Source organism: Streptomyces sp. NBC_00442 (assembly GCF_036014195.1).
In the GTDB taxonomy this organism is placed as follows: Bacteria; Actinomycetota; Actinomycetes; order Streptomycetales; family Streptomycetaceae; genus Streptomyces.
The window spans coordinates 4,162,510-4,220,042 of record NZ_CP107918.1; the positions used below are offsets into that span (position 1 = coordinate 4,162,510).

The 57,533-nt window shown below is 70.4% G+C and carries 47 protein-coding genes, 1 tRNA gene and 2 pseudogenes (2 of these 50 only partly in view); 29 read left to right on the forward strand and 21 right to left on the reverse strand.

All coding sequences use genetic code 11. The features are described 5' to 3' along the window. Positions 1-1,974, forward strand: the 3' end of a protein-coding gene (locus tag OG432_RS18720) for an Eco57I restriction-modification methylase domain-containing protein (protein ID WP_328312093.1). 2,184 nt of this gene lie to the left of the window's left edge; the window shows 1,974 of its 4,158 coding nt (coding positions 2,185-4,158); its start codon lies beyond the left edge, outside the window; it ends in the stop codon at positions 1,972-1,974. A 413-nt stretch (positions 1,975-2,387) separates the two neighbouring features. Here OG432_RS18720 and OG432_RS18725 read toward each other — a convergent pair whose 3' ends face one another. Then, the gene (locus OG432_RS18725; RefSeq protein ID WP_328312094.1) at positions 2,388-3,131 is read right to left on the reverse strand and encodes a hypothetical protein; all 744 of its coding nucleotides are present in this window, start codon (positions 3,129-3,131) and stop codon (positions 2,388-2,390) included. Positions 3,132-3,355: 224 nt separating this feature from the next. Between OG432_RS18725 and OG432_RS18730 the strand changes: the two genes are divergently transcribed. After that, complete coding sequence (locus OG432_RS18730) at positions 3,356-5,788, forward strand: AAA family ATPase (protein WP_328312095.1); 2,433 nt, start codon at positions 3,356-3,358, stop codon at positions 5,786-5,788. Continuing rightward, positions 5,785-6,333: a hypothetical protein gene (locus tag OG432_RS18735; protein WP_328312096.1), complete on the forward strand. Its 549-nt coding sequence runs from the start codon at positions 5,785-5,787 to the stop codon at positions 6,331-6,333. Before OG432_RS18730 ends, OG432_RS18735 begins: the two co-directional genes overlap by 4 nt. 31 nt (positions 6,334-6,364) lie before the next feature. On the opposite strand, the gene OG432_RS18740 is transcribed toward OG432_RS18735, so the two are convergent. Beyond that, positions 6,365-6,961, reverse strand: coding sequence for a hypothetical protein (locus OG432_RS18740; protein WP_328312097.1), 597 nt, complete (start codon positions 6,959-6,961; stop codon positions 6,365-6,367). A gap of 146 nt (positions 6,962-7,107) precedes the next feature. Here OG432_RS18740 and OG432_RS18745 point away from each other — a divergent pair, with 146 nt between their 5' ends. Next, positions 7,108-8,976 (forward strand): DUF4357 domain-containing protein, encoded by a 1,869-nt coding sequence (locus tag OG432_RS18745; RefSeq protein WP_328312099.1) that lies wholly within the window; start codon positions 7,108-7,110, stop codon positions 8,974-8,976. Next, positions 8,973-10,184 (forward strand): McrC family protein, encoded by a 1,212-nt coding sequence (locus tag OG432_RS18750; RefSeq protein WP_328312100.1) that lies wholly within the window; start codon positions 8,973-8,975, stop codon positions 10,182-10,184. The genes OG432_RS18745 and OG432_RS18750 overlap by 4 nt, the downstream gene beginning before the upstream one ends. Positions 10,185-10,200: 16 nt before the next feature. Here OG432_RS18750 and OG432_RS18755 read toward each other — a convergent pair whose 3' ends face one another. From OG432_RS18755 to OG432_RS18765, 3 genes are all read right to left on the reverse strand, one after another. Continuing rightward, positions 10,201-11,859 (reverse strand): N-6 DNA methylase, encoded by a 1,659-nt coding sequence (locus OG432_RS18755; protein WP_328312102.1) that lies wholly within the window; start codon positions 11,857-11,859, stop codon positions 10,201-10,203. Positions 11,860-12,293: 434 nt separating this feature from the next. After that, positions 12,294-12,776, reverse strand: coding sequence for an NUDIX hydrolase (locus tag OG432_RS18760; RefSeq protein WP_328312104.1), 483 nt, complete (start codon positions 12,774-12,776; stop codon positions 12,294-12,296). A gap of 10 nt (positions 12,777-12,786) precedes the next feature. Next, positions 12,787-14,007 carry a helix-turn-helix domain-containing protein gene (locus tag OG432_RS18765; protein ID WP_328315153.1) on the reverse strand — a complete coding sequence of 407 codons (1,221 nt, stop codon included), beginning with the start codon at positions 14,005-14,007 and terminating at the stop codon, positions 12,787-12,789. 264 nt (positions 14,008-14,271) lie between these two features. Here OG432_RS18765 and OG432_RS18770 point away from each other — a divergent pair. Continuing rightward, a pseudogene (locus tag OG432_RS18770) lies at positions 14,272-15,201 on the forward strand (LacI family DNA-binding transcriptional regulator); the annotation flags it as partial. A gap of 152 nt (positions 15,202-15,353) precedes the next feature. Continuing rightward, positions 15,354-16,196 (forward strand): PE-PGRS family protein, encoded by an 843-nt coding sequence (locus tag OG432_RS18775; RefSeq protein WP_328312105.1) that lies wholly within the window; start codon positions 15,354-15,356, stop codon positions 16,194-16,196. Here OG432_RS18775 and OG432_RS18780 read toward each other — a convergent pair. The 3 genes from OG432_RS18780 to OG432_RS18790 all read right to left on the reverse strand — a co-directional run bounded on the left by OG432_RS18780 (position 16,126) and on the right by OG432_RS18790 (position 19,346). Then, entirely contained in the window at positions 16,126-17,631 is a 1,506-nt protein-coding gene (locus OG432_RS18780; RefSeq protein WP_328312106.1) for a PE-PGRS family protein, read from the reverse strand. The two genes, OG432_RS18775 and OG432_RS18780, sit on opposite strands and share 71 nt — an antisense overlap. 365 nt (positions 17,632-17,996) lie before the next feature. Continuing rightward, a tRNA-Pro gene (locus tag OG432_RS18785) sits at positions 17,997-18,070 on the reverse strand. Positions 18,071-18,416: 346 nt separating this feature from the next. After that, positions 18,417-19,346 (reverse strand): metallophosphoesterase, encoded by a 930-nt coding sequence (locus OG432_RS18790; RefSeq protein ID WP_328312107.1) that lies wholly within the window; start codon positions 19,344-19,346, stop codon positions 18,417-18,419. A 312-nt stretch (positions 19,347-19,658) separates the two neighbouring features. On the opposite strand from OG432_RS18790, the gene OG432_RS18795 reads away from it, so the two are divergent. Further along, positions 19,659-20,123 (forward strand): GatB/YqeY domain-containing protein, encoded by a 465-nt coding sequence (locus tag OG432_RS18795; RefSeq protein ID WP_328312108.1) that lies wholly within the window; start codon positions 19,659-19,661, stop codon positions 20,121-20,123. A gap of 173 nt (positions 20,124-20,296) precedes the next feature. Here OG432_RS18795 and OG432_RS18800 read toward each other — a convergent pair whose 3' ends face one another. After that, entirely contained in the window at positions 20,297-22,579 is a 2,283-nt protein-coding gene (locus OG432_RS18800) for a transglycosylase domain-containing protein (protein ID WP_328312109.1), read from the reverse strand. Between the two features lie 450 nt (positions 22,580-23,029). Here OG432_RS18800 and OG432_RS18805 point away from each other — a divergent pair, with 450 nt between their 5' ends. Beyond that, entirely contained in the window at positions 23,030-23,407 is a 378-nt protein-coding gene (locus OG432_RS18805) for a WhiB family transcriptional regulator (protein WP_328312111.1), read from the forward strand. Positions 23,408-23,497: 90 nt separating this feature from the next. On the opposite strand, the gene OG432_RS18810 is transcribed toward OG432_RS18805, so the two are convergent. Beyond that, on the reverse strand, positions 23,498-24,913 hold the full coding sequence (locus OG432_RS18810) for an ArsA family ATPase (protein WP_328312113.1): 1,416 nt from the start codon (positions 24,911-24,913) through the stop codon (positions 23,498-23,500). Beyond that, on the reverse strand, positions 24,910-25,872 hold the full coding sequence (locus tag OG432_RS18815) for an ArsA family ATPase (RefSeq protein ID WP_328312114.1): 963 nt from the start codon (positions 25,870-25,872) through the stop codon (positions 24,910-24,912). Before OG432_RS18815 ends, OG432_RS18810 begins: the two co-directional genes overlap by 4 nt. A 153-nt stretch (positions 25,873-26,025) precedes the next feature. On the opposite strand from OG432_RS18815, the gene OG432_RS18820 reads away from it, so the two are divergent. From OG432_RS18820 to OG432_RS18835, 4 genes are all read left to right on the forward strand, one after another. Continuing rightward, a complete protein-coding gene (locus OG432_RS18820) occupies positions 26,026-26,184 on the forward strand; it encodes a DUF4177 domain-containing protein (RefSeq protein ID WP_020129281.1) in 159 nt (52 codons plus the stop codon). After that, positions 26,181-26,651 (forward strand): RidA family protein, encoded by a 471-nt coding sequence (locus OG432_RS18825; protein WP_328312115.1) that lies wholly within the window; start codon positions 26,181-26,183, stop codon positions 26,649-26,651. Before OG432_RS18820 ends, OG432_RS18825 begins: the two co-directional genes overlap by 4 nt. A 185-nt stretch (positions 26,652-26,836) precedes the next feature. Beyond that, on the forward strand, positions 26,837-27,790 hold the full coding sequence (locus OG432_RS18830) for an NUDIX hydrolase (protein WP_328312116.1): 954 nt from the start codon (positions 26,837-26,839) through the stop codon (positions 27,788-27,790). A 262-nt stretch (positions 27,791-28,052) separates the two neighbouring features. Further along, complete coding sequence (locus OG432_RS18835) at positions 28,053-28,883, forward strand: MBL fold metallo-hydrolase (RefSeq protein WP_328312117.1); 831 nt, start codon at positions 28,053-28,055, stop codon at positions 28,881-28,883. Positions 28,884-29,101: 218 nt separating this feature from the next. Here the strand turns inward: OG432_RS18835 and OG432_RS18840 are convergent, their stop codons facing one another. Next, on the reverse strand, positions 29,102-29,776 hold the full coding sequence (locus OG432_RS18840; protein WP_108150862.1) for a Crp/Fnr family transcriptional regulator: 675 nt from the start codon (positions 29,774-29,776) through the stop codon (positions 29,102-29,104). A gap of 542 nt (positions 29,777-30,318) precedes the next feature. Between OG432_RS18840 and nth the strand changes: the two genes are divergently transcribed. From nth to OG432_RS18860, 4 genes are all read left to right on the forward strand, one after another. Next, complete coding sequence (gene nth, locus OG432_RS18845; protein WP_328312119.1) at positions 30,319-31,506, forward strand: endonuclease III; 1,188 nt, start codon at positions 30,319-30,321, stop codon at positions 31,504-31,506. Between the two features lie 85 nt (positions 31,507-31,591). Next, positions 31,592-32,332, forward strand: a complete 741-nt coding sequence (locus OG432_RS18850) for an NUDIX hydrolase (protein ID WP_328312120.1) — start codon at positions 31,592-31,594, stop codon at positions 32,330-32,332. Between the two features lie 13 nt (positions 32,333-32,345). Continuing rightward, positions 32,346-33,545: a MarP family serine protease gene (locus tag OG432_RS18855; RefSeq protein WP_328312121.1), complete on the forward strand. Its 1,200-nt coding sequence runs from the start codon at positions 32,346-32,348 to the stop codon at positions 33,543-33,545. A 123-nt stretch (positions 33,546-33,668) separates the two neighbouring features. Beyond that, positions 33,669-35,021 carry a 6-phospho-beta-glucosidase gene (locus OG432_RS18860; RefSeq protein WP_328312122.1) on the forward strand — a complete coding sequence of 451 codons (1,353 nt, stop codon included), beginning with the start codon at positions 33,669-33,671 and terminating at the stop codon, positions 35,019-35,021. A gap of 115 nt (positions 35,022-35,136) precedes the next feature. On the opposite strand, the gene OG432_RS18865 is transcribed toward OG432_RS18860, so the two are convergent. The 6 genes from OG432_RS18865 to OG432_RS18890 all read right to left on the reverse strand — a co-directional run bounded on the left by OG432_RS18865 (position 35,137) and on the right by OG432_RS18890 (position 43,056). Next, on the reverse strand, positions 35,137-35,334 hold the full coding sequence (locus tag OG432_RS18865; protein ID WP_328312123.1) for a hypothetical protein: 198 nt from the start codon (positions 35,332-35,334) through the stop codon (positions 35,137-35,139). Positions 35,335-35,448: 114 nt separating this feature from the next. After that, complete coding sequence (locus OG432_RS18870; RefSeq protein ID WP_328312124.1) at positions 35,449-36,396, reverse strand: alpha/beta fold hydrolase; 948 nt, start codon at positions 36,394-36,396, stop codon at positions 35,449-35,451. Continuing rightward, a complete protein-coding gene (locus tag OG432_RS18875) occupies positions 36,393-36,869 on the reverse strand; it encodes a phage holin family protein (protein ID WP_328312125.1) in 477 nt (158 codons plus the stop codon). The genes OG432_RS18870 and OG432_RS18875 overlap by 4 nt, the downstream gene beginning before the upstream one ends. Before the next feature lie 66 nt (positions 36,870-36,935). Next, positions 36,936-38,330: a Na+/H+ antiporter NhaA gene (nhaA, locus tag OG432_RS18880; RefSeq protein WP_328312126.1), complete on the reverse strand. Its 1,395-nt coding sequence runs from the start codon at positions 38,328-38,330 to the stop codon at positions 36,936-36,938. A gap of 254 nt (positions 38,331-38,584) precedes the next feature. Next, positions 38,585-40,600 (reverse strand): acetate--CoA ligase, encoded by a 2,016-nt coding sequence (gene acs, locus OG432_RS18885; RefSeq protein WP_328315154.1) that lies wholly within the window; start codon positions 40,598-40,600, stop codon positions 38,585-38,587. Between the two features lie 140 nt (positions 40,601-40,740). Further along, a complete protein-coding gene (locus tag OG432_RS18890; protein ID WP_328312127.1) occupies positions 40,741-43,056 on the reverse strand; it encodes a bifunctional SulP family inorganic anion transporter/carbonic anhydrase in 2,316 nt (771 codons plus the stop codon). Between the two features lie 282 nt (positions 43,057-43,338). Here OG432_RS18890 and OG432_RS18895 point away from each other — a divergent pair, with 282 nt between their 5' ends. Further along, positions 43,339-44,637, forward strand: a complete 1,299-nt coding sequence (locus tag OG432_RS18895) for a hypothetical protein (protein ID WP_328312128.1) — start codon at positions 43,339-43,341, stop codon at positions 44,635-44,637. On the opposite strand, the gene OG432_RS18900 is transcribed toward OG432_RS18895, so the two are convergent. Then, on the reverse strand, positions 44,615-45,613 hold the full coding sequence (locus OG432_RS18900) for an ATP-binding protein (RefSeq protein WP_328312129.1): 999 nt from the start codon (positions 45,611-45,613) through the stop codon (positions 44,615-44,617). The genes OG432_RS18895 and OG432_RS18900 overlap by 23 nt on opposite strands. Positions 45,614-45,715: 102 nt before the next feature. Here OG432_RS18900 and OG432_RS18905 point away from each other — a divergent pair, with 102 nt between their 5' ends. Further along, positions 45,716-46,534, forward strand: a complete 819-nt coding sequence (locus OG432_RS18905) for an oxidoreductase (RefSeq protein WP_328312130.1) — start codon at positions 45,716-45,718, stop codon at positions 46,532-46,534. A gap of 478 nt (positions 46,535-47,012) precedes the next feature. On the opposite strand, the gene OG432_RS18910 is transcribed toward OG432_RS18905, so the two are convergent. Beyond that, complete coding sequence (locus OG432_RS18910) at positions 47,013-47,849, reverse strand: HAD family hydrolase (protein WP_328312131.1); 837 nt, start codon at positions 47,847-47,849, stop codon at positions 47,013-47,015. Positions 47,850-48,317: 468 nt separating this feature from the next. Between OG432_RS18910 and ssd the strand changes: the two genes are divergently transcribed. The 7 genes and pseudogenes from ssd to OG432_RS18945 form a co-directional block, all read left to right on the forward strand. Beyond that, the gene (gene ssd, locus OG432_RS18915) at positions 48,318-49,430 is read left to right on the forward strand and encodes a septum site-determining protein Ssd (protein ID WP_443058411.1); all 1,113 of its coding nucleotides are present in this window, start codon (positions 48,318-48,320) and stop codon (positions 49,428-49,430) included. Next, positions 49,427-50,668: a TadA family conjugal transfer-associated ATPase gene (locus tag OG432_RS18920; protein WP_328312133.1), complete on the forward strand. Its 1,242-nt coding sequence runs from the start codon at positions 49,427-49,429 to the stop codon at positions 50,666-50,668. Before ssd ends, OG432_RS18920 begins: the two co-directional genes overlap by 4 nt. 11 nt (positions 50,669-50,679) lie before the next feature. Then, positions 50,680-51,636 (forward strand): type II secretion system F family protein, encoded by a 957-nt coding sequence (locus tag OG432_RS18925; protein ID WP_328312134.1) that lies wholly within the window; start codon positions 50,680-50,682, stop codon positions 51,634-51,636. Beyond that, positions 51,633-52,424, forward strand: coding sequence for a type II secretion system F family protein (locus tag OG432_RS18930; RefSeq protein WP_328312135.1), 792 nt, complete (start codon positions 51,633-51,635; stop codon positions 52,422-52,424). The genes OG432_RS18925 and OG432_RS18930 overlap by 4 nt, the downstream gene beginning before the upstream one ends. A gap of 120 nt (positions 52,425-52,544) precedes the next feature. After that, positions 52,545-52,784 carry a DUF4244 domain-containing protein gene (locus tag OG432_RS18935; protein WP_328312136.1) on the forward strand — a complete coding sequence of 80 codons (240 nt, stop codon included), beginning with the start codon at positions 52,545-52,547 and terminating at the stop codon, positions 52,782-52,784. Between the two features lie 34 nt (positions 52,785-52,818). Next, the gene (locus OG432_RS18940; protein WP_328312137.1) at positions 52,819-53,148 is read left to right on the forward strand and encodes a TadE family type IV pilus minor pilin; all 330 of its coding nucleotides are present in this window, start codon (positions 52,819-52,821) and stop codon (positions 53,146-53,148) included. A 188-nt stretch (positions 53,149-53,336) separates the two neighbouring features. Further along, positions 53,337-53,543 (forward strand): annotated as a pseudogene (locus OG432_RS18945) (Rv3654c family TadE-like protein); the annotation flags it as partial. Positions 53,544-53,583: 40 nt separating this feature from the next. Here OG432_RS18945 and OG432_RS18950 read toward each other — a convergent pair. Further along, positions 53,584-56,157, reverse strand: coding sequence for a DEAD/DEAH box helicase (locus tag OG432_RS18950; RefSeq protein ID WP_328312138.1), 2,574 nt, complete (start codon positions 56,155-56,157; stop codon positions 53,584-53,586). 79 nt (positions 56,158-56,236) lie between these two features. Here OG432_RS18950 and OG432_RS18955 point away from each other — a divergent pair, with 79 nt between their 5' ends. From OG432_RS18955 to OG432_RS18965, 3 genes are all read left to right on the forward strand, one after another. Further along, entirely contained in the window at positions 56,237-56,590 is a 354-nt protein-coding gene (locus OG432_RS18955) for an STAS domain-containing protein (RefSeq protein WP_053728100.1), read from the forward strand. Between the two features lie 104 nt (positions 56,591-56,694). Beyond that, the gene (locus tag OG432_RS18960; protein ID WP_328312139.1) at positions 56,695-57,141 is read left to right on the forward strand and encodes an ATP-binding protein; all 447 of its coding nucleotides are present in this window, start codon (positions 56,695-56,697) and stop codon (positions 57,139-57,141) included. A gap of 282 nt (positions 57,142-57,423) precedes the next feature. Then, positions 57,424-57,533, forward strand: the beginning of a protein-coding gene (locus OG432_RS18965) for a sodium-translocating pyrophosphatase (protein ID WP_328312140.1). 2,284 nt of this gene lie beyond the right edge of the window; the window shows 110 of its 2,394 coding nt (coding positions 1-110); it begins with the start codon at positions 57,424-57,426; its stop codon lies beyond the right edge, outside the window.

Consider the following 57,533-nt stretch of genomic DNA (forward strand, 5'->3'; position numbering starts at 1 on the left):
CACGAGGTGTTCCAGGCCCTGCGGGACCCCGAGGCCCGGTCGGCTTCGAAGGCGACCCACGACGAGATCGACGAGCTGCGCGACCTATACCGCTTCTTCCACTGGCATCTGGAGTTTCCGGAGGTCTTCACGGTTCCGGAGAGGGTTGACGGGGATGAGGTCGTGGACCCGGCTACGGGGTGGGCGGGCGGCTTCTCTTGTGTGGTGGGCAACCCGCCGTGGGACAAGGTCGACTTCGAGGACAAGAAGTACTTCAGCGTGGTCGAGCCGTCGATCGCGGCGATCGCGGGGACGGCGCGGCGTACGCGGATCGCCGAGTGGGAGGCCGAGAACGAGGAGGCCGGGAACCCGGAGGCGGGGAGGCGCTACCGGACAGCGCGGCGGGCGGTGAAGTCCACGTTCCTGTTCGCGGGGGGCTCGGGGGCGTTCCCGTTGTGCGCGAAGGGGCTGACGGTCAAGGGTGTCAACTCTCTCCAGACCGACCAGTTGTTCGCGGAGCGCTTCGCGACGATCGCCGCACCTAGGAGCCGCTTCGGCTGCATCCTTCCGACGGCCATCGCGACCGGAGCGGGAGCGCAGTACCTGTTCAGCGACTTCACGCGCCGGGGCGCGGTGGCGGCGCTGTACGACTTCGAGAACCGCAAGCCGCTTTTCGTGGGAGTGCACGCCAGCTACAAGTTCTGCCTGCTCTCCCTGGCTGGCAGGGACCTTCGGGAGCCCGCGGCCCGCTTCGCGTTCTTCCTGGAGGACCCGGCGGATTTGGATGATGCGGAGCGGGTGTTCGCGCTCAGCCCCGAGGAGATCGCCCTGATCAATCCCAATACGGGGACGCTGCCGATCTTCCGGACGCGGCGGGATGCGGATCTTACGGCGGATATCTATCGGCGTATTCCGGTGCTGTGGAACGAGACGGAGCGGGGTGGCAATCCGTGGGGGATCCTTTTTAAGAACCACTTCAACATGACAGACGACTTCGACGTTTTCCGGACGCGTAGTGAGCTGGAGAAGGACGGGTGGGATTTGCGTGATAACGTTTTTACGCGTGGTGATCGGCGAATGCTGCCACTATATGAGGGGAAGATGGCCCATCTTTTCGATCATCGGTGGAACAGCTACTTCGGCGTGGGTGACACCGAGTACCAGACTGTGAGTATTACAGGTAAGGAGTCTCCGAAGGCTGCAGCTAAGCCGCGTTATTGGGTAAAAGAGGCAGGTTCGATTTCTGTTGCTCGAAAAGGAAGGGAAGTGGAAATCCCGGGCGTGCGAGATCGTCTGATCGAGTCAAAATGGGATCGCGACTGGCTTGTGGGATCGCGTGACGTCTGTCGCACCACGGATGAGCGTACGGCTATTCCCGCCTTTCTTCCACTCACTGCCGTAAGCTATACCTTTCCTCTGATGCTACCCGTTGGTCAGTCGCCAGGTTTGGTGGCAACTCTTGTCTCTGTCCAGAGTTCCCTGGTGTATGACTTCGTGGCGCGTCAGAAAGTGGGAGGCATTCATATGAATCGAATGGTTGTAAAGCAGCTTCCGGTTCCCGGGCCGGATGCCCTTGAGCCTCACGTGCCTTTTGTTACCCCCCGTGTCTTGGAGCTAGTCAGCACGGCATGGGACATGGCTGCCCTTGCCCGTGACCTTGGCGATACCGGTGCTCCCTTCCGATGGGATGAGGCTCGCCGCCCCCAAATCCGTGCCGAGCTGGACGCGTACTTCTTTCACCTCTACGGGGTCAGCCGCGACGACGCGGAGTACATTCTGGAGTCCTTCCAGTCGCAGACGGGTGGCCTAAAGCACAACGAGATCGCCAAGTACGGCCACTACCGCACCAAGGATCTCGTCCTCGCCGAGTACGACCGCATGGCCGCAGTCGGCGTAAGCCTCACCGCGCCCCTCGTGGACGGCGAGAACTACACCTCCACGCTCACTCCGCCGCCCGGCCACGGCCCGCGTCACCCCGCTGAGCCTGCGATGTAGGCGTTTCCCGTTGGGCGCGGTTCTCGGCCACGGGGCGCGCTGGACATGCGAGCGCCCCGGCTCCGGAGGGGTGAAGCGGGGGCGCGGGACTCCTACCGCCATCCTTCGGGCGGCAAGGTCGTCTATGCGGTGATGCCTCTCGCGCGACCGACGGTGGCGATCGCGCGAGAGGTGGCCGGCGGATCCGCGAGCCGTGCGGCCGCTCTCGTCCACGAACTCACGGCGCGTGCCTACCGATTCACCGGCGCGGAACGGATGATCCATCGCCTGTCGCGAACTCCGTCGGCGCCGGACGCTGTCCCCGAGCGGGCGGCCTGACTCCGCACAGCTGATCCCGCCGGCGCCGCCCTCGACGTTCTGGTGCCCAGCAGCGCCTCCGGGCACCAGTCAGGCGAATGCGGCGGCCGACGGGATCAGTTGTCGTCCCGCTGCCGTTCGTCCGCACATGCGAGCCACAGCGCATAGCAGTGCCGCAGCTCAGTGATGGCTTCCTCGTTCAGTGCCGGGTCGGAGACCGAGACGTTGGCCAGGCGCATGACGATCTCCGTCATGTGTTCGGTGACGACGGCTGAGCGGCGGGCGTGCGCGGCGGCGCGCTGGGCGGCGATCCTCTCCCGGGCGGCCATCATGTCGGTCAACGTGCCGTAGCCGGGCTGTTCGGCGTCGTACAGGGAGGGCGCCCGAGGCAGCCCGGCCGCTGTGAGCGTGGGTACGGGATCGCGGTCGTCTGTCGGCGTCCGCGCGACCCCTGTCCCAGCGTCCTCCATGCCCAGGATGCGCAGAACGACCTGCCGTTCAGCCTCGGAAACGGCCACCCTGGCCGCCAGAGTGTCGAGTTCGTCGAGGAGGCCGGGCACGGCACCGGAGCCCCCCTCGGCGAGGTGGCCTTCGAGTTCCCGCGCGAGGGCGTGAGCACGCTCGGAGGCCGTGTCAAGCAGCGTGTTGCATGCGTCGATCTCGGCGAAGGCGCGCTGGGCTGTCTGTAAGGCCATGTCGAGGACGTCGCCGGGCTCGCCCGTCAGCATGCGGGTGTGGTGGAGGAGGGCGCGTACGTGTGTACGCGCCGTCTCCAGCGGATCGTGCTCCAGCTCTTCCTGCATCCCCTGCCATTCATCGGCCATGAGGTCTTCGGTCCCGTTCGGTCGGGTGGGCTGCACTTGTTGACCCCTTCTCGTACTTCGGTTCAGACGGGTTGCATTCGCGGGTTCCGGGCGAGTGGACCGCCTACGTGGCCACGCCGGGATCCATACCGTACACGTTTTCGAGTTTCTGGGCATAGTGGAGTCTGTTGACATCGCCAACGTGCATCGTGGAGGATCGGGGAGTGAACAGCGCGGCGGTCCCGTCGTGCTCTCCGTCTGATCGTGCAAGGAGCACCGCCATGACCGACGACACCCCTCTGCGTCAGCTGCTCGACGACCGCCTCACCGCGGGCGTCGCCGCGTCCGTACTGGCCCCGGAGGCGGCCGACCTGCTGCGCGGGATGCTTCCCGCGCCGACGCCGGAGAGGACCGGACGCGCCGGGCCCGTGTACCTGCGCTCCATCACGGCGGCGGGCTGGCGGGGCGTCGGCCCCGAGACCACGCTCGACCTTCCGCCCGGCCCCGGGCTGACCGTCGTCGCGGGTCGCAACGGCACCGGCAAGTCGAGCTTCGCCGAAGCCGCCGAGATGGCGCTGACGGGCTTCAACGCCCGCTGGGACGGGAGCAACGGCAAGGCTCGTACGGCGGTGTGGAAGGAAGGGTGGCGCAACCTGCACGACTCCACGGTCCCGACCGTCTCCGTACGGCTCACCCTGGACGACACCGGCGACCCGGTCACCGTGCGCCGCACGTGGTACGGGGCGAAGGTGGACGAGGCGCGCACCACGGTGGAGCGGGCGGACGGCACGGAGCAGAAGCTGGAGGAGAGCATCGACGCCTCGACGCTCTCCCTCTACCGCCCGTTCCTGCCGTACAGCGAGCTGGGCTCGATGGTCGACGGGACGCTCAGCGCCCTGCACAACACCCTGGCCCGGTTCATCGGGCTCGGCCAGCTCGGCGACATCGACGACCTGCTCGCGGCCCGCATCAAGGCGTGCAAGGACGTCGAGAAGCGGCCCGGCGCCCTCAAGACCGCGGCCGCCGACGCTCTGACCGGACTCGACGACCAGCGTGCCGTCGAAGCTGCTCGGGCACTTGGCGGACGTACCCCCGATGCGGACGCCGTCCGCGCCCTGCTCGACCGGGACGCGGTCACCGACTCGGGTGCGGACGTCCGTCTCCGGGCACTCGCCACCCTGACCGGCCCCGACCAGCAGGAGGTCGCCGGGGCGCTGGCCCGGCTGCGGGAGGCGGCTGCCGCAGCCGAGGACGTACGACACTCCGACGCCGAGGACGCGCGGCGGCTCGCCGGGCTGCTGGAGAACGCCCTCGAACACCGTCACCGCTCCCAGAGCGCCGACTGCCCTGTCTGCGGCACCGCGGACCGTCTGGACCGGGCCTGGGCGGAAGGCGCGCGGGCGGAGATCGAGCGTCTCCAGTCGGAGGCGGCCGGGGCCGAAACGGTCCGCCGGGCGCTCGGCGCCGCGCAGCGTGCCGTCCACGACCTGGTGCAGCCGGTCCCCGACCTGCTGCGGGCGGAGGAGTCGGAACTGGCGGGACTCTGGCGCGAATGGGCCCTGTGCCGGAGCCTGACCGACCCCGCCGAGCTGGCGAACCGCGTCGAACGCGTCGCCCCGACGCTGGGCGCGGCATGCCGGCAGACCAGCGAGGAGGCCGCCCGCAGGCTCACCGACCGCAACACCGCCTGGCGGCCCGCGGCCGTGCGGCTCGCCGAGTGGCTCGACGCGACGGAGAAGGCCGCGGAGGCGAAGGACCGGCGCAGGGAGGCCGAAGCGGCCCGCTCCTGGCTCAGGAAGCTGACGGACGAGCTGAGGGACGAGCGGATGGCGAAGTTCGTCAAGCAGTCGCAGGGCGTGTGGAAGAAGCTCTGCGAGAGCAGCAGCGTGTCGCTCGGGAACATCGAGCTGAAGGGCACGGCCCGGCAGGGGAGTGTGCAGCTCGGCGTCTCCGTGGACGCCCACGAGGCGCCCGCGTACAGCGTGATGAGCCAGGGTGAACTGCACTCGCTCGCCCTGTCGCTGTTCATCCCGCGCGCGACGCACGACGACAGCCCGTTCGGCTTCCTCGTCATCGACGACCCGGTGCAGTCGATGGACACACAGAAGGTGGAAGGGCTGGCCACCGTCCTGAGCGAGTGCGCCCGCCACCGGCAGGTGGTCGTCTTCACCCACGACACCCGGCTGGAGCAGGCCATCTCCCACCTCGGCATCGAGGCGACGATCCTCCACATCTCCCGCGAGAGCGATTCTGTCGTCACCGTCGAGAGGAGGAGCGATCCCGTCAAGCAGGCGTTCCAGGAGGCCCGTGACCTCTCCTACGATCAGAATCTTCCCCAGAGCGTCGCCGACCGGGTGATTCCGGCGATGTGCCGGCACGCACTGGAAGTCGCCTGCATGGAGACCGCGCGCCGTACCCTGCGGGACGACCACGGCCTTGGCCTCGTGGAGATCGAGGAGCGTATCTCCTCGCTGGTGCGCACCAAGGAGCATGTGGCCCTCGCCCTGCTCGGTGACTCTTCCGGGAGGCCGCAGACGGTGGTCGAGAGCCTGTACACCGGGGGATGGGCGCTGATCAACGAGCTCAACGAGGGCTCTCACCCGGGGCTGCCGACCCTGGACGACCGCAAGCAGCTCGTGACGCGTACGGAGAGGCTGGCCGGGGCGATCCGGCGTGGCCGGGGAACGGTCGTGTCGCAGGGCGGTGCCCGATGACGGACAACGCCCGCGAACTCGTCTCCGCCGCCGAGGCCCTCCTGCGGCCTCCGGCGGGCACGCCGGGACCGCTCAGCCCCGGCGTACGGGCCCGCGCCGCCGCCGTGCTGCTGCGCCTCGCCCTCGACCAGCGGCTGGACGACTTCTGGCACAGGGTGGCCCCTGCCATGACGCGTAATGCCAAGCACCGCATGCTGTGCCTGGAGGCGTACACGGACCGGGGGACCGCCCGGCGCTGGCGCCTCACCTGGTCCGCGCTCAGCGGTGTCTGCCACCACCGCGTGCCCGAACTGCCTCCCATGCCCGCCGAGATCCAGGCGCGTCTGCTGGAGGTGAACGCCCTGCTCGACGCACTCGACGGGGCGCCCACCGCCACACCTGCCGTGGTCATCCCGGCTCCGGTCCCCCCGATCGGCCGGACCACGACACTGGCCGCGACCCCCGCCGTGCCCCCGGCGGGGGACCTGCTGGCGGGCCACTCCGTACCGAAGCCCTGCCCGCCGCCGGGACGGCGGGTCGCACCTCCGGTCGTCGGCGGTCCGTGAACGTACCGGGAGCCGTCCGCGTCGTCTGCGGCTACGACCGGACGAGATCCGGCAGCCAGCCGATGTGGCGCAGTGTCGGCGCGACCCGACTGAGCAGGAAGAACACGACCGGCGTCTCGTCATCGTCCTGCGGGAAGAAGAGAGCGTGCTGAACGGAATCCGTGTCCTGCGGCTCGTCCAGGTCGATGAGCAGCGGGTCCGGCCGCTCGAAGGCCACGTCGAGAACCACCCCGGGGCGATCGGTCAGCTCACGCAGATCATCGAGACCGCACAGGTCGGCGAAGTCGGCAGTGGTGAACGTCTTCTTGAAGCTTGGGCGGTCGCCGGGGACGGCGACCCAGCCCATGATCCGCAGTTCCCCGTCGTATAGCTCGGACTCCTGGATACCGGCACGCCGACGGTTGTGCAGGTTGGACAGCGGAGCAGGCATCTCTGGCACGACGGCGGGCTGGTACAGGACGAGATCACGCTCCCCGTTCTCCCACCGCGTGTCGTGGATCGTCAGACCGGGCCGGCTGGCCACCTGCACCCGCCACACCCCCGCCACGCCCCTGGACCGCACACCGGAACACGTGGCCGCGTAGTCCTTCGGCGTCGTGCCGTCCCGTCGCAATGTGAGCTGATCCATGATGGTCACGGCGACTGTGTCCCTCCACCCGTGGGGTGACACACACCGTGCTCCCCTGGCGGGAGATTATGCGCTTAACTACGCCAAAAAATAGGGTTGTTGGGAAAGGTGGCAATGCTTGTGCCGCCCGGAACGGGGGAGCGAACATGACCGAGACCGAAGGCGGGACTCCCGACTCGGAGGAGCCGCCGCAGTTCCTGCTGCGACTGCCGGGGGCGAGCGGGGTCGATCGGGCGCGCGGGGTGCTGCTGGACGAGGTGGGGACCAACGGAAGCCGGAAGTTCCGCATCCTGGCGGGCTCGCCCGCCCGGGACCACGAGATGCCGTCCTTCTCCAAGCACTTCTCCGGCACGGCCGTCGCGCGGGAGACGATGAGGAACACGGGTGTGCTGCGCCCGTCCACTCGCTGGCCCGGGTGGCTGGAGCTGGCCCAGGACGTCGACTGCGGGTCCCCGTCCTTCGCCGCGGGCGTGCTGGTCGGGGCGCCGCGCAACGGCTGGGTGGACTGGAAGACGGAAGCGGGGGCGCCGCTCTCGGACTTCATGGAGGGGGTCTGGCCCGGTCCTGCCAGGGCCTGGCTCGTCCGGGGTTCCAACGTGGCGGGGGCCGATCTCGTCCAGAAGCTGTGGCTTCCCGAGGAGCGGGTTTCTCTCGCCGCCCCTCGCCTGCGCCAGGGGATCGGCCAGGGGACCAGCAAGGAGCGCCTGCGCACGGTTGTCGAGGAGGACTGGGGCACCACGGCCACGTACAACCAGAAGCTGGAACTCGTCGAGGAACTCCATGCGTTCCTGTCTCGGATGAAGCCCGGCGACACCGTGTGCACACTCTCCGGCGGACGGTTCTACGTCGGTGAGATCACCGGCCCCGCCGAGCAGACCGCCTCCGACAACGGAAGGTCCAATCTGCGGCGGCCCGTCGAGTGGCAGAGCACCGGCCACCCGTACGACGTGCTGCCCGAGGAGATCCAGCAGCGGCTGTCCGTCCAGCACGATGTCGTGGACCTCACCACGGTCCAGCCGCTCATCGAAGGGCTCGGCCTCTCCGACGAGGAACTGGCGGACGAGGCCGAGGCGATAGAGCGCGACCCCAGCGGCACGACACCCGCCCTCACCGCCCGGCGTGAGCTGGAACTCCCCGTGCCGGAACAGCACCTCGCCGACGAACTGCTGGTGCACGACGTGGCCTGGCTGCGGGACATTCGCGACCTGCTGTGGGACGAACGGCAGCTGATCCTCTATGGCCCGCCCGGAACCGGCAAGACGTACACGGCCCTCAAACTGGCCGAATACCTCGGCGGCGGGCCCGAGCAGGTGAAGCTCGTGCAGTTTCACCCCTCTTACGCCTACGAGGACTTCTTCGAGGGGTTCCGCCCTCGTGAGGACCCGGATACAAGGGAAGTCGCCTTCCGTCTCACCGCCGGCCCCCTGCGCGAGCTCGCAGACCTGGCGTCCCGCGAGGGCAACCGGCACATCCCGCACTTCCTGATCATCGACGAGATCAACCGGGCCAACCTGGCCAAGGTCTTCGGCGAGCTGTACTTCCTCCTGGAGTACCGCAACAAGTCGGTACGTCTCACCTACTCCGGCGACGACTTCGCGCTCCCGCCGAACCTCTTCGTCATCGGCACGATGAACACCGCCGACCGGTCGATCGCCCTGGTGGACGCGGCGATGCGCAGGCGCTTCGCCTTCGTCGAGCTGTCACCCCGCACCGAGCCCACCAGCGGCCTGCTACGGCGCTGGCTCGACCGGGAGGGGCTCGACACCCGGGCCGCGGACCTTCTGGACGCGCTCAACTCCCGTATCGAAGAAGCGGACTTCCGTATCGGTCCCTCCTACCTGATGAAGAAGGGGGCACACCGGCAGGGCGGTCTGGAGCGCACCTGGCGGACCAAGATCCTGCCGCTGCTGGAGGAGCATCACTACGGGGAGTCCTTCGACATCGAGAAGCGCTACGGACTCGATGCGCTGGCCCGGTCCATCGGCGACGGCGAATCGTACGAGCCTTCGCCGTGACGACTGTCGAGTTGGCCGAGTACGGGCCGCCCGTCACTGTGCCTCTCCCGGACGAAGTCGGGCGCTCGCTCGCTGCCTCCAGGATCGTCGAAGCCGCACCCGATCCCTACCGGTCGGGCTGCTGGCGGCTGCGCGCCGGCGGCAAGGTCGGCGCGGTGGCCCTGAGGTCACCCGGGCACAGCGCCGTCACCCTCCGCATCGCCCCCAAGGTGCCGGTGGCGCGGCTGTTCTTCCTCATCGGTTACGCATCGAACCCCCACTTCCACCGGGACGGGGAGGTGAGTGTTGCCGAGCAGGACGAGCTGCTTCCCGCGCTGGCGCAGGGATTCGAGAGATCCCTCGAACGTGCCCTCCGGCAGGGAGTGCTCCAGGGATACCGGCACACGGATGAGGCCGCACCGGTCGTCCGAGGACGTATCAGAGAAGCGGACCAGGTCAGGCGGCACCATGGGCGGGCGTTCCCGGTCGAGGTCGCCTACGACGACTACGGGACCGACATCGCGGAGAACCGGCTGCTGCGCGCTGCCACGGAGCGGCTGCTGACCCTGCCCAGGGTGCCCGACCGCGTACGCCGTCGGCTGCGCCACCACCGTGGCCGGCTGCTGGACGCACAGCCGCTGATCCCCGGCAGCCGTGATCTGCCGCAGTGGAGGGCGAGCCGGCTCAACCTCCGCTACCAGCCCGCGCTACGGCTGGCCGAGACGGTGCTGCGCGGCTTGTCCGTGGAGCATATGGACGGCCGGATCACCATCGACGGGTACCTCTTCGATACGCACAAGATCTTCGAGGACTTCGTCTGCATCGCACTGCGCGAGGCGCTGGCGCAATATGGGGGGCGCAGCGCACTTCAGGCGCAGGGCGTGCACCTCGATGAGGCTCAGGCTATTCGGATGCGTCCGGACCTGGTCTGGTACGGCAACCAGGGCATCCCACGAGCTGTCGCGGACGCCAAGTACAAGGCGGAGAAGCCCGAAGGATTTCCGGACGCCGACCTTTATCAGATGCTCGCCTACTGCACGGCGCTCGGACTCCGCGACGGTCATCTCGTCTATGCGAGGGGCTACGAGCCGAGCGCGACTCATCGGGTGCGGCACGCGGGAATCCGTATCCATCAGCACGCCCTGGCCCTGGAACAGTCGCCCGACGAGCTGCTGGCCGCGATCACGTCCATCGCCCGCTCGATGGTCGAAGGCGCGTTCGCGACGTGACCTACCCAGGAATCCGTCAGGCACCGTCCTCGGGAGGCAGAAGTGCCCCATTGGTGAGGCCGTCACGGGCAAGAGCGCTGACTTGTTCTGCCAGCCGGGTCACTTCGCCGATGTGCTCCTCGAACTCTTTGAGCGCACGGAAGGCGGCACCGTAACGGCGTTGCTCTTCCACGGCCATCTGCGGGATGCGCGCTCCCTTGACGTCGAGGCGATAGGAGCCGCTGCCACTCGTCGAACGACGATTGTTGGAAGCGCTGCGCAGGAACCCCCGTAGATACTCGGTGTCCAACTGCTCACTGGTAGAGGTTGGTTCAGCATCGGCGAGGTCGACGAGCCCAGCACGGGAGAGATCGGCCAGACTGATCGTCGCACTGTCCAGTGTTCCCGGTCCTTCGCCCGCTGTGAGGGCGGGCAGCAATGCGGCCAATCGGTTGAGCCGCTCCTCGATGCCCCGTTGCAAGGCGCGGTACTCGGCGGGGAAGTCCTGCCGGGAAGCGTCCACGTGCGCGCTCGGCGTGAGGTCGACAGAGTCGTTCAGGAGATCGATCAGTGGTACGTCGGCGACTTGCTCGGCTGTCGGCTCCATGGGGCCATCGGGCGCATTGGCGGTGAGATCCACCATCCGCACTGAAGTCGCGCTGTCAGAGGGGCCGCTCGGGCGCTGCAGCACCCACAGATGCACCGGTTGAGCGTGTGATGCCACCATGCCGGGCGGGAGTGCCACGATCTCAGTAAGGAGGCCGCGCCGGACGATTTCGGCCCGAATGCGCCTGCCGGCCTTGCGGTAGGCCACGGAAGCGGGCATGACGACCACGGCCCGACCGCCTGGAGCGGTATGGGCGTAGCAGTGCTGGAGCCAGGCCAGATCCCCCTCCGCCTTGGAAGGCGTGCCCAGTTCCCAGCGGGCATCGAGGAGCAGCTCCTCCCGGCCCCAGTCCGGGCCGGCGGCCGGGGGGTCGCACAGGACAAGGTCGGCGCGCAGATCGGGCCAGCGGTCCTCGCGGAGAGAGTCCCCGATCTCGATGACGGTGTCCTGTGGCCCTGTGAGCTCGGCTCGCGCCTGGGCCAGCTCCCCAGCCGCTGGATCGATCTCCTGACCCCGGCGTACAGACCCCTTGGTGAGACCAACGGAAAGGAGGAGCGTGCCGATACCGCAGGCCGGATCGAGAATGACAGAGTCGTCGGGCACTGGTCCCACGAAGTGCCTCACGGCCTTGACCAGCCGCAACGACGTGACCTGGTCGGAGCCAGCACGTCGTGAGGAGTCCAGGAAGCGTTCGACCAGCTGGTCGATGACTCGGGCTGCTGATTCCTTAGCCGCCACCCTCGCAGCCAGATCGACCAGGTTGTCGTCCAGCCTGGAATCATCCTCGTGTGCGAGGAAGCGGGCAGCGCCCGCGATGCCTGCGACCATGTCGTCACCGAAGGCACCCCGCAGTGCTTGCCACAGGCGGACGTCGTCTGAAAGATCGGTGCCCTTCTGCTGCTTGGCCAGCCAGGAACGGACCTCGGTCAGCGAAAAGAGGGGCGTGCTCGTTCCACCGTCAGCAGGTGCTGGGAAGTCGCTGTACCGCCGCCTCCAGTTGGAGACAGCAGCACGTGTCACTCCCGCCAGCCTGGCAATCTCTGCACCAGTGATCAGTGAGTCGGAAGCCGGGGGAGTCGATTCCTTCATAGCTCCACCGTACACGCAATCGGGATAGAATCCGATAGTTCATGCGTTGGCGATGTCAACAAATCCATGGGGTGACTGGATAGGCGAGCGCTCGGCTCCCTGGCGCGACTTGCGTCCCGCGTGACCCCTCTTCGGCAGTTCCACCGGGTCTCTTCGGCTATCCGCCGTTGGATGGACTGCCCTCCACTGGCCTGGCAATCGAGCGGTGTGAGCGGTCACGAATTACGTGATCGTTCACACGGGGGCTTCCTTCATGAGGTGGACTCTCCCTACGACATCCCCAGGCCCCGAAGGGGCTCGACAGAGAGAACTCCCGCTGGCCGGCGACCGTCAGGGCATGTTCGAGATCGAACTCGGCCATCCTGATCAGACCGACGAGCCGAGGTCGCTTCGAGGCGAGCACGTCGCGCGTGCTGAGGCCAAGCGGCCCCTGGTCAAGCCCCTGTTTCTGGCGACACTCCTTGTTCCAGGTAGGCAGTCAGGTCAGCTGCACGGGCCTGGATCCCGGCGGTGATCCGGCGTGCGAGGCGTGGAATGGTGAGTTCTGGCAGTTGCTGGGCGTCGTGGAAGTCGTAGCTGCGGAGCTCGTCGGCCTGCAAGGCGATCTGCTGGCGCTGTTCCGCACTGAGACGGCCACCGTCGAAGAGGTAGAGGACCTTGTCTCCCTCTCCCGGATTCGGTGCCCAGTCCACGACGAGTAGGCGGCCGATGTGGGGCTTGATACCCAGCTCTTCGTGGACTTCGCGCATGCAGGCTTGTCGCGGAGACTCTCCGTGCTCGACGTATCCGCCGGGGATGTCGCGGTAGTCCTTGTACGAGGGTTCGACGAGCAGGACCCGGTCGGCGTCGTCGAAGAAGAGCGCGCCGGCTGCCATGCGCGGGTGGGCCATCTTCGCTTCGTGCTCGTTCTCGCTCACGGGACGGACTCTAACCGCCGACGACGCCGAGCCTGCGTGCCAGGTCTGCCACCGGCTGGGACGGGCGGCCTCGGGTACCTCGGATCCAGCCGATGACCAGTTCCCGGCTCAGGTAGTGGTGGCGCACCTGTTCGGGGGCAGCCTGTTCGGCGTCCAGCAAGGTGGCCAGGGCTTCGTCGGTCCGGTTCCAGGCGCTGAGTGCTCGGGCGACTTCCAGGTTGTGCCTCACGCGGCGTTCCACCGGCAAACCGCTGGTGTCGATGCGTTGTCCGAGGTCCGCGGCTATCTGGATGTCTCCGAGCTCTCCGGCGGTGGCGACGCAGTGGATAGCCACGTTCGTCGGGCCGAAGGCCGTCCACAGGTGGTTGGCATCGGTGCCCAACCGCTGTGCGGCTTCGTCGGCTTCTCGAAGGAAGGTCTGCGTCGTCGCCCGGTCCTCCGCTCGGGCGGCCGCCATGGCGCCAGCGAGGAAGAGGGTGCCGTAGACCGAGAGGTACTCGTCGTTCGCGGTGCGCAGGCCAGGCTGCATCACGGCTGCCGCATCGTTCACCAGCTGGACCGCCGGGGTGAAGCGCCCGGTGGCCAGCAGGCAGTGTGTGACTGCCCGGAAGAGCGAGCCCGTCACCGCGCTCTGGCCGCTGTGCTGCGCGGCCGTCAGGCCGCGGTCGGCGGCGATCCATGCCAGCTCCGACTCCCCGACCTTGCCCAGCACCATGGCCGCGCCTTGGTAGGTCAGGGCGAGCAGGGTATGAGCCTCCTCCCTCTTACGCCCCGAGTATGCGCAGGATGCGGCGAGGGCATCGGCCAGTACGAGGGGAAGGCGTCGCGTGGCGAAGCCGTAACGAGACGCCTGATAAGCGTCGAGGATCTCCTTCACGTTGGCCCGAAGGTCCTTCAGAGCGGGCGGTTCGTCATCGGGCGGAGGTACGAGCAGCGGCGTGAGCTGCTTGTAGTCCATGAGCGCTTCGCGCAGAGCGGGCACCGTGCGGCGGCCGCTGTCGTTCGACCACTCCATGAGGGTCGGCTCGGCGAGCAGGTCTCCGAGGGAGACGTCGAGGGCCTCGGCGAGTGAGGTGATCACCGAGAGCCGGTCGAGCTCGATCCGATTGTTCTCCGCTTTGCTCAGCCAGTCCGTGGTCCGCCCGACAAGGCCGGCCAGGACTTCTTGGGAGAGGCCGCGTCGGCGCCGGTACCAGGCGACGCGCTCGCCGATGGTCAGGTTCTCTGTCATCCCTCGCATGTCCTGAGCATCACCTCGTGGCCGGAATCGACCCCGGAAGGATTTTCCGGGGTGCGGCGGGGTGCCGTACCTACTGTCGCAGTAGATCGAAAAAGCCGCCGGGCAATGTGGTCACTCCCTCCGCCTTGGCTGGCTTTGGTGATCGGTCCTGCTCCTCGCGCCGGAGCAGGGCACGGCTCGCTGATATGGACTGGAGGTGTGGGGGGTGCGCAACACGAAGACGGCGGAGCCGTGGATCGAGCAGGGTCTCCGCCCGTTCGGCCCGGCAGCACCGGCATGCGCTGGGGCGAAATCGTCGGCCTGGAGACGGAGTTCGCCCGCTCCGGGGCCGTCCGCGTCGAATGGCAGCTGTACGAACTCGACACCGGCGAGCTGGTTCGCTGCCCACCCAAGGACGACAGCTACCGCACCATCGACGTGATGGACTGGCTGTCGGCCCTGGTCGCCAACCACGTCGCCCGCACGAAGCCGAAACCCTGCTCGTGCCACGCCAAGACCTACGTCTTCCGGGGCCAGGGCACGGCCCGCACCGGCGGCCACCACGGCGCAAAGCTCGTCGACGTCGCACGCCGAGCCGAAGTCTCCACCGGCACGGTGTCCAACGTCCTCAACCACCCCGACCGCGTCACCGAAGCCAAGCGGGTCAGGGTGGAACAGGCCATCGCAGACCTGGGATTCGTGCGCGGCGGCGCGGTACCGCAGCACGCAGCCCACTGGCGCCGAAGCGGCTTTGCCACCTGGCTGTTCACCCCGGCGGTCTCCGGCTGGTACCCAAAGAAGGCGCCGCAGGAAGCCCGCCCCGTGCCTCTCCTCGGCGAGCCGTGGCCCGGCGTCCCAGCCCGAGGGCGTGGCGCCAGCGACCGTGCCGACGCCTGCTGGCTCCCGATCGCCAAGGGCCTCACACCCCACGGCCTCCGCCACACCCACCGGACCGTGATGGAGGACCTCGGCACCGAGAAGGTCCTCATGGACGACCGCATGGGCCACATCGACGGCTCGGTCTCCGCGCGCTACGCCCACGTCACACCCGGAATGCGAAAACGCCTCATGCTTGGACTGACCGAGCAGTGGGAGGCGGCACTCGACACCCGCCTGGCGATGAGCCCCACGTCACCCGTGCGCGTACTCGATGATCTCCTACGTGCGCGCAGGGAATCACGTAAGCCTGCGGAGTCCCAGCGGTGACTGCTGCTGCACCTCTGGTGGTCACCACCAGAGGCACAGCCGGCTCCGGCGACACCTTGCGGGGGCAGCGTCAACCTCGTGGAGGTCACCTCGCTCCGGAGGTTATGGCAAACGCCCGGTGAGAGGGCCAAGGGACCTGGCTCAATAGGCACATGGAGATTGGCGAGCACTGGGCGTACCGCGCGAGGCCGAAGGACCTGGGTAGCGAGGTCCGCCAGGTCGAGGTCGTACGCGTGGGCAGCTCCGGCAGGTCTGGCTGGATCCACGTGCGGTTTCTCGAAGGCGATGCCGCTGGCCTGCAGGAGTGGGTCAGTTCCGGCTCTCTCGTAGCGTCGTGGGCGGATGTTGATACGTTCCGCGCGGATGACGCGGCGGAGCTGGCGCTGGCGGAGTCCTCTCGCCACGTCCGGGGCAGCACGGATTTCGAGGCCGCCCGCATGATTCTCGGCTTCGTCCGTCCGAAGAACAGGCTCCGCCTGCGCCGAACAGTGGCCGACGCCGGGGTCCTGGAGCTGAGCCGCCTCGACGAGACGGCACCGCTCATCGGCATCGACGCAGCTGAACTCCGCGGTGACGCCATGGTGTACGAGAACCGCCACGGCATGTGTCTGGCTGGGTGGCCGGTCACCGAGCGCGTCGCCCGCCAAGTGGCCGGCCGTCTCGCCGACGAGATCCTTCCGGAGGTGGACCGCAAGCAGCAGGGCATCGAACAGGAGCGTGCCCAGCCCTCTTGGTACTCCTATAGCCGACGGGACGACCGGAAGCTGGACGCAGAGGCAGCTGTCTTGCGAACCGTCCGGGCCTGGTGCGGCGAAGACAAGGCCGACCGCTACGACGAGTTGGTCGCCCTTCGCGCCGAGGTCATCAGGCTCGGGGGACTCGTCGAGAAGGCGGTCAAGGCTCTACGCGACCGAGGTCACGGCGTCATCGCCTCCACCATTGAGCGCGACCTTGGCGTCCATATCGCCACCCTTGATCCTGATGTGCGTCGATGACGCCGCGCCACGAGTCCGGCTCCGGCTCCGGCTTGGGAAGCGTTGGCTGAGCCGGAGGCTCCTTCTCCGGCCGGTCCGGCCGCCAGCCGTCGAGGAACGGTCGCAGCTGCTTCTTCGTCGACTCCACGTTGAAGTCACGGGCGGCCAGACCCCTGCCATTCGTCGTGGGGTCGAGCTGATCGGCCTCTGTGTTCCCCCAAGCCGACCACTCGCGCAGCCTCTCAACTTCGAGGGCGTCCTCCGATGCGGCGGCGACGTCATCCAGCGCAGCACAGAAGGCCCGGATCTCACCGGCGGCCCGCCACTGCTCCAGGGCCGTGCCGAAGTGCTCGGCCCGTACCGCGTGAACCGCCTTGATCGAGGCCGCACTTACCGCGGCCTCCCACTCCCGCCGCTCGCGTTCCTCCCGCTCCGCTGCAAGTCGTCGGCGCTCGGCCTCCTGGTGCTCCCGTTCCTCTCGCAGACGCCGTTGCTCGGCCTCTCGTTCCAGCCGGGCCCGCTCCTGCTCCTCCGCGCGTGCTTTCAACGCCCGTAAGATTGAGGCGATCTGCTCCTCCAACGGCTTCTTGGCCGTGTCGGCCCATTCCTTCTTCCAGCCGTAGTTGTAGCTGTAACCCGAGTTCTCGCTGACCAGCAGCTCCAGTTCGCCGGACGGCTCGAACTTGTGAGCCGGCGTGACCCGCTGCCAGTCGTACGTGCGCCGACCTGGTTGCTTGGGGACGTAGCGGACCTGCTTCTGCCGCTCACGGAAGCCGACCTCGTACGTCCTGCCGTGGACAGTGAGCAGCGGCCTCGGCTGCCTGCGCTTCTTGGACACCGCGATCTCGCCGTACCGTGCGAGTGCCTCATCGGCGAGGAGCCGGATCAGTGTGAGCACCCTCGGCAGGACTTCCTCGGAAATCTCGAAGGCGCTGTGGTCCTTGGTGACGGCGGCGAGCACGTCCTCGACATCGGTGATCACTCGGCTTCGTGCCAGCCGGATTCGGTTCCACTCGGTGTCGTCCTCGCCGGACACCCTCAGCAGACCGAGGAAGAAGTCCCCCTTCGCCCGCCCGCTGTACTTCAGGTGGTACCCATCCGGAGCGCACTGCCGGGCTGCGTCGAACGCCCTGCGATACCGAGCCCGTTCCTCCGCGCTGGGGTCAGGGATCCGAAGAAATCGTCCGGCCTCCTGCACCTGCGCGATGAGCGCCGGACCGACAGCTGCTGGCGACGGGCGCGGAGGTTTCACAGCCCGTTTCGGGGCGGGCTTTGTCTCGGTCGGAGGATCGGCATCCTGCGACGGACCAGCGGCAACGGGCGCCCCGGCTTCAGACGCCGCCGCGCGAGGCTTGCGTGGAGCCAACTCCGGACGGTCGGGATGATGCCCGTGCTCCAGGTAGAAGCGTCCCGCGTCAGTGATCTCCGCCTGCCACCTCCCCTTCTTCCTGGGCATGGTCACAAGCCCCGGTCCCTGAGCGCGCGAGCCGTGACGGCGAGCTCGGGGCTGTTGGACGTGACGGGGTCGGTTCCGCCCCGGATGCGGGTGAGGAGTGCGAGCTGCCGGTCATTTAACGGAGACCAAGGGTGCATGGCGATCGTCGTACCGTCTCAGGTCTGCTCGGCACAAGCCGTGCAGTGACTCATTCGGGGCGCGATGCGTACGCCCGCGCCGAGAGGAGGCAGAAGGCCGCTCCTCGGGGAGCCGCCGGGAGCCGGATCTCGAAGATCACACCCAGTTGGCTCCCAAAACAAGGCCACAAAGCAAATCAGGCCCGGTGCTGATCTCTCAGCACCGGGCCTGACCTGCTGTTTTGGCTGTCGGGGTGGCGGGATTTGAACCCACGACCTCTTCGTCCCGAACGAAGCGCGCTGCCAAGCTGCGCTACACCCCGATTGTCTCCGCTTGTCGCGGCGACGTCGTTTACTTTAGCCCACTGGCGGCCGGAGACGAAATCCGGTTTTCGGGGGCCTTCGGGCGGGGGTGGGCCTGGTCGGTCGGGGGGAGCCGGGGGAGGGTGGGGGAGCCGGGTGGGCCCGGGGCGCGGCCCCCCGCGCCGGTCCCTCAGGGGCGCCGGCCCGCCGGGGTAGCAGCGTCACCTCAGGCCTGCTGGGCCCACCAGCACCGCCTCAGTCCCCGGGCCCACCAGCGTCACCTCAGGCGCGCCGGCCCACCAGCAGCGCTCAGCCCCGCACCATCAGCGTCAGCCGCGCCGCCCCACCCGCGCCAGCAGGGTCGCCTCAGTCCCGCTGCCCCACCAGCGTCAGCAGCGTCGCCTCCGGGGGGCAGGCGAAGCGGATGGGGGTGTAGCGGTTGGTGCCGCAGCCTGCCGAGACGTGGAGGTGGGCGCGGTTGCCCTCGGCCTCGTGGGTGGACAGGCCCTTCACACGGTCCGTGTCCAGGTCGCAGTTGGTGACCAGGGCGCCGTAGAACGGGATGCACAGCTGGCCGCCGTGTGTGTGGCCCGCCAGGATCAGCGGGTAGCCGTCCGCGGTGAAGGCGTCCAGGGAGCGCAGGTACGGGGCGTGGACCACCGCGATCGACAGATCGGCGTCCTTCTCCGGGCCGCCCGCCACCCTCGCGTACCGGTCGCGCTTGATGTGCGGGTCGTCCAGGCCGGTGAAGGCCAGCTCCATGCCGTCGAGCTTCAGGCGGCCCCGGGTGTTGGACAGGTTCACCCAGCCCGCCGTGTCGAACGCGTCCCGCAGGTCCTCCCACGGGTTGTGCACGACACCCACGGCCGGCGCGTTGCCGTTGAGACCGTGCCTGCCCTGCGCCTTCTCGAACAGGTACCGGGCCGGGTTGCGCAACTTCGGTCCGTAGTAGTCGTTCGAGCCGAAGACGTACACGCCGGGGAACTCCATCAGGGGGCCCAGCGCGTCGAGTGCCTCGGGGACGCCCTCCGGGTCGGAGAGGTTGTCCCCGGTGTTCACGACGAAGTCGGGGCGCAGGCCCGCGAGCGACTGCAGCCACGCCCGCTTCTTGCGCTGACCGCTCACCATGTGGATGTCCGACACCTGGAGCACGCGCAGGGGTCGCGCCCCCGGCGGCAGCACCGGCACCGTCACCCGGCGCAGCCGGAAGGACCTCACCTCGAATCCGGCCGCATAGGCGAGACCGGCGGCCCCGACCGCCGTGATACCCAAGGGAATTCCGTATCGCGCGCGCATACGCCCATCGTCGCAGACCCGGCGGTGAAGGCAGACCCGGCGGTGACGGCAGACCCGGCGGTGAAGGCAGGAACGGCACCGGTGGCAGGAACGGCACCGGTGGCAGGAACGGCACTGGTGGCAGGAACGGCACCGGCGGCAGGAACGGCGCCGGTGGTAGCAAACGGCACCGGTCGCAGGAACGGCGCCGGTGGTAGCAAACGGCACCGGTCGCAGGAAAGGCGCCGGTGGCAGGGAGGGTGCCGGTGGCCGGGAACGGCACCCGCGTTAATCGGCGGGCGGGCGGCGCGCCGTACCTGACACACTGGGGACATGACCACGCTCAAGGCCCGACTCAAGGACGACCTCACCACCGCCATGAAGGCGCGCGACGAACTGCGCTCGTCCACGCTGCGGCTGACGCTCACCGCCGTCACCAAGGAAGAGGTCGCCGGCACGGCCGCGCGCGAGCTCTCCGACGACGAGGTCCTCAAGGTGATCGCCAGGGAGGCGAAGAAGCGCCGCGAGGCCGCCGAGGCCTTCGACAAGGGCGGTCGCGCCGAGTCCGCCGCGCGCGAGCTGGCCGAGGGCGAGATCCTCGACGCGTACCTGCCCAAGCAGCTGTCCGACGACGAGCTCGCGGCCATCGTCGCCGCCGCCGTCGAGGAGGCCAGGGCCGCGGGCGCCGAGGGGCCGCGCGCCATGGGTGCCGTCATGAAGATCGTCAACCCGAAGGTGGCGGGTCTCGCCGACGGCGGCCGCGTCGCCGCCGCGGTGAAGCAGCGGCTCGCGGGCTGAGCACGTCCCGCGGGCTGAGCACGCCCCGCGGCTCGCGGACGCGCCTTCCGCGGTCGCGTCCCGCTCTCGTACGCACAGAAGGGCGCCCCGGGATCACTTGCCCGGGGCGCCCTTTGCTGCGCCTGTCGGCAAGCGCGGCCGGTGCCTACCGCGGCCTGCCTACCGCGGCCTGCCTACTGAGGCCAGGCTCCCGTGTCGCCGCCGATCATTCCCGGCGGGAGGGAGATGCCGCCGTTCGGCGGCTGGCCGCCGTGGCCGGCGGGAGGCTTGTTGTCGCCGCCCGGCTTCGGCTTGTGCTTGCCCTTGTTCTTGTTCTTGCCCGGGTTTCCGTTGCCGCCCGTGCCCCCGTTGTCGTTGCCGTTGTCGGCGGGGGCGCCGGCCGACGCGTCGTCCTGCTTGCCGCTGGCGGGGATGTTGACGGTGGTGAACGGAGCCGAACTCTGGCCCTGCAGCGCGCCGGTCATGGCGTCGCGCCAGATGGGTCCGGGGACCTGCCCGCCGTACACCTGCTCCTGGAACTGCCCGCCGATCGTGATGTTGTTCATCTCGACGCGCTGGGACGGGCTGCCGACCCAGACCGCGGCCGACAGGTTCGAGGTGTAGCCGACGAACCAGGCGTTCTTGCGGGCGTCGGTGGTACCGGTCTTGCCCGCGTTGTCCCGGTCCTTGAGTCCGGCTTCCTTACCGGTACCGGAGTCGATCACGCCGCGCAGCAGCGAGCTGATGGTGTTCGCGGTGTTCTCCGACATCGCCCTGCTGCAGGACGACTTGGGCACCGGCAGCGACTTGCCGTCCGCCCGCTTGATGGACTCCAGGGCGATCGGCGTGCAGTACGTGCCGTGGTTGGCGAAGGCCGCGTACGCCGTCGCCATGGTCAGGGGCGAGATGCCCTTGGCGCCGAGGGCGATGGCGGGCGATTCGGGAAGCTTCTCGCCGCTGCCCTGCACCACACCCAGCTTGTCGGCCATCTTCATCACCGGGCACAGGCCGATGTCCTGCACCATCTGGATGAAGTACGTGTTGACCGACTTGGCCATCGCCTCATTGAGCGCGTACGGACCGACCTCGTCCTCGCTCTCGTTCGGCACCCGCTCGTGGTTGAGGTTGACGTACGGCTTGCCGCACGTCTGCACCGACGGGTAGTCCATCTCGTTCGGCGAGGAGTAGACCTGCGTCGGCGGGCGGCCCTGCTCAATGGCGGCGGCCGCCACGAACGGCTTGAACGTCGAACCCGTCGGGAAGCCGTAGTTGGAGCCGGCCATCTGCCGGTTCACCGAGAAGTTGATCTGGGTCTCGTTGTCCCCGAAGCCGTACGGCTTCGACTGACCCATCGCCAGGATCTTGCCGCTGCCCGGCTGGACCATGGTCACCGCGGTGGCGACCGAGTCCTTCTGGTAGACGTGCTCCTTGATCGAGGCCTGCGCGGCCTTCTGGCTCTGCGGGTCGAGCGTCGTCTGGACGGTGAGCCCGCCCTGGTTCCAGAGCTTGGCCCGCTCCTCCTTCGTCTTGCCGAAGACGGGGTCGGAGAGGAACACCTCGCGCACGTAGTCGCAGAAGAACCCGGCGCCGTCGACGGCCGTGATGCAGCCGTTCTTCGGCTTGCTCACCTGCAGCGTGATCGGGGCTTCCTTGGCCTTGTCGGCCTCGCCCTGCGAGATGTCCTTCATGTCGGCCATCCGCTGGAGCACCGTGTTGCGGCGCTTCTTCGCTTCCTGCGCGTCGTTGACGGGGTCGTACCGCGTCGGCGACTGCACGATGCCGGCGAGCATCGCCGACTCGTCGAGCGTGAGGTCCTTGGCCGGCTTGGAGAAGTACCGCTTGGCCGCGGCCTCGATGCCGTATGCCTGCTGCCCGAAGAACGTGATGTTGAGGTAGTTCTCCAGGATCTTCTTCTTGCCGAGTTCCTCCTCGACCTGGATCGCGTACTTCAGCTCCTTGACCTTGCGGCCGATCGTCTGCTGGGTGGCCTCGGCGACCTTGTCGGGGTCGTCACCGGCCTCCTCGACGAAGACGTTCTTCACGTACTGCTGCGTGAGGGTGGACGCGCCCTGCGCGACACCGCCGCTCGTCGCGTTCTTGTTCATCGCGCGCAGGACGCCCTTGAGGTCGATCGCGCCGTGCTCGTAGAAGCGCGAGTCCTCGATGGCGACGATCGCCTTCTGCATGTACGGGGAGATGTCGGCGAGCGGCACCACGGTGCGGTCGCGCGAGTAGACCTGGGCGATCGTGCCGCCCTTGTTGTCCAGGATCGTGGTGCGCTGGCTCAGCGGCGGGGTCTTCAGATTGGCCGGGATCTCGTCGAACCCCTCGACCGTGCCCTTGGCCGCGAGCCCGAGCGCGCCGGCCGCGGGAAGGGCGATTCCCGCGAGCACCGCGCCCGCCAACACACTCACGCCGAGGAACTTGGCCGCCTGCTGGGACCCGGTCAGGCCTCCGCCCGATCGCTTCATTGCCATGGGGGGCAGCCTACGTTCTCAATCGCCGGACACGGGTGAAGGCTCTGGCCTAAGCTGCTCTCAACTGTCACAGCGGCCCGGTTGCGCCTCAGCGTCCCGGGCGTGCGCCGAAGTATGCCGAAGTGCGTGGAAGTGTTCCGCCGTCCCCCGAATCCGGCGGGAACCAGGTCAGTTGATGTCCGTCGTCGGTGCCCGATTGCGCCTCATGCGTCACTCGTCGTCCGTTGTGGCTCAGGTGATACATCCTGATATTTCGGATTCATCACGCATGTCTCCCGGTCACTCCGTTGGGTGATCTGCCGCGTACGCATAGTCCGTTCGGACCATTCAAGATTGGGCCCGACGGGGGTGTTGCGCTGCGCCTACCTTCCGTAACGTCCTCAACTGGCAGCGGTGAATATGCCGCTACCGCCGTGGGGGAGCCTCGATTCGGGAGAGGACGGCGCCGGCATGGGCTGGGTAACCGACTGGAGTGCGCAGGCAGCCTGCCGCACTACCGATCCGGACGAACTGTTTGTACAGGGTGCAGCGCAGAACAGGGCCAAGGCGGTGTGCACCGGTTGCCCGGTGCGGACCGAGTGCTTGGCCGATGCGCTCGACAATCGCGTCGAGTTCGGCGTGTGGGGCGGAATGACGGAACGGGAGCGGCGCGCCCTTCTGCGCAGGCGACCCACCGTCACCTCCTGGCACCGCCTGCTGGAGACCGCGCGCACCGAGTACGAGCGCAGCACGGGCATTCTGTCCGGGTGCGCGGAGGAGGAGTCGGCGGCGTACGACGACTACCGGCATTCCTTCGGAGAAGACGAGGCGTACGCGGCGGCGGGCTGAGGGGCTGGGTGGCGCCGCATCACCCCGCGATGCGCCGAGTGTGGCTCCGGGGGGTGCCGGGTCGCCCCGGGGAGCGCACGGAGGCCGGGGTCAGGCAACCCCGGCCGGAGATCCGCCGGCCGCGAGCCGGTCGCCGATGGCCCGCAGCCCCGCCAGGTCGTGCACGTCACCGGGCAGGGCGGCCACTTCGGTCACCGCCACTTCGGGATGGAGCGCGGTGAAGCGGTCGCGCGTCCGCCGTTCCCGCGCGATCACCTGCATCCGCTCGGCATGCAGCCTCAACAGGGCGGCGGTCAGCCGGTCGACGGAGCCGTCCACGGAACTCTGTACCGAGCCATCCGCGGGGTCAACGGCCATGGAACGTGCGGGAGTTGCGCCGTCTTCCGGGTCTTCGTCTTCCGGGTCTTCTCGGTGTCCGTGGGTGTCGTACGCCAAGCGGTCCTGGGAATGGTCCTGTGACGCGCCGGCGTCGGGAGAGGAATCGCCGGGGTCACGATTCCCAGCCTTCCCGGCCTCCTGATCCACAATGCGACGGTCGTCAAGATTTTCTACTCGGCCCTCTGTGGCGTCCTGTTCCGCGAGGTGCTCGGCCCCGGAGAGGGCGCGCTCGGCCGAGAGCCGGGCGGCCGCGCTGCCGTGGACGCGGTTGAGGACGAGCCCCGCCAGCGGCATGTCGTCGGCGGCCAGGCGCTCCACGAAGTACGCCGCCTCGCGCAGCGCGTCACGTTCGGGCGCGGCCACGACCAGGAAGGCGGTGCCCGGCGCCTGGAGGAGGCGGTAGGTGGCGTCCGCCCGCGTTCTGAACCCGCCGAACATCGTGTCCATGGCGGCCACGAAGGTCTGTACGTCGTGCAGGAAGGGCCCGCCGAGCAGCTTGCCGAGCGTGCCCGTCATCATCGACATGCCGACGTTGAGGAACTTCATCCCGGCCCGGCCGCCCATCTTCGCGGGGGCCATGAGCAGCTTGATGAACGTGCCGTCGAGGAACGAGCCGAGCCGCTTCGGCGCGTCCAGGAAGTCGAGCGCCGAGCGCGACGGCGGGGTGTCGACCACGATGAGGTCCCACTCGTCCCGCGCCCGCAGCTGGCCCAGCTTCTCCATCGCCATGTACTCCTGCGTGCCCGCGAAGCCGGCCGACAGGGACTGGTAGAACGGATTGGTCAGGATCGCCTTGGCGCGGGCGGGATCCGCGTGCGCCTCGACGATCTCGTCGAAGGTCCGCTTCATGTCGAGCATCATGGCGTGCAGCTCGCCCTCGCCCTGGACGTCCTTGACCCGGCGCGGGGTGTTGTCCAGCGAGTCGATGCCCATGGACTGGGCGAGCCTGCGGGCCGGGTCGATGGTGAGCACGACGACCTTGCGTCCCCGCTCGGCGGCCCGAACTCCCAGGGCCGCGGCGGTGGTCGTCTTGCCCACTCCGCCCGATCCGCAGCACACGATGATGCGGGTGCCGGGATCGTCCAGCAGAGGATCGATCGCCAGCGGCTCGACCGCGTCCAACGTCACTCACCCACCCCGAGTTCGCGCAGTTCGGTGGCCAGGCGGTAGAGCCCGGCCAGGTCCATGCCCCCGCCGATCAGGGGAAGTTCATACGTCGGCAGTCCCAACTCGCCCAGTACCGAACGCTGTTCACGCTCCAGTTCCACCCGCTCCGCGTGCTCGGCGGCCTGTTCGAGCAGCGGCGACACCAGCTTCGCCGAACCGGTCACCCCGGCGCGCGTCAGCGCCTTGGCGACCTCCTTGCGCCGGTCTCCGGTGACCCCGCGCACGGCTGCCTCGTCCAGGATGTGCGGCCGCACCATGTTCACGATGACGTTGCCCGTCGGCAGCTCGGCGGCGCGCAGCTCACCTATCCCGTCGACGGTCTCCTGCACCGGCATCTCCTCCAGCAGGGTCACCAAGTGCACGGCGGTCTCGGGCGACTTGAGCACCCGCATGACCGCCTGCGCCTGATTGTGTATCGGCCCGATCTTCGCGAGGCCGGCCACCTCGTCGTTCACGTTCAGGAAGCGCGTGATGCGACCGGTGGGCGGCGCGTCCATGACGACGTAGTCGTACGCGTACCCGCCCTGCTTGTTCTTACGGCGCACCGCCTCGCACGCCTTGCCGGTCAGGAGCACGTCCCGCACCCCGGGCGCGATGGTGGTGGCGAAGTCGATCGCGCCGAGCTTCTTCAGCGCCCGGCCGGCGCCGCCCAGTTTGTAGAACATCTGGAGGTAGTCGAGGAGCGCCCGTTCCGCGTCGATGGCCAGGGCGTACACCTCCCCGCCGCCCGGCGCGACGGCGATCTTGCGCTCCTCGTACGGAAAGGCTTCCGTCTCGAAGAGCTGCGCGATGCCCTGTCTGCCCTCGACCTCGACGAGGAGCGTGCGCCTGCCCTCCGTCGCGAGGGCGAGCGCGAGTGCTGCGGCGACCGTGGTCTTGCCGGTACCGCCCTTGCCGCTGACGACCTGGAGCCTGCTCACACCTTCGAGCCTAACCAGTCCGCCCGCGGTGTACGCATGTGGTCCGCGTAACGCGGCCCCGGCGGTGCGGCCGCCTCCGCGGACGGGCCGGGCGGGCCGCTCGCGCACGGCTCCCGCACGAGGGGGTGGCGGTCAGCGGCTACAGTCGGGCCCATGACCAAGTGGGAATACGCGACCGTGCCCCTTCTCGTGCACGCGACCAAGCAGATTCTGGACACCTGGGGCGAGGACGGCTGGGAGCTGGTCCAGGTCGTTCCCGGGCCGAACAACCCCGAGCAGCTCGTGGCCTACCTGAAGCGGGCGAAGGCATGAGCGGCGCCGTCGAGGCCAAGCTGGCCGAGCTCGGCCTGACCCTTCCGTCGGTCGTTCCGCCGCTCGCCGCGTACCAGCCCGCCGTGCGGTCCGGGGTGTACGTGTACACCGCGGGCCAGCTGCCCATGGTGGAGGGCAAGCTGCCCGTCACCGGCAAGGTCGGTGGCGAGGTCACCGCGGAGGAGGCCAAGGAACTGGCCGCCACCTGCGCCCTCAACGCGCTCGCCGCGGTCAAGTCCGTGGTGGGTGACCTGGACCGCATCGCGCGCGTCGTGAAGGTCGTCGGCTTCGTGGCGTCCGCCCCCGACTTCACCGGCCAGCCCGGTGTCATCAACGGCGCCAGCGAACTCCTCGGTGCCGTCCTCGGCGACAAGGGCGTCCACGCCCGCAGCGCGGTGGGCGTGGCGGTGCTGCCGCTGGACGCGCCGGTCGAGATCGAGATCCAGGTGGAACTCGTCGCGGGCTGAGCGCGAGTTCCGTCCGGACGTGCGGCGTGGGCCGGCCTCAAGGGGCCGGCCTTCGTCGTGCGCGGCGCGGGCAGGCTGGTGGTGAGACGGGCATGCCGGGGGCGGGGCGGGGCGGTGTGTGTCGGAGGGATGTCACGTACACGCACCCCCTCGAACATCCGCACGCCACCCCGTAGCATCCGCCCATGCCCAATGGTCAGTGGTACCCGCCGGAGTGGCCGGACCGCATCCGTGCCCTAGCCGCAGGCGAGCTCACCGCGGTGGAGCCGCGGCGGGCCGCGACCGTGATGCTGCTCCGGGACGGCGCGGCCGAGACGTCCACGGGCTCGGCCGCCCCCGAATCCGCCCCAGGCACCGGGTCCTGCGCTGCCCCCGGCTCCACGGCCGGCCCCGGCCCCTCCGTCCACATGCTGCGCAGGCGTGCCTCCATGGCCTTCGCGGGCGGCGCCTACGCCTACCCCGGCGGCGGCGTGGACCCGCGTGACGCCGAGGACGCACAGCTGCGCTGGGCCGGCCCGTCCCGCGACACGTGGGCCGCACGGCTCGGCACGGACCCCGCGTCCGCCCAGGCCATCGTCTGTGCCGCGGTCCGCGAGACGTACGAGGAGGCGGGCGTCCTGCTCGCCGGCCCCGACGCCACCACCGTCGTCGGCGACACCACCGGCGACGACTGGGAGGCCGACCGCCGGGCGCTGGTCACCCGGGACCTCAGCTTCGCCGAGTTCCTCGACCGGCGCGGCCTTGTGCTCCGCTCCGACCTGCTGGGCGCCTGGGCACGCTGGATCACGCCCGAGTTCGAGCCCCGGCGGTACGACACCTGGTTCTTCGTCGCCGTGCTGCCCGAGGGCCAGGTCACCCGCAACGCCTCGACCGAGGCCGACCGGACCGTCTGGATCCGCCCCGCCGAAGCCGCCGCGGGCTACGACAAGGGCGAGCTCCTGATGATGCCGCCGACCATCTCCACCCTGCGCGGCCTCCTCCCGTACGCCACCGCCGCCGAGGCCCTCGCGGCCGCGGCCGGACGCGATCTGACCCCCGTGCTCGCCCAGGCCCGCCTGACCGGCACCGGTGAACTCGTCCTGAGCTGGCCGGGCCACGACGAGTTCACGAAACACATCCCTGCGGAAGGGCGGCCCTGATGCCCACACATCCCGGCGGGAGGAAGGCCCTGATGCCCCGCAGGTGTGCGCCGTCCCGCACCTGTGCGCCGACCGGTCCGCCGACGGGCGCCGCCCGCAACGGCCGGACCTGTGCGCCGACCGGACCGGGGCGCGGCTTCGTCCGGAACGTCCACATGCTGGGCGACGGCGTGAGACGTGCTCGCCGTTCCCTGCCCGCCTCGGCGAGGCTTGCCCAAGTGGCCGCAGACCCGCTGATCCCGCCGCTCCACGGAGGTGCCGTATGAGTGACGCCGCCGCCCTTCCCGGGCAGCCGCGCGGCGGAGTCCTCTCGGGCCCCGCCACCGACCGGGCGATCAACGTCCTCGCGCCCAACGCCTCCGCGATGACCCTGGACGGCACCAACACCTGGATCGTCGCCGAGCCGGACTCCGATCTGGCCGTCGTCATCGACCCCGGGCCCCTCGACGACGGCCACCTCGGCCATGTCGTCGCGATGGCCGAGAAGGCCGGCAAGCGCGTGGCGCTCACCCTGCTCACCCACGGCCACCCCGACCACGCCGAGGGCGCGGCGCGCTTCGCGGAGCTGACCCGTACCCCTGTGCGCGCCCTGGACCCGGCCCTGCGCCTGGGGGACGAGGGCCTCGCGGCCGGCGATGTCATCACCACCGGCGGCCTGGAGCTGCGGGTCGTGCCCACCCCGGGCCACACGGCGGACTCGCTCTGCTTCCATCTGCCCGCCGACCGGGCCGTCCTGACGGGTGACACGGTCCTGGGACGCGGCACGACCGTCGTCGCCCACCCCGACGGGCGCCTCGGCGACTATCTGGACTCCCTTCGCAGGCTGCGCTCGCTGACCGTCGACGACGGCGTGCACACGGTGTTGCCGGGGCACGGTCCGGTGCTCGACGACGCCCAGGGCGCCGTCGAGTTCTACCTGGCCCACCGCGCCCACCGGCTGGCCCAGGTGGAGACGGCGGTGGAGAACGGTCACCTCACGACGGCCGAGGTGGTGGCCCTGGTCTACGCGGACGTCGACCGCTCCCTGTGGCCGGCCGCCGAGCTCTCGGTGCGCGCGCAGCTGGAGTATCTGCGCGAGCACGGGCTGATCTGACGGGCTGTGCGCGCACCGGGAGCCCTGCGGCGCACAGCCCCGCGAGATCCGCTTCAGGACTGCTTGCGCTTGAACTTGCTTGTGGGGAGCGGGACTTCGGGTCCGTCCGTCAGGTGGGCACGCCTGTGACATCAGGGTGAGGACTGTCGTCCGCCCACGCCAATGGGCCCGCCTCCTGGGAGGCGGGCCCATTCACGTACGGCGCGGAAGGGCCGGGGTCAGCGCGACCGCTTCGCCAGGCGCTCCACGTCCAGCAGGATGACCGCGCGCGCTTCCAGGCGCAGCCAGCCGCGCTGGGCGAAGTCGGCGAGCGCCTTGTTGACCGTCTCGCGGGACGCGCCGACCAACTGGGCCAGCTCTTCCTGCGTGAGGTCGTGCACGACGTGGATGCCCTCTTCGGACTGCACGCCGAAGCGGCGCGACAGGTCGAGGAGCGCGCGGGCCACGCGGCCCGGCACGTCGGAGAAGACCAGGTCGGACATCTGGTCGTTGGTCTTGCGCAGGCGGCGGGCGACGGCGCGCAGCAGGGCCGTGGCCACCTCCGGGCGGGCGTTCAGCCAGGGCTGAAGGTCGCCGTGGCCCAGGCCGAGCAGCTTGACCTCGGTCAGCGCGCTCGCGGTGGCGGTGCGCGGGCCCGGGTCGAACAGCGACAGCTCGCCGATGAGCTCGCCGGGGCCGAGGACCGCCAGCATGTTCTCCCGGCCGTCGGGCGAGGTGCGGTGCAGCTTCACCTTGCCCTCGGTGACCACGTAAAGGCGGTCACCCGGGTCGCCCTCGTGGAAGAGCGCGTCGCCGCGGGCGAGCGTCACCTCACTCATCGAGGCGCGCAGCTCCGCGGCCTGCTCGTCATCGAGCGCCGCGAAGAGCGGGGCGCGCCGCAGAACGTCGTCCACGAATCTCTCCTTGTGACCGGTTTCAGGGGATCCAGCTCCCCATTTTGCCGGACGGTATAAACAGTGCGATCAATCACAGGATGACGTACCGGAGTGCCGGACCGTGAGTCAGGGGGCCGATTGGGGCGCTGATTCGCCGTGCTCGGGGCGGATGTCGGTGCCGGGCTCTAGGCTGGCCGGGTGTCCAATTCGCCGGTGGGAGCGCAGGCCAGGGGGGCTGAAGGAGTGTCCGCGGAGAACGATTCAGCTGTGGGCGAACAGTCCGCGTCCACGGCGAAAGGTGCCGCGAAGAGGGCAGTGCGGGGGCCCACGAGTGGCTCCGCGAGCGGCCCCGCGGCGGGGCGGCCGGACGCGTTGCCGGAGCCGGCGGGGCGAGCTCCACGGCGAGCTCCGTGACGCCTGCGGCGAGGTCCGCAGCCAGGTCGACGGTGACGCCCGGGGCGACGTCCACGGTGGCGGCCGGGGCGACGCCCGCGGCACCTGCGCGAGGGCGCGCCCGCAACGACTCATCCACAGTCGGTGAAGGAAGCAAGGACAACACTGTGCGCAAGTCTCAGAGCACGTCCGAGGGCGAAGCAGCCCCCGAGGCCAACACCGCGGCGCGGGCCGGCACCGGGGCCGCCGCCCCGGGCACGCCCGAGCGCCGGGCCGCCGCCAAGGGCTCGGGTGGGCCCAAGGGCTCGGCCGCCGCCGAGCGCTCGGCCGCCCCCAAGCGCTCGGCCGCCCCCAAGCGCTCGGCCGCCCCCAAGAAAGAGCCAGCTAAGAAGGCCGCGGGCGCCTCCAAGCGCGCGGCCGGCTCCAAGACCCCGGCTGCCTCCAGGACCCCGGCCGTCCCCAAGCGTGCGGCCGCCTCAAAGGCGGCGCCCGCCTCCACGTCCTCAGCCGCCTCCAAGACCGCGGCCGCCCCCAAGCAGGTCCCCGCCTCCCCTGCCAAGTCGGGGGCCGGGCGGGGTGTTGGGGGTGGGGGCGAGTCCCGTACCGCGATGGTGCGCCGGGCCCGCCGGATCAATCGCGAGCTCGCCGAGGTCTATCCGTACGCCCACCCTGAGCTGGACTTCCGCAACCCGTACGAACTGCTCCTGGCCACCGTCCTGTCCGCGCAGACCACCGACCTCCGGGTCAACCAGACGACACCGGGGCTGTTCGCCGCGTACCCGACCCCCGAGGACCTCGCCGCGGCCAACCCCGAGGAGGTCGAGGCGCTCATCAGGCCGACCGGGTTCTTCCGGGCCAAGGCCAAGTCGATCATGGGGATCGCCGTCGCCCTCAGGGACGAGTTCGGCGGTGAGGTGCCGGGGCGCCTGGAGGACCTGGTCAAGCTGCCCGGCGTCGGACGCAAGACCGCGAATGTCGTCCTCGGCAATGCTTTCGGGGTGCCGGGCATCACCGTGGACACCCACTTCGGCAGGCTCGTTCGCCGCTTCAAGTGGACCGAGCAGGAAGACCCGGTGAAGGTCGAGGCGGAGATCTGCGCGATCTTCCCCAAGAGCGACTGGACGATGCTCTCGCACCGCGTCGTCTTCCACGGCCGCCGCATCTGCCACTCCCGCAAGCCCGCCTGCGGTGCCTGTCCGATCGCGCCGCTCTGCCCGTCCTACGGGGAGGGCGAGACGGATCCGGAGAAGGCGGCCAAGCTCCTGAAGTACGAGAAGGGCGGCTTCCCCGGCCAGCGGCTCAGCCCGCCGCCGGACTACCCGGGCCTCCCGGCGCCGCCGCTCGCAGGCGCCTGACGTCACCCGTAAGACGGACGCCGGGGCCGGCCGGAACGAATGCGACCGTGACAGGCGTTGTGGACGATGAACGACGGGGGTGCAGATGACGCACACGAGCAAGACGTACGACGGTGATCTGAGCGGCATCGGCGGGCCGGGCCGCACCGGCGGCCCACCCGCCCTCACCGTGACCAGCGACGGCCTGCCCGGCTGGCTGCGGCCCGTCGCGCGGGCGGCCGAAGGCGTGCGGCCCGAGCAGATGAGCCGGTTCCTGCCGCCGGAGAGCGGCGACGGACGGCAGTCCGCCGTGCTCGTGCTCTTCGGTGACGGGCCGCGCGGCCCCGAGCTGCTCCTCATGGAGCGGGCGAGCCAGCTGCGGTCGCACGGCGGCCAGCCGTCCTTCCCCGGCGGCTCCCTCGACCCCGAGGACGGCGACCCGGCCACCACCGGCCCGCTGCGGGCCGCGCTGCGCGAGGCCGAGGAGGAGACCGGGCTCGACCCCGCCGGCGTCCAGCTCTTCGGCGTGCTGCCCCGGCTCTACATCCCGGTGAGCGGCTTCGTCGTGACGCCGGTGCTCGGCTGGTGGCGCGAGCCCACGCCGGTGCGGGCCGTCGACAGCGGCGAGACGGCCCGGGTCTTCACGGTGCCCGTGGCGGATCTCACGGACCCGGCCAACCGCGCCACCGCCGTCCACCCGAAGGGACACGCAGGCCCGGCATTCCTGGTCGAATCGGCGCTGGTGTGGGGGTTCACCGCGGGTGTGATCGACCGGATCGTGCACTTCGCGGGCTGGGAGCGCCCGTGGGACCGGGCCAAGCGGGTGCCGCTCGACTGGCACGCGTGACAGGCTGGGGCCCGTGAACGTGCTGGACATCCTGTTGCTGGTCGCCGCCGTATGGTTCGCGATCGTCGGCTACCGCCAGGGCTTCGTCGTCGGCATCCTGTCGGTGATCGGGTTCCTCGGCGGTGGTCTCATCGCCGTGTACCTGCTCCCGCTCATCTGGAACCAGCTGACCGACGAGTCCCAGGTCTCGACGACGGCTGCCATCGTCGCGGTCGTCATCGTGATCGTCTGCGCCTCTGTGGGCCAGGCCTTCACCACCCACCTCGGCAACAAGCTGCGCCGGTACATCACCTGGTCGCCCGCGCGCGCCCTGGACGCGACCGGCGGCGCCCTCGTCAACGTCGTGGCCATGCTGCTCGTGGCATGGCTGATCGGCCTGCTGCTCGCCGGGGCCGCCCTGCCGACGCTGGGCAAGCAGGTCCGCAACTCCAAGATCCTGCTCGGCGTGTCGGACGTGATGCCCCAACAGGCGTCGACCTGGTTCAGCGACTTCTCCTCGGTCCTCGCGCAGAACGGCTTCCCGCAGGTCTTCACGCCGTTCTCGAACGAGTCGATCACCGAGGTCCAGGCGCCCGATCCGAAGCTCGCGGGCAGCCCGGTCGCGGCCGCCGCCAAGAAGTCGATCGTCAAGGTCGTCGGCATGGCGCCGAGTTGCGGCAAGCGTCTGGAAGGCACCGGCTTCGTCTTCGCCGACCGCCGCGTCATGACCAACGCGCACGTGGTGGGCGGCGTGGACGAGCCGACCATCCAGGTGGGCGGCCAGGGGCGTACGTACGACGCGAAGGTCGTGCTCTACGACTGGCGCCGCGACATCGCGGTCCTCGACGTGCCGGATCTGAAGGCGCCCGCGCTCCAGTTCACCTCCACCGATGCCCACACCGGCAACGGCGCGATCGTGGCCGGCTTCCCCGAGGACCACCCCTACGACGTCCGCTCCGCCCGGATCCGCGGCCGCATCAGCGCCAAGGGGCCGGACATCTACCGCCGCGGCACGGTGCGCCGCGACGTGTACTCGCTGTTCACCACGGTCCGGCCGGGCAACTCCGGCGGCCCGCTGCTGACCCCCGACGGCAAGGTCTACGGCGTGGTCTTCGCCAAGTCGCTCGACGACCCGGACACTGGGTACGCGCTGACCGCCGACGAGGTCAAGGCCGACGCCCAGCAGGGCCGCACGGCCAACCAGCAGGTGGACAGCGAACAGTGCGCCCTGTGACCCCCCGACGGGCCATGCTCCCCGACGGGTGACGACCCCCGACGGGTGACGACCCCCGACAGGCCATGGCCTCCGACAGGCCATGGCTCCGACGGGCCGTGACCCCCTGACGAAAAGGCTGCGATGCGACTGACGATCCTCGGCGGCGGCGGCTTCCGGGTCCCGCTCGTGTACGGCGCACTGCTGCGCGACCACGCGCCCGGCCGTGTCACCGAGGTGGTCCTCCACGACCTGGACGCGGCCCGGCTGCACGCCATCGGCCGCGTCCTCGCCGACCGGGCGTACGGGATCGAGGACGCCCCGGCCGTCCGCACCACCACCGACCTCGACGAGGCGTTGCGCGGCGCGGACTTCGTGTTCTCCGCGATCCGCGTCGGCGGTCTCGAAGGCCGGGCCGCCGACGAGCGCATCGCGCTCGCGGAGGGCGTTCTCGGCCAGGAGACGGTCGGGGCGGGCGGCATCGCCTACGGGCTGCGCACCGTGCCGGTCGCCGTCGAGATCGCCCGGCGGGTCAAGGCGCTCGCCCCCGACGCCTGGGTCATCAACTTCACCAATCCGGCCGGCCTGGTGACCGAGGCGATGGCCGAGCACCTCGGCGACCGTGTCATCGGCATCTGCGACTCGCCGGTGGGCCTGGCGCGCCGGGTCGCCGTCGCGGTGGGCGCCGACCCCGACCGGGTCCGCCTCGACTACGCCGGCCTCAATCACCTGGGCTGGCTGCACGGCCTGTACGAGGGCGAGAAGAACGTCCTGCCGCGCCTGTTCGAGCGGGGCGACGAGCTGCTGACCTCCTTCGAGGAGGGCAAGCTGTTCGGAGCCGACTGGCTGCGCTCGCTCGGTTCGGTGCCCAACGAGTACTTGCACTACTACTACTTCAACCGTGAGGCGGTGGCCGCCTACCGGCAGGCCGAGCTGACCCGCGGCGCCTTCCTCAAGGACCAGCAGGCACGTTTCTACGCCACCGCCGAGACGGTGCCCGACGCCTCGGTGTGGGCGGCCTGGGACCGTACGCGGGCCGAGCGCGAGGCCACGTACATGTCCGCGAACCGTGACGTGTCGGGGGCCGGCGACCGGCATGCCGACGACATGGAGTCCGGCGGGTACGAGAAGGTGGCGCTGGCCCTGATGCGGGCCATCGCGCGCGACGAGGCGGCCACGCTCGTCCTGAACGTGCGCAACGGCGACGCGCTGCGCGTGCTCGACGAGCGGGCCGTCATCGAGATTCCGTGCCTCGTCGACGCGGAGGGCCCGCACCCGCTGCCCGTCTCCCAGCTGACGGGCCATGAGGCGGGCCTGGTCGGCTCGGTGAAGGCGGTCGAGCGGTGCGTTCTGGAGGCGGCACGGAGCGGGTCGGCGCGGGCGGCGGTCAAGGCGTTCGCCCTGCATCCGCTGGTCGACTCCGTCCACGTGGCCCGAAGGCTCCTGGACGGCTACCGCAGCGCCCACCCCGGACTCGGGTACCTCAGGACCGACTAGGCCGCCATGGGACCGGCCGGGCCGTCACGTGCGGCCCGGGTCCGCTTCGGCCGTGGCCCGTTCCGCCTCGGGCCTGCGTGGGCCCGGGTGCGCTTCGCCCTGGGTCCGCTTCGGCCTAGGTCCGCGCATGTCGCAGCCGGGCCGAGACCCAGCGGGCCCGGCGGCGCAGGATGCGCGGAATGCCCACCTCCCGGGAGTCGGGGGAGGGGAGTTTCAGCCCCCGCCCCTGCGGGCCGCCCCTCTCGTACGAGACCGGCCCTGCGGCCGTTCGGCGGTTGCGTGCTGCGTCACCGTAGTCGTGCGTCCAGCCCATACCCCGACGTGTGCCCGGGGCCCAAGGTCGGTAACCGCCTCGGAGGGGCCCAATTGGCTTATGCGCCAGGCAATTGGCTGTTCGTAGGACAAGCGTTCCAGTGGCCGGCGGAACTCAGCGGTCCGGTTCCGGGTCCTTGAGCCAGTTGACGAGCTCGGTGGAGAACGCCGCCGGGTCCTCCTCGTGCGGGAAGTGCCCCAGACCGTCGAACAGCCGCCAGCGGTACGGGGCTTCGACGTATTCGCCCGAGCCCGCGGCGCTGCGGGTGCGCATCACCGGGTCGAGCGAGCCGTGCAGATGCAGCGTCGGCACCCGGACCGGCCGCTTCATCCGCCGGTTGAACTGGATGCCGTCGGGCCGCGCCATCGAGCGCACCATCCACCGGTACGGCTCGATCGAGCAGTGCGCCGTGGACGGGATGCACATGGCGCGCCGGTAGGTCTCCACCGCGTCGTCCTCCGGTTGGCGCGGCCCCGACCAGTCCCGTACCAGTCGGCCGACCAACGCACCGTCGTCCGCCACCAGTTGACGCTCCGGCAGCCAGGGGCGCTGGAAGCCCCAGACGTAGGAGCCGGCCGAGGTCTGCTTGTAGTCGGCGAGCATCGCCGAGCGCCAGCGGCGCGGGTGCGGCATCGACGACACCACCAGCCTGCGCACCACCTTGGGGCGCATCACCGCCGCCGTCCACGCCAGATAGCCGCCCAAGTCGTGCCCGACCAGGGCCGCGTCGGGCTCGCCCAGGGACCGTACGACGCCCGTGATGTCGAGGGCCAGGTTGGCCGGGTCGTAACCGCGCGGGGTGCGGTCGCTGCCGCCCACGCCGCGCAGGTCCATCGCGACCGCGCGGTAGCCGGCGTCGGCCAGCGCGGTCAGTTGATGGCGCCAGGTCCACCAGAACTGCGGAAAGCCGTGGAGCAGCAACACCAGTGGTCCGTCGCCGAGTTCGGCGATGTGGAAGCGCGCCCCATTGGCAGCCACGTCCCTATGGGTCCAGGGACCATCGATGCGGACAGGGCTGCCGGTGCCGCCGGGGCTTCCGGTGCCGGGCTCGGGTGCGGTCATGCAGACGAGCGTGCCACAGTGGCGCCGGTGTCCGTGACCGTCACCTCGACGGTGGCCGGGCGCGGGTGCGGCTTGACGCCCTGCATCACGGCCGCCGTCGCCTTGGCCGACGCGATGGACTTCTCCGGCGGCTTGACCTTCTTGAACTTGGTGACGGCGAGCACCCCGAGCAGCGCCGCGAGCAGCAGGAACGCGCCACCCACGATGAGGAACGACCAGGCGAGCCCGAGCCCCAGGTTGTGGATGCCGTACGCCGCCGCGAAGCTCAGCACCGGCAGCGAGAACAGCGCGAGCACACCGGCGGTACTGATGGCGATGCCACCGATCGCCCCGCGCTTGACGTCCTGCCGCAGCTCCACCTTGGCCAGCGCGATCTCGTCGTGCACCAGGGCGGACATCTCGGCGGTCGCGGAGGCGACCAGCTGGCCGAGGCTGCGCTCGGCGCTGCCGGCGTTGTGGCTGGGGTCGCTCATCGCTGACTCCCTCATCTCTTCTCGGTTACCGACGGGTCCAACGGGTCCAACAGGTCCGTGGTCAGATCATGCCGGACGGTCGGCGTCATCGCGCTCCGCCCCCGCCAGTTGCGCCAGTCTGCGGTGCTCGGCCGCCTTGTTCTCGTAGATCGCGGCCATCCGCAGGTGGTACTCCGGCTTGTCCGCTTCGTACACGTCGGGGATGCCGTCCTGGTCGTCGTCGCGCTCCTCGTCGTCGACGAGTTGCCGGTACTTGCGCACCCGCAGCTTGAGCAGGATCGAGGAGAGTACGGCGGCGGTCAGCGAGCCCACGAGGACGGCGGCCTTGATCTCGTCGGCCAGCCGGTCCTGGCCGTCGAAGGCGAGTTCGCCGATGAGCAGCGAGACCGTGAAGCCGATGCCGGCGAGCGAGGCGACGGCGAAGACGTCGGGCCAGGCCAGGTCGTCGTTGAGTTGCGCCTTGGTGAAGCGGGCGGCGAGCCAGGTCCCGCCGAAGATGCCGACGGCCTTGCCGACGATCAGGCCGAGGACGACGCCGAGTGTCTCGGGCCGGGTGAAGACATCGGCCAGGGTGGCTCCACTGATGCCGACACCGGCCGAGAACAGTGCGAAGAGCGGCACCGCGAGCCCGGCCGACACGGGCCGCACCAGGTGCTCGATGTGCTCGCCGGGGGAGTGCTCCTCGCCCTCGGTGCGGTGACAGCGCAGCATCAGGCCCATCGCGACGCCGGCGATGGTGGAGTGGACGCCGCTGTTGTACATCAGCCCCCAGATGACGAGCGCGAGCGGGATGTAGACGTACCAGCCCCGCACACCCTTCCTGAGCAGCCACCAGAAGAGGACGAGCCCGACGACGGCGCCGCCGAGGGCCGCGAAGTTGATGCTGCTGGTGAAGAAGACGGCGATGATCAGGATCGCGAAGAGGTCGTCGACGACGGCGAGCGTGAGCAGGAAGGCGCGCAGCGCCGAGGGCAGCGAGGTGCCGATGACGGCGAGCACCGCGAGGGCGAACGCGATGTCTGTAGCGGTCGGCACCGCCCAGCCGTCGAGCGAGCCGTTGCCGAGCACGTTCACCAGCGCGTAGACGAGCGCGGGGACGGCCATGCCGCACAGGGCCGCGATCACGGGCAGCGCGGCGGCCTTCGGGTCGCGCAGCTCACCGGCGACGAGTTCACGCTTGAGTTCGATACCGGCGACGAAGAAGAAGATCGCGAGCAGGCCGTCGGCGGCCCAGTGCTGGATGGAGAGGTCGAGCCCGAGGGCGCTGATGCCGATGTGGAAGCCGCGGACCGTCTCGTAACTCGACCCCAGGGTGTTCGCCCAGATCAGCGCGGCGATCGCGGCCACGAGCAGCAGCACACCGCCGACGGTCTCGGCGCGCAGGGCCTCGGCGATGTACGTGCGCTCGGGGAGCGAGAGCCGGCCGAGGAACTTCTGCTTGCTGGGGGTGGGCGTGGCCACGAGGGCGACCTCCGGTCGGTTCGGCGGGCATGACTGAGCACGTTGCCGACCAGACTTCCCGGCGCACCTGACGTTCTTGTCGCGTCGTTGACGCTTTCCTTACTTTACCTAACTTTACGGTGCGGTGCCATGCGCCGGGGTGGATCCGGTGATCATCACTTTAGGTGCACATCGGTCATACGGCGCGCGAAAGGGCCCGGCCGCGCGTGCGGCCGGGCCCTTCGGGCGACTGCTGCCCGGCTCCGCTGCCTGGCTCAGTCCTCGCTGGAGGCGCTGGGCAGCTTGGTCTGGATGAGGTCCATGACGGAGGAGTCGGTCAGGGTGGTGACATCGCCCAGCTCGCGGTTCTCGGCGACGTCCCGGAGCAGGCGGCGCATGATCTTGCCGGAGCGGGTCTTGGGGAGCTCGGCGACCGGCAGGACGCGCTTGGGCTTCGCGATCGGGCCGAGGGCCGTGCCGACGTGGGCGCGGAGTGCCTCGACGAGGCCTTCGTCGTCTGCGTTGGCGGTGCCGCGCAGGATGACGAAGGCGACGATGGCCTGCCCGGTCGTCTCGTCGGCGGCGCCGACGACGGCGGCCTCGGCGACCGAGGGGTGCGAGACGAGCGCCGACTCGACCTCGGTGGTGGAGATGTTGTGGCCCGACACGAGCATGACGTCGTCGACGCGGCCGAGCAGCCAGATGTCGCCGTCGTCGTCCTTCTTGGCGCCGTCACCGGCGAAGTACTTGCCTTCGAAGCGGGACCAGTAGGTGTCGATGAACCGCTGGTCGTCGCCCCAGATCGTGCGGAGCATGGAGGGCCACGGCTCGGTCAGGACGAGGTAGCCGCCCCCGCCGTCGGGGACCTCGTGGGCTTCGTCGTCGACGACGGTCGCGGCGATGCCGGGCAGCGCGCGCTGGGCCGAGCCGGGCTTGGTCTCGGTGACACCGGGCAGCGGCGAGATCATCATCGCGCCGGTCTCGGTCTGCCACCAGGTGTCCACGATGGGGCACTTGTCGGCGCCGATGTGCTTGCGGTACCACATCCACGCCTCGGGGTTGATGGGCTCGCCCACCGATCCCAGGACCCGCAGGCTCGACAGATCGAACTTGGCGGGGATGTCGTCGCCCCACTTCATGAATGTGCGGATCGCGGTCGGCGCGGTGTAGAGGATGGTGACGCCGTACTTCTGCACGATCTCCCAGAACCGGCCCTGGTGCGGGCTGTCCGGGGTGCCCTCGTACATGACCTGGGTCGCGCCGTTGGCGAGCGGTCCGTAGACGATGTACGAGTGTCCGGTGACCCAGCCGATGTCGGCGGTGCACCAGTACACGTCGCTCTCGGGCTTCAGGTCGAAGACGGCGTGGTGGGTGTACGCGGCCTGGGTGAGGTAGCCGCCCGAGGTGTGCAGGATGCCCTTGGGCTTCCCCGTCGTACCCGATGTGTACAGGATGAACAGCGGGTGTTCGGCGTCGAACGCGGTGGGCGTGTGCTCCACGGACTGGCGGGCGACAATGTCGTCCCACCACACATCGCGGCTGTCGTCCCAGGCGACGTCCTGGCCGGTGCGCCGCACGACCAGGACATGCTCGACCTGGGGGCAGCGGGCGACGGCGTCGTCGATGGCGGGCTTCAGGGCGGACGGCTTGCCCCGGCGGTAGCCGCCGTCGGAGGTGATGACGAGCTTGGCGTCGGCGTCCTGGATGCGGGAGGCGACGGCGTCGGCGGAGAAGCCGCCGAAGACGACGGAGTGGGCGGCGCCGATGCGGGCGCAGGCCAGCATCGCGACGGCCGCCTCGGGGATCATCGGCATGTACACCGCGACCCTGTCACCGGCCTGGACACCGAGCTCGGTCAGGGCGTTGGCGGCCCTTGACACCTCGTCCTTGAGCTCGGCGTAGGTGATCGCGCGGCTGTCGCCCGGCTCGCCCTCGAAGTGGATCGCGACCCGGTCGCCGTTGCCGGCCTCGACGTGGCGGTCGACGCAGTTGTACGCGACGTTCAGCTTGCCGTCGGCGAACCACTTCGCGAACGGCGGGTTCGACCAGTCCAGGGTCTCGGTCGGCTCGGTGGCCCAGGTCAGGCGCCGGGCCTGCTCGGCCCAGAAGCCCAGCCTGTCCGCATCGGCCCGCTCGTACGCCTCCGCCGTCACGTTGGCATCCGCGGCCAGCCCGGAGGGCGGCGCGAATCGCCGTTCCTCTTTCAGCAGATTGGCCAAGCTCTCGTTGCTCACGACATCTCCCTTTCCCAGGGCGTCCTCAATGCGTATGTGTCCCGGGCCATAGCTCATCAGGCCAAGGGGCCGGGTGACAAGGGCCTCCAAGGAATTGGTTTAGACCTGTAGAGATTTCCTGGTCATCGGCGTGGCACACGAACGGCCTCCCCCTTGGTGGGAGAGGCCGTACGGCAGCGGGACGGGCGAGGCAGGGTTCAGGCGGGCGTGTCCTCCAGGAGGTTGACGCCGACACCCTCGAAGACCTCCTCGTGGTCGTCGGCCGAGAGCAGATAGGCCTGGGCCTCGCCGACGTGGAAGTACATGCCGTGCAGCGCGAGCGTGCCCGCGGCGAGCGCGCGCGCCACCGACTCGTGCCGGCGCAGGTGCTCCAACTGCTGGACCACATTGGTCAGGCAGAGCTGCTCCACGGCGTCGGCCGGCAGCCGGCCGGCGATCCGGGCCCACGCGTGGCTGCGGCTCGCCATCCGCTCAAGACTCGGGCCGCCGTGCCGCAGCCAGCGGCGCAACGGCGTCATCGGCGCTCCTTGTCTGCCGTTGAGCAGCGCCGTCATCGCACCGCAGCCGGAGTGGCCGCACACGGTGATCGACTGGACCTGGAGGATGTCGACGGCGTACTCGATGGCCGCCGCCACCGACTCGTCGCCGCCCTCCTCGCCCGGCGGCGGCACCAGGTTGCCGATGTTGCGCACCGTGAACAGGTCACCCGGGCCGCTTGAGGTGATCATGCTGGTGACGACGCGGGAATCGGCGCAGGTGATGAAGAGCTGCTGCGGGCGCTGCCCCTCGCGGGCGAGCCGGGCCAGCTCCTCACGCACCAGGGGGGCCGTATTGCGCTGGAACGAGCTGAGCCCGCTGGCCAGTTGATGGCCGTGGGTGCGTTGCTGCGGCTGGTCGTGGCAGTGGTGGTTGCGCCACGGGGTCCACGGGCGGCAGCAGGCGTGCGCCGTGGCGGCGGGCTCGGCGATCCTGCCCCCGGCGCGCGTGGTGACCCGCGCGCTGCCGCCCCGCGCCTGGTGCGCGTTCTGCCAGCCCTGCAACGCCTCGAAGGCGGCGTGATCCATGAACGATCCGTCCAACTCCACGATGGTGTCCGCTCCTTGGGGAACATGGCCGAGCGTCCGGGTCAGCCGGGGCACGGCGAGAAACGTCAACTGGCCGCGGGCGCGCACCAGATAGGTGCCGTCCGCCTCCTGCTGTGCGGTGATACGGGTACGCGAAAGGCGGTGCAGCGCCACCGCGACGGCGACGGCGATTCCCAGGACGACTCCTTGCAGGACGCCCAGGACGAGCACTCCGCCGACGGATGCCACATAAACCAGGAACTCGCGGTGTTTGTGGACGTTGCGGATGTGCGCGAAGTTGACCATCTGGATGCCGACCATCATGACCAGGGCGGCGAGCGCGGCCAGCGGGATCCACTCCAGCACGGAGACCAGCAGCCCGGCCGCGAGCAGCACCCACACGCCGTGCAGCACCGTCGAGGCGCGGCCGGTCGCGCCCGCGCGGACGTTGGCGCTGCCGCGCACCGCGCCGCCGGAGACGGGCATGCCGCCGACGAGCCCGGACACGGCGTTGGCGATGCCCTGGCCGCGCAGTTCGCGGTCGAGGTCGGCGCGCGGCACGGTGCTGCCCGGCCGCTCGGCTCCGAGGCGGTCGACGGCGACCGCGGAGAGCAGCGACTCCAGGCTGGCGACCAGGGTCACGGTCAGCACCGCGGTGACGAGCCCGAGCGCCGGGCCGTGCGGCATCTCGGGCAGGACGTGGGCGTCCCAGGAGGGCAGGTCGACGCGGGCGATCCCCGGGGCGGCGAACGCGGCGACGCCGGTGGCGACCACGACACAGGCGAGCGCGGCGGGGATGCGGCGCAGGGCCTTGCCCGTACGTCCCGGGATGCGGGGCCACAGCAGGAGGACGGCGAGGGTCAGCGCGCCGATGAGCGGTTCCGCGGGGCCGACCTGGGCGAACTGGCCGGGCAGCGCAAGGGCGTTGGCCACCGCGGAGCTCTGCGGGGAGCCGCCGAGGACGATGTGGAGCTGGGCCAGCGCGATGGCGGCCCCGATGCCGGCGAGGGTGCCGTGCACGATGGCGGGGCTGACCGCGAGGGCGGACCGTGCGGTCTTCAGGCAACCCAGCGCGATCTGGAGCAGGCCCGCGCACACGGTGATGGCGCAGCTGGTGCGCCAGCCGTACGTCTGGATCAACTCGGCCGAGACCACGGTCAGTCCGGCGGAGGGACCGCTGACCAGGAGGGGCGAGCCGCCGAGCAGTCCGGCGACGATGCCGCCGATGCCGGCGGCGATGAGGCTGGCCTCCAGCGGTGCGTCGATGGCGACGGCGAGGCCGAGCGACATCGGGACGGCGAGCAGGAACACGGTGATGGACGCCGACAGGTCGGCGCCGCGGATCCGCAAGCGGCGGCGGGGTCCGCCGGGGGCGGGCGGCTCGTGCGGCCGGCGGCCGCCGGGCGGCTGGGCCGGGTTGGTGGCGCGAGGGGGTACGCAAGCAGGCATGGTTCCCGTCTCCTCCGGGGCAGCGCGGTCGCGGAACGTGGGGTCGCGGCCGTGGGTCACGGCAGTGCAGCGGCGGGATTCTCAACTCTCGGTAAACGAATCGTAATGCAAAGTAAAGCCGCTTACTTCCCATTTAGGGCAAATAGGGCAATGGTTCACTCGCTGGGGTGAATAGGCAGCTTTTCGTTCGGCTTGTCGTTCCGGTGTGCCCCACTCTGCGTGCGACTTTTGCGGCGCCGTGACGGCACTCAACGCACAGAACCGCAAGGAAGAGGTGGGCGGATGATCGCCGCCACGCACGCCAAGAGGATCGCAGTCGGCGTCATCGCCGCCGCGCTGGCCGTCGGAGCCGCGGGCTGCTCCTCCGGCGCGGGCCCGGCCAAACCGGCACCCGCCGGCCGCCAGGGCGCCGCCGCCCCCAACAACGCCCCGCATGTCATCGGGGACGGCTCGACCGCGTACACCGGGGTCCAGCCGCACCTGCTCAAGGCCACGAAGCTGCAACCGGGACAGCGGCCGCCGCAGTTCGTGGTGTTCTCCTGGGACGGCGCGGGCGAGGACAGCCAGAAGCTCTTCTCGCACTTCCGTGAGGTCGCCAAGGAGTCCAACGCGACCATGACGTACTTCCTGAGCGGCGTGTACATGCTGCCGGAGGCGAAGGCGAACCTCTACACCGCGCCCAAGCACTCCCCGGGCCACTCGGACATCGGCTTCAACGACCTCAAGGGAATCAAGGACACCGTCACCCAGGTCCGCGCGGCGTGGAAGGAGGGCAACGAGATCGGAACCCACTTCAACGGGCACTACTGCGGGCCCGACGGCGGCGTCGGCACCTGGTCGGTGGCCGAGTGGAAGAGCGAGATCGCCCAGGCCAAGTCCTTCGTGAAGAACTGGAAGACGAACTCGGGCCTCAAGGCGGAGGCGCCGCTCCCGTTCGACTACGACAAGGAGCTCGTGGGCGGCCGCACCCCCTGCCTCGAAGGCCAGAAGAACTTCGTCAAGACCGCGGGCGAACTGGGCTGGCGCTACGACACCAGCGGCGTCAACGACCAGGTGTGGCCGAAGAAGAACCCCAATGGCGTCTGGGACCTGTCGATGCAGCTGGTGCCGGTCCCGGGCCGGGAGTTCCAGACCCTGTCCATGGACTACAACTTCTACATGAACCAGTCCAACGCGATGACCGGTGACGCCGATCAGCACGAGTACTGGGGCAACCAGATGCGCGACGGCCTCCTCCAGGCCTTCGACCGCTCCTACGACGGCAACCGCGCCCCGCTGATCGTCGGCAACCACTTCGAGTCATGGAACGGCGGCGCCTACATGAAGGCCGTCGAGGAGACCATCAGGACCGTCTGCGTGAAGCGCGACGTCCACTGCGTCTCGTTCCGTCAGCTCGCGGACTGGCTGGACGCCCAGGACCCGGCCGTGCTCGCCAAGTTCCACTCGCTCAAGGTGGGCGAGGCCCCCAAGGGCGGTTGGCCGGCGCTGGAGGGCGCCCAGCCGGCGGCCCCCGCGAAGCCCGTCGCCCCGCTGAAGCCCGCGATGCCCCAGCCCGTCGTCAAGCAGGCTGCGGCTCACTGACCTCGGCGATCAGTCGCTCGCTCAGGACGAAACCGGGGTCCACCTGCGCCGCCAGGTCGGCCCCGGTCTTCGCGTTGCCCCAGCTCTCCGCGTTCTTCAGGTGGAAGTGCACCATCTGCCGCGTGTAGCGCTCCCAGTCCCGGTGCACGTACGAGTCGTCCGCCGCGTCCTGCAGCGTCTGCAGGGCGAGCCGGTTGTCGGCCTCCAGGAGCTCGAAGCGGGCCGGGCGCCCCTTCTCCATGGCCCGCACCCAGTCGGAGTGGCCCACCGTGACCAGGAGGTCGTCGCCGACCTCGGCGCGCAGGAAGTCCACGTCGTCCTGACCCTGCACCTTGTTGCCGACGACCTTGAGCGCGACCCCGTAGTCCCGGGCGTACTCCTTGTACTGGCGGTAGACGGAGACGCCCTTGCGGGTCGGCTCGGCCACCAGGAACGTCATGTCGAAGCGCGTGAACATGCCGGAGGCGAACGAGTCGGAGCCCGCCGTCATGTCGACGACGACGTACTCGTCCACGCCGTCCACCAGGTGGTTCAGGCACAGTTCGACCGCGCCGACCTTCGAGTGGTAGCAGGCCACCCCCAGGTCGGACTCGGTGAACGGGCCGGTCGCCATCAGCCGGATGTCCCCGTCGTCCAGACCGACCCGGCGCGCGCAGGCCTCGTACACGGGGTTGGCCTCGCGCACCCGCAGCAGCCGGGAGCCGTGACCGGGCGGCGTCGTCTTGATCATCGTCTCGGTGGAGGCGATCCGCGGGTTGGTGCCGCGCAGATACTCCTTGATGAGGGGCAGGTGGGCGCCCATCGCGGGCAGCGCGGCGGCCTCCTCGTCGTCGAGCCCGAGCGCGGCCCCGAGGTGCTGGTTGATGTCGGCGTCGACCGCGACGACGGCGGCCTCGTTGGCGGTGAGGTGGCGGATGAAGAGCGAGGACAGCGTGGTCTTGCCGCTGCCGCCCTTCCCCACGAAAGCGATCTTCATGTTCACCAACGGTAATCGCATCGTGACGTGAAGTATGCGAGCCGAGTGAAGAAGACCACTCGAAGGTGGGGCGCGGCTTGCCAACGCGTAGCCTCCTTACCTATGAGTACGAACGCCGCTGACCCCCTTGTCGCCCTCGGTGGACTGCCGGGCGTCCCGGACGCCGTGGACCGTGTGCGCAAGGCCGTGGACCGGGTGTACGGGCACCGCGTGATGCGGCGCCGCAGCAACGAGATCACCTCGGAAGCGGCCCTGCGCGGAGCGCGTGGCAGTGCCGCCCTGTCCGGCGCGGACTGGGCGCTGGAGGAGGTGCGGCGGCGCACGGACTTCGGTACCGAGCCCGACGCCCGTACGGTCGGTGCCGCGCTGCGGCTGACCGCGGAGGCCGGCCAACTCCTGTCCATCTGGCGGCAGTCGCCCTTGCGCGTGCTCGCCAGGCTGCACCTGGTGGCGGCCGCGGACGCGGGCGACGCGGTGGGGCGGCCGAGGCAGGCCGGCGAATCCGTCGACGAGCCTCTGATCGAAGGTCGTCTGCCGGACGCGGACGAGGTCGCGGGCCGCCTCGAAGGGCTCTCCCGGCTGATCATCGCGGGCGGTTCGGCTCCCGCTCTGGTGACGGCCGCGATCGTGCACGGCGAACTGCTGGCACTGCGGCCCTTCTCCTCCTGCAACGGCCTTGTCGCGCGCACCGCCGAGCGGATCGTGCTGATCGGCAGCGGGCTCGACCCCAAGGCGATCTGCCCGGCCGAGGTGGGCCACGCCGAACTGGGGCGTGCGGCGTACGCGGCGGCGCTCGACGGCTATGTGTCGGGCACCCCGCAGGGGATGGCGGCCTGGATCACCCATTGCGGCAAGGCCGTCGAGCTGGGTGTGCGCGAGTCGACGGCCGTGTGCGAGGCGCTTCAGCGCGGCGCCGCGTAGGGCGTGCACGCGGGTGTTCGCGAGCGCGTCCCAGGGGGTGTTCGCGTGCGGTCGCCCGCGTTTTCCCGGGCGGGAAAAGGGTTGCGGCGGTATCGGAGACCGATACCGCCGCTGGCATGTTCACCGTGTTACCAAGCGTCCTCGAATGATGCCCATCAGGCCGGGATTCTCTGCCCGTTCACCTGGTGCGGCTGGCCCGTAATCGACGGGTCGACGTCGCGTGGGTGCTCGATGTCCATGCGCGGTCCGTGGGGCCGTGATTGCGTAGAAGGTGATCCTCTCGGATGTCCCAGGTCTCGCGGGCCGTTGAGTCCTTTCTACTCCCGTACGGCGAGAAGCGAAACCCCTCACCCCAGTTCTTTACTTTTAGGTTCAAACAGGGGTGAAACGGACGGCTGTTTTCAGAAGCCGTCCCTGGACGCGCCGTTCGGACCGGCCCTCTCCCTCCGGCCCGCCCCTCTTCTCGTCGCTCGCGCCCTCAGGCCGGGACCGAGCCGCGCTTGCGGGCGGCGTACCAGACGATCCCTGCGGTGGCCGCGGCCGCGCCGACCGCCGCCGCGGCCAGGAGCGCGGACCGGGGCGGCATGGAGAGGCCGGGCAGTCGTTGCTTGAGGCTGACCGGCCGGTTGAAGACGAGAATCGGCCATTTCCTCGCGGTGGCTTCACGGCGGAGCGCGCGGTCCGGATTGACGGCGAAGGGGTGGCCGACCGACTCCAGCATCGGGACATCGGTCGCGGAGTCGCTGTAGGCGTAGCAGCGCGCCAAGTCGTACCCCTCGGACGCGGCCAGGTCCTTGACGGCCTCGGCCTTCGTCGGCCCGTAGGCGTAGTACTCCACGTCTCCCGTGAAGCAGCCGTCCTCGCCGACCACCATGCGGGTGGCCACCACCCGGTCCGCGCCGAGCAGTTCGCCGATCGGCTCGACGACCTCGGCGCCCGAGGTCGACACGATGACCACGTCGCGGCCCGCCGCGTGGTGCTCCTCGATGAGGGAGGCGGCCTCGTCGTAGATGATCGGGTCGATCAGGTCGTGGAGGGTCTCGGCGACGATCTCCTTGACCTGCTGGACGTTCCACCCCTTGCAGAGGGCGGACAGATACTCGCGCATCCCCTCCATCTGGTCGTGGTCGGCGCCGCCGGCGAGGAATACGAACTGCGCGTACGCAGTGCGCAGTACGGCGCGGCGGTTGATCAGCCCTCCTTGATAGAAGGACTTGCTGAAGGTCAGCGTCGACGACTTGGCAATGACTGTCTTGTCCAGGTCGAAGAAGGCGGCGGTACGCGGCAGCGAGTGGTTTTCCACGAGTCCGAGCATAGGCGCCCACCATTCGGCGTAAGCTGGGGCGCGTGGGTTTGCCTGAGAAGGCTCTCGGGTACACCATGGAAGTCACGGATCGTTCGCGACCGTGCTAACCCGGTCCGGCTCCTCCCCCCCCGAGTCAGACCGTGGGGACGACCCCCGCTCTCCCCCCCGGCGGGGGTCGTCGCATGTCCAGATGCGTTTTCGAGCCTGGACCATCGCCGGACCCCCTCCTGACGCCCCTCTCCGTGGGCCTCCGTCCGGGTTCTCCATGATCACGAATCGTGACTGTGTGTAGTGGTTGCGCTGCGCTCCGGAAGTCACCGGTATAGGTGAACGGGATATTCACAACGCGCATAGCTGTCCACAGATTTCGACCAAGATCCACATTATTTCGGGTCTCCCTCCACCGTGATTCCAGTTCGCGAAGAGCGCGGACGCAGGAATCGTAGGGAGAAGGGGGCGGAAATCATGGATGGACCCATGGCTTCCGATCGGCCGCCGGGTACGCGCGGCGCTCAGGGGCGGCACGGCGGCCCGCTGATCGTGACCGAGGACGAGGATCTGCTCGACGATCTGCTGCGGCTGTGCGCCGCGGCCGGCACCGAGCCCGAGGTGTGTCATCAGGTGCCCGCCCGCAGGGGCGGATGGGAGAGCGCGCCGCTGATCCTGGTGGGCGACGACGCGGCACCCCGGCTGCGCGGGGCGGCCCGCAGGCGCGGCGTGCTCCTGGTGGGCCGGGACCAGGACGACCCGGGCGTCTGGCAGGCGGCGGTCGAGCTCGGCGCGGACCATGTGCTGCGGCTGCCCGACGCCGAACCCTGGCTCGTCGACCGGATCGCCGACGCCGTGGAAGGTGTGGGGCGCCCCGCCCTGACCGTGGGGGTGATCGGCGGGCGCGGCGGCGCGGGCGCGTCCACGCTGGCGTGCGCCCTCGCGGTGACCGCCGCGCGCGCCGGTCGGCGCACCATGCTGATCGACGGCGACCCGCTCGGCGGCGGACTCGACGTGCTGCTCGGCGGGGAGCAGGCCGACGGCCGGCGGTGGCCGGATTTCGCCGCTTCGCGAGGACGGGTCGCCGGGGGAGCCCTGGAGGAATCCCTGCCGAGCCTGCACCGGTTGAGGGTGCTCAGCTGGGACCGGGGAGACTCGGTGGTCATCCCGGCGGAAGCGATGCGCGCGGTCCTCGCCGCGGCCCGGCGGCGAGGTGGAGTGGTCGTCGTGGACCTGCCGCGCCGGATCGACGACACGGTGGTCGAGGCCCTCGCGCAGCTCGACCTCGGGCTGCTGGTGGTACCGGCCGAACTGCGGGCGGTCGCGGCGGCCAACCGGGTCGCCTCCTCGGTCGGCATGGTGCTGCGCGATCTGCGCGCGGTCGTACGCGGCCCCTACGCGTCGGGCCTCGACGAGCAGTGGGTGGCCCAGGCGCTGGCGCTGCCCCTGGCCGGTGAACTGCCGCTGGAGCCGGGCCTGTTGGAAGCGCAGGAAAGCGGCGCGCCACCAGGGAGCGCGGCGCGCGGGCCACTGGCCAGATTCTGCGCCGCCTTCTGGGACCAGGCGCTGGCAGGCGGCCTCGCCGGGGGAGCGCCGTCATGAACGGGAAGCGGGACGCCGACCTGCCCTCCGCCGGTGCGCCCGGCCCGGCCGGCGGCGGGACATGGCCCCGGGGCGCGCCGTCGTGGGGCGCGGGGCCCCCTCTGCTCGACGCCGTGCGGCAGCGGCTCGCGCAGAGCGGGGCCGAGCCCACCCCGGCCAGGGTCGCGGCGGCACTGCGCGCCCAGGGCCGGCTGCTCGGGGACGCGGAAGTGCTCGGCGGAGCGGAGGAGTTGAGATCCGAACTGGTGGGGACGGGCCCGCTGGAGCCGCTGCTCGCCGACCCCGAGGTGACGGACGTCCTGGTCTCCGCGCCCGACCGGGTCTGGGTCGACCGGGGCGGCGGGCTCGAACTGACCGGCATCCGCTTCGCCGACGCGGCGGCCGTGCGCCGACTGGCCCAGCGCCTCGCCGCGGTGGCCGGCCGCCGGCTCGACGACGCCCGGCCCTGGGTGGACGCCCGGCTGCCCGACGGCACCCGGATGCACGCCGTCCTGGAACCGGTCGCCGTCGGCTCGGCCTGTCTGTCGCTGCGCGTGGTGCGCCCCAGGGCGTTCTCGCTGGCCGAACTCGCGGCGGCGGGCATGATCCCGCCCGAGGGGGAGCGGCTGCTGCGCGCGCTCGTCAAGGCCCGGGTGTCGTTCCTGGTGAGCGGCGGCACCGGCACCGGCAAGACCACGCTCCTTTCGACCCTGCTCGGCCTGGTCGGCGCCGGGGAGCGGATCGTCCTGGCCGAGGACTCCGCCGAGTTGAGGCCCGACCACCCTCATGTCGTACGTCTCGAATCTAGGCCCGCCAATCAGGAGGGCGCGGGCCTGGTGACCCTGCGGGACCTGGTGCGCCAGGCCCTGCGGATGCGCCCCGACCGGCTGGTCGTGGGGGAGGTCAGAGGAGCCGAGGTGACCGATCTGCTGGGCGCCCTGAACACGGGGCACGAAGGGGGCTGCGGAACGGTTCACGCCAATTCGGCATCGGATGTGCCGGCCCGCCTGGAAGCCCTCGGCACCGCGGCCGGGCTCGACCGGGCCACGCTGCACAGCCAGTTGGCGGCCGCGCTGTCCGTGGTGCTCCATCTCGTACGCGACCGGGAGGGCCGGCGCCGGATCGCGGAGGTGCGCGTCCTTGAGCGGGACGCGGCCGGACTGGTGATGACGGTGCCCGCGCTGCGGTGGGGCGCGACGGGGTTCGTGCGCGACTCGGGCTGGGAGCGGCTCAGGGCGCTGATCGGGGGTGCGTTGTGACAGATCCTCGTATGGGGCTGCCCGCGTGGGCGGCGATGTGCGCGGGCGTGGCCGCCTGGCTGTGGGCCGGCCAGGACCAGGGGATGCGACGGGCCCGGCTGATGTTCGCCGGCGCCGGAACGGGATCGGGATCGGGATCGGGATCGGGAACAGAGGCAGGAGCAGGAGCGGGGGCGGGGGCGGAGGTCCGTGCCGGGAGCGGCGGATCCGGCGCGGTCGGTGCTGTCCGCGCGTTCAGGGCCTCGCCACTGGGGCGTTGGCTCGAGGGGATGCGCAAGCGGGAGCGCCGGCGCGTGGAGTGGCTGTGCCTGCCGCTGGGCCTGGTGCTCGCCGTCCTGGGCGGCTCGGTGCTGCCGCTCGTCGCCGGGGCGGTGGCGCTGCCCCTGCTGGGAAGGCGGCTGCGGGCCGAACGGCGCGAACGGGCCAGGGAGCGACGAGCCGACGAAGTGATCGCCTGGTGCGCGGCGGTGGCGGGAGAGCTGCGGGCGGGCCGCCAGCCCGGACCGGCGCTGGTCGCGGCCGCCCGGGACACGGCGGCCCTGGGCGCGGCGGCGGCCCCGGTGGTGGCCGCGGCGAAGTTCGGCGGCGATGTGCCGGCGGCGCTGCGGTCGGCGGCCGGGGAGCTGGGCGCCGAAGGCCTCGCCGGGATCGCCGCATGCTGGCAGGTCGCGGTGGACGGCGGGGCAGGGCTGGCCTCCGGCCTTGAGCGCCTGGAGAGCGCGCTGCGCGCGGAGCGGGAGCAACAGGACGCCCTGCGGGCGGAGTTGGCCGGATCCCGCACCACGGTGCTGCTTCTGGCGTTGTTGCCGGGGCTCGGACTGGTGCTCGGCACCGCGATGGGCGCGAGTCCGCTGCGGGTACTGCTGCACAGCCCGGCCGGGTTCGGGTGCCTGCTGGTGGCCGCGGTCCTGGAGACGGCGGGCGTGTGGTGGGCGGCGCGGATCGTCCGGGCGGGGGAAGGCCGATGAGCGCGTTCGCGCCGGATGTTGTCCACAGGCTGGGGGCGGTGGCGGGGGTGGTGGCTCTCGCCCTGTGGACGATGGCGGGCGTGACCCGCCGCAGGGAGGAGCGCAGGATGCGTCGCCGGGTGGCCGCGCTGCTGGCCCTGGAGGCGCTGACACCGGCCGCGTCGAAGCCCTGGAACCCGGCATGGACGGCACACGCGAAGCAGTCGGCAGCGCCACTGGGGGCGTGGGTGGCGTGCTACGTGCTCGTCGGCGGACCTATCGGGGCCGTGGGCGGCTTGGCGGTGAGCTACGGGGCCTGGGTGTGGGCGCGTCGGCGCCGTGCGCGAGGTGGCGGCGCCGACACGCTCAAGGCGGCGCGTGAACTCCCCCTGGCCGCCGACCTGTTGGCCGCGTGCCTCGCGGCCGGGGCCGGGCCGCGCGAGGCGGCCGGTGCGGTCGGTGCCTGCCTGAACGGCCCGGTCGGCGCCCGCCTGCGCCAGGCCGCCGCCGAGCTGCGCATGGGCTGCGAACCCGGCGAGGCCTGGGGGAGGTTGGGGGCGATACCGGGCGCGGCCGACCTGGCCCGCTGCCTGGAACGGGCGGCGTCCTCGGGGGCACCCGCGGCGGGCCCCGTGGCCCGGGTCGCCGCCCGCTGCCGTGCCGAGCGGACCAGGGACGCCTCGGCCCGCGCCCGACGCGCGGGCGTACTGATCACGGGTCCGCTGGGCCTCTGCTTCCTGCCGGCCTTCCTCGCGGCGGGCGTCGCGCCGGTCGTGATCGGTCTGGCGGGAGGCCTGCTGAGGCGGTGAGGCGAGGCGGTCGCCCCGCCCTCCACCACCGTCACCCACATCCACCAGGCGCTTCGGCCTGGTGGAGCGAACAACGTACGTGTCACACAGTCACACAGTCGCACAAAGGAGTTGGAAGCGATGAACGCAATCACGCACACGAACCGGCAGGCGACCGCCATGAGGAGCCGTCTGCGGCACTGGACTTCGGCGCTGCGCCGCCGAGTACGCCGCGACGACGGGATGTCGACCTCCGAATACGCCGTGGGCACGCTCGCGGCCTGCGCCTTCGCGGCGATCCTGTACAAGGTCGTCACCAGCGAAGGGGTCGTGTCGGCGCTGAACCAATTGATCACCAAGGCGCTCGATGTCCAGGTCTGAGCGCGGCCGACGGAGGAGGGGCGACCGGGGCTTCGTGACGGCCGAGACGGCCGTGGCGATTCCGGCCCTCGTCGGGTTCGCGCTGGCCCTGCTGTGGGCCTTGATGGCGGCCTCGTCCGAGATCCGGTGCGTGGACGCGGCCAGGGCCGGGGCTCGGGCGGCGGCCCGTTCCGAGCCGGAGGCCGTGGCGCTCGCGGCGGCCAGGTCCGCCGCGCCGGAGGGCGCCACGGTGACGGTGCGGCGAAACGGGGAACTGTGGCGGGTCCGGGTGGAGGCCGCCACGCCGGGCCCCCGCCACCTGGCCCTGACGCTGAGCGCGGAGGCGGCGGCCTTGGCCGAGGACACGGTGGGTGAGATCCCGTGAACGGGTGGCGGCGGTGGCCCGTGAAGGGGCCGACGCGAAGGCTCGGGAAGGGGCGCGGGCGCATCCCCGGTCCGCGTGGTGCCGGGCGCCTCTTCGGAACGGAGGGGGCGGGGCCGGACGCGAGGAGGTTCCCGGGCTGCGGTGACCGGGGTTCCGCGACCGTGTGGGTGGCGCTGACGGCCGCCACGATGTGTGCCGTGTTCGCGGCGGTGCTCTGTCTCGGTCAGGCGGTGGCCGCGCGGCACCGGGCCGCCGGTGCCGCGGATCTCGCGGCGCTCGCGGCCGCCGACCGGGCCCTGTGGGGGGCGCCGGACGCCTGCGCCACGGCGGTCCGGGTGGCCGGGGCCCAGGGCGCCGAGATGGTGCGCTGCACCGTCGTCGGGGAGGTCGCCGACGTACGGGTGCGGGCGAGGTTCGGCCCGTACGCACCCAGCGTCAGGGCGCGGGCGGGACCGTCCCTGGCCGTTCCGGGGCCGCCCGCGGCTCTTCCGGGACTGTCCCCAGCCCGTCCGGGCCCACCCCAGGCGGCTCGGGTTCCTCCGGGGGCGTCGGACCGGGCTCCTCCGGAGCCCCCCGCAGCAGCTCCGTGAGGAGGCGGACCGCGCCCCGCTTGTGGAGGGGATCGTTGCCGTTGCCGCACTTGGGTGACTGGATGCAGGACGGGCAGCCGGCCTCGCACTCGCAGGAAGCGATCGCCTCGCGGGTCGCGGTCAGCCAGCGCGCGGCGGTGTGGAAGGCGCGCTCGGCGAATCCGGCGCCGCCCGGGTTGCCGTCGTACACGAAGACCGTCGGCAGCAGGGTGTCCGGGTGCAGCGGGATGGAGACGCCGCCGATGTCCCAGCGGTCGCAGGTGGCGAAGAGCGGGAGCATCCCGATGGAGGCGTGCTCGGCGGCGTGCAGGGCCCCGCCGAGGATCTCCGGGTTGATCCGGGCGGCATCGAGCTGGTCCTCGGTGACCGTCCACCACACGGCCCGGGTGCGCAGGGTGCGGGGCGGCAGGTCGAGCTTGGTCTCGCCGAGCACCTCGCCGGTGATGAGTCTGCGGCGCAGGAAGGAGACGACCTGGTTGGTGACCTCGACGGAGCCGTAGCAGAGGCGGCCGGATCCCCAGGGGATCTCGGTGTCGGTGGTGAGGACGGAGATGGAGGTGGTGTCCCTGGCAACGGTCGAATAGGGCGGGCTTGCTTCCTCGACGAGAGCGGCGGAGTCCTCCAGGTCCAGATGCTTCACCAGGTACGTACGGCCCTGGTGGAGATGGACGGCGCCGTCGTGGACGGAGGCGTGGGCGGCGGCCTCGTCGACCGTGCCGAGCAGCCGTCCCGTCGCGGCCTCGACGATCTGGACCGGGCGGCCGCCGCCGCCCCGGATGTCGGTGAGGTCGGCGGCCCGCTCGCGACGGGTCCAGAACCAGCCGTTGCTGCGGCGCCGCAGCAGCCCCGCCCGCTCCAGCTGCGGCATCAGCTCGGGGCTCGCGGGCCCGAAGAGTTCCAGGTCGGCCTCCGTGAGCGGCATCTCGGCCGCCGCCGCGCACAGGTGCGGGGCCAGGACGTAGGGGTTGTCCGGGTCGAGCACGGTGGACTCGACGGGCTGCTGGAACAGCGCCTCGGGGTGGTGGACGAGGTAGGTGTCCAGCGGGTCGTCGCGGGCGATCAGGACGGCCAGGGCGCCCTGGCCCGAGCGGCCGGCCCGGCCGGCCTGCTGCCACAGGGAGGCCCGGGTGCCCGGATAGCCCGCGATCAGGACGGCGTCGAGGCCCGACACGTCGATGCCGAGTTCCAGGGCCGTGGTGGCGGCGAGGCCGAGCAGCTCGCCGGAGTGCAGGGCCTGCTCGAGGGCACGGCGCTCCTCGGGCAGGTAGCCGCCCCGGTAGGCGGCGACGCGCCGGGCGAGGGTGCGGTCGACCTCGTACAGGCGCTCCTGGGCGATCACCGAGATGAGCTCGGCGCCGCGCCGTGAGCGGACGAAGGCGACCGTGCGGACCCCCTGCACGGTCAGGTCGGTGAGGAGGTCGGCGGTCTCGGCGATGGCCGTGCGGCGCACCGGGGCGCCCTTCTCGCCGGGCAGCTCGGTGAGCGGCGGCTCCCACAGGGCGAAGACCAGCTCGCCGCGCGGGGAGGCGTCGTCGGCGACCTCGACGACGGGCAGGCCGGTCAGGCGGCCCGCTGCGACGGCCGGCTCGGCGGCCGTGGCCGAGGCGAGCAGGAAGACCGGGTCGGAGCCGTAGCGGGCGCACAGGCGGCGCAGGCGGCGAAGGACCTGGGCGACGTGGGAGCCGAAGACACCGCGGTAGGTGTGGCATTCGTCGATGACGACATAGCGCAGGGCGCGCAGGAAGGAGGCCCACCTGGGGTGGGAGGGCAGGATGCCGAGGTGCAGCATGTCCGGGTTGGTGAGGACGAGGTTCGCGTACTGGCGCACCCACTCGCGTTCCTCGACCGGGGTGTCGCCGTCGTACACGGCGGGCCGGATCGCGTGGCCCAGGGGCGCCGCGAGGGCCTTGACCGCGCGGCGCTGGTCGGCCGCCAGGGCCTTGGTGGGGGCGAGGTAGAGGGTGGTCGCGCCGCGCCCGTTCGGCGCCTCGGAACCGTCCAGGAGGGCGCTGAGGACGGGCGCCAGGTAGGCCAGCGACTTGCCGGACGCGGTGCCGGTGGCGATCACCACCGACTCGCCGTCGAGGGCGTGCCCGGCGGCGGCTGCCTGGTGGGCCCAGGGGTGCTCGATGCCGGCGGCCTGGATGGCGTTGATCACTTCCGGACGGATCAGGTGCGGCCACACTGCATGACGTCCCCCTCGTGGGGGCAAGTGCTCCGTATGAGTGATGCGCGCAGCCCGGCCTGCGCCGGCGCCGAGCCGGTCGAGGACCGTGCCGGGATCGGGTCGATCACCCGTGCTGTCGGCGGGTGTTCTGGGGCTGTGGTTCCTGGCCATCGGCACCGAGTGTGTCACTGGCGTAGCGGACAATGGTCCCAAGGCGTCGTGCATGGCTGCCGGTAAGTGATTGAATGCCATCGCGGCTGGCGATCCGTTCTCTGGCTCCGCCGGGGAGACTCAGGGGGCGGCCGCTCGATAGCAAGGTGCTGGAGGATCCGTGGACCTGTCCCTGTCGACTCGCAATGTGTCCGGCCCTGGTGGCGACCGTACGGTCGTCGAGGTCGGTGGCGAGATTGATGTGTATACCGCGCCCAAGCTGCGCGAGCAGTTGGTCGAGTTGGTGAACGACGGCAGCTACCACCTGGTTGTCGACATGGAGGGCGTGGACTTCCTCGACTCCACGGGCCTGGGTGTCCTGGTGGGTGGGCTCAAGCGCGTGCGCGCGCACGAGGGCTCGCTGCGCCTGGTCTGCAACCAGGAGCGCATTTTGAAGATCTTCCGGATCACGGGGCTCACCAAGGTGTTCCCGATCCACGGCTCGGTCGACGAGGCCGTCAACGCAACCGACTGACGGCGGCCGTCCGTGGACGGCTCCGGAGGAAGGACAGGGGCGCCGGGCGGCACAGTGGCCCGGGGCCCCTGAGATGTACGCCCGTACGTTCGAGGGGGATCACCATGGCCACCGTTGAACTCCGTTTCAGTGCCCAGCCCGAGCACGTCAGGACGGCCCGTCTGGTGGCGGCCGCCGTGGCGCGCCGGGCCGGGGTCGATGAGGCAGTGCTCGACGAGGTCAGACTCGCCGTCGGTGAGGCGTGCAGCCGTGCCGTCGGGCTGCATCGTTCGCACGGCATCGACGTCCCTGTCCACGTCGTCCTGACCGAGGAGGAGAAGCTGTTCTCCATCGAGGTCGGCGACGGGGTGCCGGGGTCGGGCGGTGGCGCCGCGGCGGTGCCGGGCGTGCGCGGCTCGGAGCCCGCCGACGAGCTGGACGACGGCGCGGAGGACGAAATGGGCCTCGCCGTCATCAGTGGGCTCGTGGACGACGTGGAGGTCATCTCCGGCGAATCCGGGGGTGTCATCCGGATGAGCTGGCCCACCACGCCGGCCGAGGTGCTCCCCTGATCCATTGTTGTTACCTATGAAAAAAGGCCCTGCTGAGCAGGGCCTTTTTTCATTTCTTGATCCATATGCATCCATGGTGATCCACATTTTCGGACCGGTTCCTAGATCGCCGATCAAGCGTCAATGCTTTTGCCCCATTACCGCTTTCGGGGGCATTTTCGTGACCGGATCTCTCTCTGATGAGCCGATGAAGGTCAATTCCATTTGCGGCACCCTGTTTTGATCGTGTCCCGCTACCTACAATCCGTCCACATCTTGAGCTCTGAGCGTCAAGGAGGACGAATGGCGGGGCTCTTCAACCCAACGGAACTCGACCACCCCACATCTCTGGCCGCCGCGGTACTGACCGACGGCAACCGGACGATCGTGATCGTCATCGCGGCTGTCGCGCT

Bases quoted from the DNA above. Each gene is read 5' to 3' on its own strand.
- OG432_RS18730 (WP_328312095.1), top strand. From the start codon at position 3,356: ATGACCGACGACACCCCTCTGCGTCAGCTGCTCGACGACCGCCTCACC.
- OG432_RS18735 (WP_328312096.1), top strand. From the start codon at position 5,785: ATGACGGACAACGCCCGCGAACTCGTCTCCGCCGCCGAGGCCCTCCTG.
- OG432_RS18740 (WP_328312097.1), bottom strand. From the start codon at position 6,961: ATGGATCAGCTCACATTGCGACGGGACGGCACGACGCCGAAGGACTAC.
- OG432_RS18745 (WP_328312099.1), top strand. From the start codon at position 7,108: ATGACCGAGACCGAAGGCGGGACTCCCGACTCGGAGGAGCCGCCGCAG.
- OG432_RS18755 (WP_328312102.1), bottom strand. From the start codon at position 11,859: ATGAAGGAATCGACTCCCCCGGCTTCCGACTCACTGATCACTGGTGCA.
- OG432_RS18765 (WP_328315153.1), bottom strand. From the start codon at position 14,007: ATGACAGAGAACCTGACCATCGGCGAGCGCGTCGCCTGGTACCGGCGC.
- OG432_RS18775 (WP_328312105.1), top strand. From the start codon at position 15,354: ATGGAGATTGGCGAGCACTGGGCGTACCGCGCGAGGCCGAAGGACCTG.
- OG432_RS18780 (WP_328312106.1), bottom strand. From the start codon at position 17,631: ATGCCCAGGAAGAAGGGGAGGTGGCAGGCGGAGATCACTGACGCGGGA.
- OG432_RS18790 (WP_328312107.1), bottom strand. From the start codon at position 19,346: ATGCGCGCGCGATACGGAATTCCCTTGGGTATCACGGCGGTCGGGGCC.
- OG432_RS18795 (WP_328312108.1), top strand. From the start codon at position 19,659: ATGACCACGCTCAAGGCCCGACTCAAGGACGACCTCACCACCGCCATG.
- OG432_RS18800 (WP_328312109.1), bottom strand. From the start codon at position 22,579: ATGGCAATGAAGCGATCGGGCGGAGGCCTGACCGGGTCCCAGCAGGCG.
- OG432_RS18805 (WP_328312111.1), top strand. From the start codon at position 23,030: ATGGGCTGGGTAACCGACTGGAGTGCGCAGGCAGCCTGCCGCACTACC.
- OG432_RS18820 (WP_020129281.1), top strand. From the start codon at position 26,026: ATGACCAAGTGGGAATACGCGACCGTGCCCCTTCTCGTGCACGCGACC.
- OG432_RS18825 (WP_328312115.1), top strand. From the start codon at position 26,181: ATGAGCGGCGCCGTCGAGGCCAAGCTGGCCGAGCTCGGCCTGACCCTT.
- OG432_RS18830 (WP_328312116.1), top strand. From the start codon at position 26,837: ATGCCCAATGGTCAGTGGTACCCGCCGGAGTGGCCGGACCGCATCCGT.
- OG432_RS18835 (WP_328312117.1), top strand. From the start codon at position 28,053: ATGAGTGACGCCGCCGCCCTTCCCGGGCAGCCGCGCGGCGGAGTCCTC.
- OG432_RS18850 (WP_328312120.1), top strand. From the start codon at position 31,592: ATGACGCACACGAGCAAGACGTACGACGGTGATCTGAGCGGCATCGGC.
- OG432_RS18860 (WP_328312122.1), top strand. From the start codon at position 33,669: ATGCGACTGACGATCCTCGGCGGCGGCGGCTTCCGGGTCCCGCTCGTG.
- OG432_RS18865 (WP_328312123.1), bottom strand. From the start codon at position 35,334: ATGGGCTGGACGCACGACTACGGTGACGCAGCACGCAACCGCCGAACG.
- OG432_RS18870 (WP_328312124.1), bottom strand. From the start codon at position 36,396: ATGACCGCACCCGAGCCCGGCACCGGAAGCCCCGGCGGCACCGGCAGC.
- OG432_RS18875 (WP_328312125.1), bottom strand. From the start codon at position 36,869: ATGAGCGACCCCAGCCACAACGCCGGCAGCGCCGAGCGCAGCCTCGGC.
- acs (WP_328315154.1), bottom strand. From the start codon at position 40,600: ATGAGCTATGGCCCGGGACACATACGCATTGAGGACGCCCTGGGAAAG.
- OG432_RS18890 (WP_328312127.1), bottom strand. From the start codon at position 43,056: ATGCCTGCTTGCGTACCCCCTCGCGCCACCAACCCGGCCCAGCCGCCC.
- OG432_RS18895 (WP_328312128.1), top strand. From the start codon at position 43,339: ATGATCGCCGCCACGCACGCCAAGAGGATCGCAGTCGGCGTCATCGCC.
- OG432_RS18900 (WP_328312129.1), bottom strand. From the start codon at position 45,613: ATGAAGATCGCTTTCGTGGGGAAGGGCGGCAGCGGCAAGACCACGCTG.
- OG432_RS18905 (WP_328312130.1), top strand. From the start codon at position 45,716: ATGAGTACGAACGCCGCTGACCCCCTTGTCGCCCTCGGTGGACTGCCG.
- OG432_RS18910 (WP_328312131.1), bottom strand. From the start codon at position 47,849: ATGCTCGGACTCGTGGAAAACCACTCGCTGCCGCGTACCGCCGCCTTC.
- ssd (WP_443058411.1), top strand. From the start codon at position 48,318: ATGGCTTCCGATCGGCCGCCGGGTACGCGCGGCGCTCAGGGGCGGCAC.
- OG432_RS18920 (WP_328312133.1), top strand. From the start codon at position 49,427: ATGAACGGGAAGCGGGACGCCGACCTGCCCTCCGCCGGTGCGCCCGGC.
- OG432_RS18925 (WP_328312134.1), top strand. From the start codon at position 50,680: ATGGGGCTGCCCGCGTGGGCGGCGATGTGCGCGGGCGTGGCCGCCTGG.
- OG432_RS18930 (WP_328312135.1), top strand. From the start codon at position 51,633: ATGAGCGCGTTCGCGCCGGATGTTGTCCACAGGCTGGGGGCGGTGGCG.
- OG432_RS18935 (WP_328312136.1), top strand. From the start codon at position 52,545: ATGAACGCAATCACGCACACGAACCGGCAGGCGACCGCCATGAGGAGC.
- OG432_RS18950 (WP_328312138.1), bottom strand. From the start codon at position 56,157: ATGGCATTCAATCACTTACCGGCAGCCATGCACGACGCCTTGGGACCA.
- OG432_RS18960 (WP_328312139.1), top strand. From the start codon at position 56,695: ATGGCCACCGTTGAACTCCGTTTCAGTGCCCAGCCCGAGCACGTCAGG.